Source organism: Cellulomonas cellasea, from assembly GCF_006538745.1.
Lineage (GTDB): Bacteria > Actinomycetota > Actinomycetes > Actinomycetales > Cellulomonadaceae > Cellulomonas_A > Cellulomonas_A cellasea.
The window spans coordinates 1-55985 of the sequence record NZ_BJLR01000007.1; the positions used below are offsets into that span (position 1 = coordinate 1).

A 55985-nucleotide genomic window follows, 5' to 3' on the forward strand; every position below is an offset into this window, starting at 1 on the left:
GGGGGCAGCGCCCGCCCCGGCTCGCGACGACCGAGCCGGGGGCGACGCCGATCACCCCCCGGCCCGGAGTGGCCCACATCACACGCCCGGTCACGACCAAGCCCTGTGCCGGCCGGCCCGCGTCCTGTGGGATGCCTGTGCACGCGGGCGCCGCAGGACCCGCCGGAACCACCTCGGACGGGGCGATGTCGACGATCGATGCACGCGAGCTGCTCAGCGGATGGGCGGGCAGTGCCGCGCGGATGGACGAGTTCACGCTCGTCTCCGACCTCCTGGAGGCCGCCGTCGCGCGCGGCCACGGCCGGGGCCTGGAGCTCGAGCGCGCCCGGGCGGCGGTCCTCGCGGAGCGCCCGGCCCTCGCCGCCGGGCTCCTCGCGGACGTCGACCGCTCGGTGCTGACCGCGCACGCCCACCGGTGGCCCGACGTCGTGGCGATGGCCTCGTGGGCCGCCCAGGGCGACGCCGAGGCGCTCTCGACGCTCATCCGTGCGGGTCAGGGCCTCCAGGGTGGCGCGGCGCTGACCCACGCGTACCTGTTGGCGGCTGCGGCCGAGCAGGCCGGCCAGACCGAGCTCGCCGACGGTGCGTGGCGGGACGTCGCCGCGATGGCGCCACCGACCATGGTCGTCAGCCGGCGCCTGCTCGTGGCGGACGTGCTGCACCGCTCGACGACGGACCCCGACGCGGCGGCGGAGTCGATCGCCCGCGCGGCGGTGACGCTCAAGGAGATGCTGCCGATCCCCGAGGACGAGGTGCGCCCGACGCTCGACGTCGTCACGCGGCTCGAGGCCCGTGGGGACCGTGCGGGGGCGTGGCTCGTCCTCGAGATGCTCGCCGCGCTGCGGCCGGCCGCGCACGACGTCGTCGCGCTGCGCGGCGAGCGGGTCACGGGCGGCGGCTGGTGGCGCCGGAATCTCCCCGGCGCCGTCGCGCTGGCGCTCGCCACGGTCGTCACCGCCGTCGTCGCGCTCACGGACCGACCCGCGTGGATCACGGCGCTCGCGCTGTTCGTCACGATCGCGGTGTGGCGCTGGGTCCATCTGCCGCAGGGCACGGGGCTGTCGAAGGTCGACGCGCAGGTGCTCGCGGCGTCACGCGGGCTTACGCCGGACGTGCCGCCCGGGTTCTCGGTCGAGACGCGGACGAGGCGCGCGCGCCGGGCCGGCGGGATCACCGCGTTCCTGGGGACGACCGTCGTCACGACCGTCCTCGCGAACGGCCCCCTGGCGGAGCTCGATGCGACGCACGAGCCCGCGGTCGACGCGGTCGCGGTCTGGCTGACGGTCGTCTCGGTGCTCGTCGGGCGTCTCGCCGGGCCGTGGCTCCTGCGGCGCGGGACCGCCCGGGCCGTGCAGCAGCACGTCGACGGCGTGCGCGCGCGGGTCGTCGCCGGCGTGCGGGGCTGCGCGTGCGTGCGTGCGGTCGGGATGCGCGGGATCGAGACCGACGCCTACGTGGCGGGGCACCTCGTCGACGCGGACCCCGAGCTCGTCGCGCTGGCGCCGACCCTGCCGTCCGCGACCCTCGCCGTGCACCAGTGCCCGCTGTCGCAGACGCCGTGGCTGTCGGTGCGCTCGCCCGACCGGGAGGCGCTGCTCTTCCGCGGGACGCTCGCCCGCGTGCCCGACCCGTCGAGCGAGCCAGAGCCCGGCGGCTACCTCTGACCGGGAGCGCCCGGCGGCACGGTGCGCGGCCCGACCCCCGGGCGGTGCGTGACCCGGCGCCCCCGCGCCGTGCCACGCACCGCCCCGCCGAGCCACGCGCCCACCGCCGAGCCACGCGTCCCCTCACCCGGACCCGCGCCGCCCCGCCGCCAGCGCGCTGACCACCCCCGTCAGCGCGTGCTGAACGCCGCGTCGAACGACGCCGTCGGCGGCGGGAACGCCATCCGCCGCACGAACTCGAGCGCCTCGGGGGCCCCGACGAGCCGGTCCATCCCGGCGTCCTCCCACTCGACCGAGATCGGCCCGTCGTACCCGATCGTCGTGAGCATCCGGAACGAGTCCTCCCACGGGACGTCCCCGTGCCCGGTCGAGACGAAGTCCCAGCCGCGGCGGGGGTCGGCCCAGGGCAGGTGCGAGCCCATCCGGCCGTTGCGCCCGTTGCCGACCCGGCGCTTCGCGTCCTTGCAGTCCACGTGGTAGATCCGGTCCTTGAAGTCCCACAGGAAGCCGACGGGGTCGAGGTCCTGCCAGACGAAGTGGCTCGGGTCCCAGTTGAGCCCGAACGCCTCGCGGTGGCCGATCGCCTCGAGGGTCCGCACGGTCGTCCAGTAGTCGTAGGCGATCTCGCTCGGGTGCACCTCGTGCGCGAACCGGACGCCGACCTCGTCGAACACGTCGAGGATCGGGTTCCAGCGGTCCGCGAAGTCCCGGTAGCCGGCGTCGACGAGCTCCGGGGTGACCGGCGGGAACATCGCGACGTACTTCCAGATCGCCGAGCCGGTGAACCCGACGACCGTCTTCACGCCGAGCCGAGCCGCCGTGCGGGCCGTGAGCTGCATGACCTCGGCGGCGCGCTGCCGGACGCCTTCGGGGTCGCCGTCGCCCCACACGTCCGGCGGGAGCATGTCGTGGTGGCGCTGGTCGATCGGGTCGTCGCACACCGCCTGCCCGGTCAGGTGGTTCGAGATGGCGAACACCTTCAGGCCGTACCGCTCGAGCAGGTCGAGCCGGTCCTGGACGTACGCGTCGTCCTCGGCGCCCCTCCGCACGTCGAGGTGGTCGCCCCAGCAGGCCAGCTCGAGCCCGTCGTAGCCCCACTCGGACGCCAGCCGGGCGACCTCCTCGAGCGGGAGGTCGGCCCACTGGCCGGTGAACAGCGTGATCGGTCGTGCCACGTCAGCTCTCCTTCGGTTCGGGGACGGCGGCACCGGGCAGGCCGTCGTCGGACGCGCGCGGGGGCGGGGTGGGGCCGGGGTCGACGAACGTCCAGCGGCTCTCGTCGGCCGCGGAGCGCTCGACGGCGTCGAGCACGCGCTGCACCTGCAGGCCGTCCGCGAACGACGGGGTCGGCTGCTCCCCCGCGGCGAGCGCGCCCACGAGGTCGACGACCTGGTGCACGAACCCGTGCTCGTAGCCGAGGCCGTGCCCCGCGGGCCACCAGGCGCCGACGTACGGGTGCTCGGGCTCGGTCACGACGATCCGCCGGAAGCCCGCGACGCGCGCCTCGTCGGTCGCGTCGTACAGGTGCAGCACGTTCATGTCCTCGAAGTCGAACGCGATCGACCCGTGCGAGCCGTTGACCTCGAGCCGGATCGCGTTCTTGCGGCCCCACGCGAACCGGGTCGCCTCGAACGTCGCGATCCCACCGCCCGAGAGCCGCCCGAAGAACACCGCGGCGTCGTCGACCGTGACCGGCCCGCGCTCGGTGCCCGCCGAGCCGTGCAGCCCGGAGAACCCCGCGGCGACGGGCCGCTCGTGCACGAACGTCTCGAGCAGCCCGCTCACCCCGGTCAGCACCTGGCCGGTGACGTGCTGCGCGAGGTCGACGACGTGCGCCCCGATGTCCCCGAGCGCCCCGGACCCGGCGACGGCCTTGTCGAGCCGCCACGACAGCGGCGCCTCGGCGTCGGCGATCCAGTCCTGCAGGTACTGCGCCCGGACCTGCCGCACCTGCCCGATGCGCCCCTCGGCGACGAGCTGGCGGGCCAGCGCGATCGCGGGGACCCGGCGGTAGGTGAACCCGACCATCGCCCGGACTCCCTGCTCCGCCGCGGCCTCGGCGGCGGCCGTCATGGCCTCCGCCTCGGCCACGGTGTTGGCGAGGGGCTTCTCGCACAGCACGTGCTTGCCGGCCTGCAGCGCCGCGATCGCGATCTCGGCGTGCGTGTCGCCCGGCGTGCAGATGTCGACGAGGTCGACGTCGTCGCGGGCGACCACCGCGCGCCAGTCGGTCTCCGCCGCACCCCAGCCGAGCCGCACGCGCGCCGCCTCGACCGCGGTGCTGTCCCGCCCCGCGACGACCGTCATCTCCGGGCGCAGCGCGAGGTCGAAGAACCGGGGTGCCACGCGCCACGCCTGCGAGTGCGCGGCGCCCATGAAGGCGTACCCGATCATCCCGACGCCGAGCCGGCCGTCCTCGTGCTGCGCCATGCCCTTCCCCTTCCGGTCGACCCGCTCGTCCGTGCCGCTGCTCAGGACTCGAACGCGGTCGGCAGGTACTGGTCGACGTTGTCCTTGGTCACGACGGGCGCGAAGAGCTGCACGGTGCGGGGGACGGAGATCGAGACGAGGTCGCCCATCGACTTGTTCTGCGAGATGAGCCGGGCGAGCCGGATGCCGTCGGCGGCCTGCGTCGAGGGGTAGATGACGGTGGCCTTGAGCACGGTGTCGTCCGCCTCGATCGAGCGCATCACGTTCGCGGACCCGGCGCCACCGACCATGACGAACTCGTCGCGCCCGGCCTCGTCGATCGCCGCCATGACCCCGACACCCTGGTCGTCGTCGTGGTTCCACAGCGCGTCGATCTGCGGCGCGGCCTGCAGCAGGTTCGCGGCGGCCTGCTGACCGCCCTGCACGGTGAAGTCGGCCGCGACGCGGTTGTCGACGTCGAGCCCGCAGTCGGCCAGCGCGTCCGCGAAGCCCTGGCTGCGGTCCTGCGTGAGCGGGAGCGAGTCGATCCCGGCGATCTCGGCGACGACCGCGTCCTTGTTGTCGCCGACCTGCTCGCACACGTAGGTCCCCGCGCTGACGCCCATGCCGTAGTTGTCGCCCAGCACGGTCGTGCGCGCGGCGAACGGGCTCGAGAACTCACGGTCGACGTTGATGACCGTGATGCCGGCCTCCATCGCCTGCGTCGCGACCTCGGTGAGCGCGGCGCCGTCGAACGGCAAGAGCACGATCGCGTCGACGCCGTCGTTGATGAACGTCTCGACCTGGCTGATCTGGAGGTTCACGTCGTTCGTGGCCTCGGCGACGATCAGCTCGACGTCGTCGTACTTGTCGGCCTCGTCGATCGCGGCCTGGGTGATGGCGCCCATCCAGCCGTGGTCGGCGGCGGGGGCCGAGAAGCCGATGCGGACGGTCTCGCCGGACTCGTCGTTCTCGCCGCCGTCGTTCGACGCGGCCTGCGGGGCGTCGTCGTCCTGCGCGGGCTCGTTGGACGTGCAGCCGGCGAGGAGGCCGGCGGTCGTGAGCAGCGCGCCCGCGGTGAGCAGCAGGCGGCGGCGGCGGGCGGTGCGGGTGGTGCCGGTCCCCGTGGGGCGGGCGGCGACGGTGCGTGCGGACATGGGAATCCTCCTTGACTCCTGCGGTGGCCGTGCGGGGGTGCGGGCGTGATGGGCCCAGGGCGTGGCGGGCGGGGTGGGTGGGGGTGGCTCAGCTGCTGCGCGAGCGGGCCGCGAACCGCTGCTGGAGCAGCACGGCGAGCACGATGATCGCGCCCTTCGCGACCGACTGCGCCGAGATCGACAGGTTGTTCTGCGTGAAGACGTTCGTGAGCGTCGAGAAGATCAGCACCCCGAACACGGTGCCGACGATCGTGCCGCGCCCGCCCGCGAGCAGGGTCCCGCCGACGACGACGGCCGCGATGGCGTCGAGCTCGTAGAGCTGGCCGTTCGTCGAGGAGCCCGCGGTCGTCCGGGCGAGCATCATGACCCCGGCGATCCCGGCGGTCAGGCCCGAGATCGCGTAGAGGTACATCGTGTGGCGGCGGATCCGGATGCCCGCGAGCCGCGCGGCCTCGGGGTTGCCGCCGACGGCGAGGGTCCGGCGCCCGAACGTCGTCCGGTTGAGCAGCACCCAGCCGGCGACCGCGACGACGACGAAGATCCAGACGATCACCGAGACGCCGAGCGGCTCGGCGCGGAACACGTCGAGGAACTCGGGCACCCGGACGATCTGCGTCCGCCGGTTCGCGATGACCTCCGCGAGGCCGCGGGCGCCGACCATCATCGCGAGCGTCGCGATGAACGCCACGACCTGCCCGTAGGCGATGAGGACCCCGTTGACCAGCCCGCAGACCGTGCCGACCGCGAGCGCCGTGAGCACCATGACGATCCAGTGCGTGTCCTGCGCCATCGTCTGCGTCGCGATGGTCGTCGCCCAGACCGACGCGAGCCCGAGCACCGAGCCGACCGACAGGTCGATCCCGCCGCCCGTGATGACGAACGTCATGCCGATGCTGAGCACGCCGATCACGGCCGCGAGCCGCAGGATCGTCATGATGTTGTCGAGGCTCGCGAACCGGTCGCCGGCGGTCGCGACACCGACCGCGCACAGCACCGCGAGGGCGATGACGAGGCCGATGTTGCGGCCCGAGGCGCCGTGCATGAGCCCCCGCGGGCTCCGGCTCGACGGCGCGGCCGCCGCGCCGGGCGTCGGGCCGGTGCGCTGCAGCGGCGCAGGGTGGTCCGGGTCGGGCGGGACCGAGCCGGCGGTGGCCAGCGGGGGGATCTGCTCGCTCACGCGGCACTTCCTTCCATGACGATGTCGAGCACGCGGTGCTCGTCGATCTGGTCGGCGGGGCCGCTGTGCAGCACCCGGCCCTCGGCCACGACGAGGACCCGGTGCGCGAGCCCCAGGACCTCCTCGATCTCGCTCGACACGACGACGACGGCGGTCCCGGCGTCGGCGAGCGCCCGTACGAGCGCGTAGATCTCGGCGCGCGCCCCGACGTCGACGCCGCGCGTGGGCTCGTCGAGCAGCAGGACCGTGCAGCCGTGCACGAGCCAGCGCGCGAGCATGAGCTTCTGCTGGTTGCCGCCCGAGAGCGTGCGGGTCGTGCGGTCGGGGTCGGCAGGGCGCAGGTCGAGCGCGGCGATCTGCTCGCGGGCGGCGGCGCGCTCGCCGGGCTCGTCGAGCATCGGACCCCGCGCGAACCGGCCGAACGTCGAGAGCGTGACGTTGCGGTAGAGCGGCTCGTCGAGCAGGAGGCCCTGGCTCTTGCGCTCCTCGGGCGCGAGCCCGACGCCGGCCCGCACCGCGGCGTCGACGGACCCGGCCCGGAGCGCCTTCCCGGCGACCTCGACGCGTCCGGCGGTGGCCTTGCGGGCGCCGTAGACGGTCTCGAGGATCTCGGAGCGCCCGGACCCGACGAGCCCCGCGAGCCCGACGACCTCGCCGGCCCGCACGGTGAACGACACGTCGTGGAACACCCCGCGCAGCGCGAGGCCGTCGACGCTCAGCAGCGTCGGGGCATCGGGGGCGACGGGAGGCCGGGCCGGGAACACCTGCTCGACGGCGCGCCCGGTCATGAGCCGGATGAGCTCGGCCGTCGGGGTCGACGCCACGGGCAGGTTCGCCGCGACGGTCCGGCCGTCCTTGAGCACGGTGATCCGGTCGCCGATCTGGCGGATCTCCTCAAGCCGGTGCGAGATGTAGAGGACGGCGACGCCGGCGGCAGTGAGCTCGCGCACGACGCGGAAGAGATTCGCGACCTCCTCGGAGTCGAGCACCGCGGACGGCTCGTCCATGACGATGAGCCGCGCGTCGTGCGACAGGGCCCGCGCCATGCTGACGACCTGCTTGCCGGCGGCCGAGAGGTGCCCGACCTCGCGGTGCGGCGGGATGTCGCCGTGGCCGAGGCGCACGAGCAGCTCCCGGGTGCGGGCGTGGGCGCGGCGGCGCTGCGTGAACCCGCCGCTCGTGAGCTCGTGGCCGAGGAAGACGTTCTCGGCGACCGTGAGCCCGTCGACGACGTCGAGCTCCTGGTACATCGTCGCGACGCCCGCGCGCATCGCGGCGACCGGGGTCGTCACCGCGAGCGGCTCGCCGCGCCAGGTGAGCGTGCCGCTGTCGGGCTTGTGGGCGCCCGCGAGGACCTTGATGAGCGTCGACTTCCCGGCGCCGTTCTGGCCGAGGAGGCAGTGCACCTCGCCCGGGAGGATGTCGAGGTCGACGCCGTCGAGCGCCTTGGCGCCGGGAAAGTGCTTGACGATGCCGCGCATCTGCAGCAGCGGGGCAGCGGCTCCGGGGGCGTCCGCGGAGCCGGCACCGCTCGCGCGGATGTCGCCTGTGCGGGCAGCGCCGGAGCGGGAGTCGTCATCGACCATGCGACGGACGCTAGCCCACTTCTGCCGGATGTCAAGCAAAACATGCATGGCTGCCGACGGACTTCTGCAGATGTGCTTGACTTGCGCGCATGGCTGCAGGTGAACGACGTACCGGGGACCTCAGCGGGGTCGTCCAGCTCCTGCGGGACGGGCAGCCGCGGACCCGCGCCGAGCTCGGCCAGCTCACCGGGCTGGCCCGGTCGACCGTCTCCGCGCGCGTCGACCAGCTCCTCGCGGCCGGGCTCGTGACCCCCGCGGGCGAGGCCAGCTCGACCGGCGGCCGCCCGCCCGCGACCCTCGCGTTCCACCCCGGCGCCCGCATCACGCTCGCGATCGACCTCGGGGCTACCCATGCCCGCGTCGCCGTGACCGACCTCGCGTCGACCGTGCTCGCCGAGCACCTCGACACCATCGCGATCTCGGACGGCCCGGGCCCGGTGCTCGACCACGTCGCGAAGGTCGCCGCGAAGCTCGTCGAGCACACCGGGCGGCACACGTCCGAGCTCGTCGGGGTCGGCGTCGGGCTGCCCGGACCCGTCGACCACGCGACCGGGCGCCCCACGAACCCGCCGATCATGCCGGGCTGGGACGACGCCGACGTCGCCGGGCACCTCGGCGCGCTGCTCGGCACCCCGGTCCTCGTCGACAACGACGTCAACGTCATGGCGCTCGGCGAGCACGCCACCGAGTTCGCGGACGTCGACCACCTGCTGTTCGTCAAGGTCGCGACCGGCATCGGCGCGGGCGTCATCAGCGACGGCGCGATCCGGCGCGGGGCCCAGGGCGCCGCGGGCGACGTCGGACACATCGCGGTCCCCGGCGGGCGCGACGTGCTGTGCCGCTGCGGCAACACCGGGTGCCTCGAGGCCGTCGCCGGCGGCCGGGCCATCGCCGCCGAGCTCGCCGCCGCGGGCCTGCCCGCGCTCACGAGCGCCGACGTCGTCGCGCTCGTCCGCTCGGGCGACGTGACCGCGCTGCGCACGGTCCGCGACGCCGGCCGGGCCATCGGCGAGGTGCTCGCGACGTGCGTGAGCATGCTGAACCCGTCGGTCATCGTGCTCGGCGGCAGCGTCGCCGAGGCCGGCGAGCACCTGCTCGCCGGGATCCGCGAGGTCGTCTACCGCCGCTCCCTGCCGCTCGCGACGCAGCACCTGCGCATCGTGTCGAGCCGCACGAAGGGCCGCGCCGGCGTGCTCGGGGCCAGCACGATGGTCGTCGACCACCTGCTCACGAGCGGCGCGCTCGAGGACATGCTCGGCTGACGCCGCCCGGCGCGGTCACGCCGGGTCACCGGCACCCGACCGGCCCCCGGCGGCGGCGGACCGCGCACGCGCCGACATGCCCCCGGGCGCGCACGCCCGCACAGTGGGAGCACCGCTCCCCCGCCGTCCGGCGCGTGGGCGACCGCGCACGCCCGGAGGACCCCGCCATGACCGCAGTCGACTACCGCCACCAGACGACGCTCGTCACGGGCGCGAGCTCGGGCATCGGCGCGGAGTTCGCCCGGCAGCTCGCGGCGCGCGGCTCCGACCTCGTCCTCGTGGCCCGCCGCCGCGAGCGCCTCGACGCGCTCGCCGCGGAGCTCGTCGCCGCGCACGGCATCCGGGCGACCGCCGTCCCGCTCGACCTCGGGGAGCCGTCGGCCGTCGCGGACCTCGTCGCGGAGCTCGACCGCCAGGGGCTGCGCGTCACGGGCCTCGTCAACAACGCGGGCTTCGCGACGCACAGCCCGTTCCACGACGAGGACCCGGACCGCGTCCGCGAGGAGATCACGCTCAACGTGCTCGCGCTCGTCGAGCTCACGCACGCGCTGATCGACGACCTGCGGGCCGCGGGGACCGGGGTGCTGGTCAACCTCTCGAGCCTCGCGGCCTACCAGGGCAACCCGAACCTCGCGGTCTACGGCGCGACGAAGGCGTTCGTGCTCAGCTTCACCGAGGCGCTGTGGGGCGAGGCGCGCGGGACGGGGCTGCGGGTGCTCGCGCTGTCCCCGGGTGCGACCGAGACCGAGTTCTTCGACGTCGCGCAGTGGCGCACGAGCGGCGGCGGGAGCCGGCGGCAGACCGCCGAGGAGGTCGTCGCCACGGCGCTGCGCACGCTCGACCGCCGCAACCCGCCGCCGAGCGTCGTCACCGGCGCCGCGAACCGGGCCTTCGTCGCGGTCAGCCGGCTCGTGACCCGCCGCCGGCTGGCGCTGCTGATGGGCTCGCTCATGCGGCGGCCGGAGGACGACCCCGTCCCGACGCGCACCCGGCGGGTCCGCGGCCGCTGAGCGCTCCGGTCGTCCGCGGGCGACGTGCCCGGCGCCGGCCCGGTCATGGCGACCGGCCCCGGCGTCGGTCCGGTCCTGTCGCCCTGGCCCGGTCATGGCGGCCGGTCCGGGCGTCGGCCCGGTCCTGCCCCGGCACCGGCCCTGGCCCCGACTGAGCGGGCTCGCTAGCGTCCGCCCATGAGCACCTGGGACCCGGCCGACGAGGGCGTCCTGACCCTGCCCAGCGGCCTGCGGGTCCGCGGCCGGGGCCTGCGCCGCCCGACGCCCGCGGGCCCCGACCCCGAGGCGGGCGTGTATCTGCTCGCCGCGCCGCCGGAGCCGCTGCCGTGGCCGTCGCGCTGGGTGCGGTGGCCCGACTTCCGCACGCCGAGCGACCCCGCGGACGCCGAGGACGCGCTGCGCGAGGCGCTCCGCCGGGCCGCCGACGAGCGCGTCGAGGTCGCGTGCGAGGGCGGGCGCGGGCGCACCGGGACGGCGCTCGCGTGCCTCGCGGTGCTCGACGGCGTCCCGGCCCGCGAGGCGGTGGCGTACGTGCGCCGCGGCTACCACCCGCGCGCCGTCGAGACGCCGGGCCAGTGGCTGTTCGTCCGCCGGTTCGCCCCGCACCGCGGCTGACCGGTCGTCGACCAGATCCTCCGCCGGTGCGCGGAGCCCCGGTAGCGGGCGCCGGACGACGAGCAGGTCACCGCTCACGCTGCCGGTCGAACCGATACGACGCAGACTGGAGAGCATGCAGACACGAAACCTCGGAGACGTCACGGTCAGCGCCATCGGACTCGGCGGGATGCCCCTGTCGATCGAGGGTCGCCCGGACCGCGACCGCGCCCTGGCCACGATCCACGCCGCGCTCGACGCCGGCGTCACGCTCATCGACACCGCGGACGCGTACCACCTGACCGCGACCGACGTCGGTCACAACGAGGAGCTCATCGCGGAGGCGCTGCGCACATGGGGCGGCGACTCCTCCGACGTGCTCGTCGCGACCAAGGGCGGCCACCTGCGCCCCGGCGACGGCTCCTGGTACGTCGACGGCTCGCCCGACCACCTCCGCCAGGCGCTCGACGCGTCGCTCCAGCGGCTCGGCGTCGAGGCGATCGGCCTCTACCAGTTCCACCGCCCCGACCCGAACGTCCCCTACGCCGAGTCGGTCGGCGTCCTCAACGAGTTCCTCGACGCGGGCAAGATCCGCCTCGCGGGCATCTCCAACGCGAACCCGGACCAGATCCGCGAGGCGCAGGACGTGCTCGGCGGGCGCCTGACGTCCGTGCAGAACCAGTACTCCCCGGCGTTCCGCTCGTCGCAGCCCGAGCTCGACCTGTGCGCGCAGCTCGGCCTCGCGTTCCTCCCGTGGAGCCCGCTCGGCGGCATCGGCAAGGCCTCGGCGCTCGGCGACACGCACGGCGCGTTCGAGCGCGTCGCGGCGGCGCACGGCGTCAGCCCGCAGCAGGTCGCGCTCGCGTGGGAGCTCGCCCAGGCGCCCGTCGTCATCCCGATCCCGGGCTCGTCCCGCCCGGAGACCATCCAGGACTCGGTCAAGGCCGCGGACCTCATCCTCGGCCCGGAGGAGATCGTGGAGCTCGACGCCGCCGTCCAGCGCTGATCCACTGCACCACCGCCGTCGGGCCGTCCGCACCAGCGGGCGGCCCGACGCGCGTCTCAGTCGACCTCGCCCAGCGCTCGCTCGAACTCCGCGAGCGCCGTCGCGCCGAAGAGCACGAACCGCACGAGGTCGACCTCCCCAGGCCTCGCCGCGTCCCACGCGCGCACCGTCCGCACCGCGACGTCGGCGACGGTGCCCATCGCCCAGCCGTAGGCGCCCGCGCTGACCGCGGGGAACGCGACCGACCGCGCGCCGACCTCGGCCGCGACGTCGAGCGACCGCGTGAAGCAGGACGCGAGCTGCGCCTCGTCGCGCTGCCCGCGGTTCCAGCTCGGCCCCACCGTGTGCACGACCCACCGCGCCGCGAGCTCCCCCGCGCTGGTCGCGACCGCCTCGCCCACCGGCAGCCCCTCCCGGAACGTCGTCTTCCGCACGCGCCGGCACTCCTCGAGCAGCGCGGGCCCGGCGGCGGCGTGGATCGCGCCGTCGACCCCGCCCCCGCCGAGCAGCGTCGAGTTCGCGGCGTTGACGATCGCGTCGACCCGCTCTCGCGTGAGGTCCCCCTGGACCGCCTCGATCTGCATGCGGCCATGCTGCCCCCCTCCCGCCGCGCCCGCGACGCCGGCCACCGCTCGGCACGCGCCCGGGCTTCCGTCGACGCATCCGGCGCGGGACGATCGGGACGCACCCGACGAGGAAGGACCCGCCATGCGCTTCACCTTCGAGGTCGAGCTCGACGACGCGACCCCCGACCCGACCATGCTCGACGAGCTCGGCCGCGCCCTGCGGTACTGGGCCGGGAACCTCAAGCACTACCCGCTGACCGACGGCCAGCACGACGCGATCCGCGACTCGTCGTACACCGAGGTCGGCGAGTGGCGGATCACGCGCGGCCCCGTGCCCGCGTCCCCACCCGACGACGCCCCGTCGCCCGGCGCCTCATCCCATCCTGCTTCGTCCCACCCTGTCCCGTCGCACGCCGCCGACGACCACCCGAGCGAGGCGTCCGGCCCGTCCTGACCCCGCCGCTCACGCCGCTCACGCCGCTCACGCCGCTCACGCCGCCGCGAGCGTCGTCACCGTCCCCGCCGACCCCCGGTACTTCAGCGCACCGTCCTGCACGAACAGCACCCCGCCCGTCGGCGCCGCGTCGGGCACGCCGCTGTCGCGCAGGAACACCCCGCCGTCGGTGCCGAGCTGGTTCGGTCCCCGCCGGTAGAGCAGGGTGTCGCGCTCCGCGGCGCCGTCGCCCCACGCGATCGTGCCGTCGACCTGGACGACGAAGCGCCGGATCGCGTCCCCGGTCGCGTCGCCCTCGATGACGCGCGCGGTCGGGTCCCCGGCGGGCCCGCTCACGAGGATCCCGTGCCCGCCGGGCAGGAGCGTCTGCACCGACAGCGCCACGCCGTCGCGGCGCCGCACGACGAGCCCGCCCGCGGAGCCCTCGTCGCCGCCGACGAGCACCCGCCCGTCGCCCGGGTCGAGCTGCAGCGGCGAGTCGACGTGCACCGCGCCGGGCGCGTACCGCCGGAACTGCAGCTGCGCGCCGCCCGCCGCGGCCCGCAGCACCCACCGCGGCTGCTTGGCCCCGTGCTCGAGCGAGAACGCGAGGTCCTTGTGGCGGGTGTCGTTGCCGACGATCCGCAGCTGCTCGCCGGCGGCGCCGACCTGGTGCTCGAAGTCCGCGAGGTTGGTGCGGATCGCCGAGCGGTCGGTGCCGATCTTGCCGGTCGTGGTGTCGATGAGCTTGATCTCGAACCGCGTCTGCAGGTCGCCGCGCGAGTCCGGGACCTCGAAGTTCAGGTGCCCGTGGCGCAGGTTGTTGCGCAGCTGCGTGGGGTCGTCGTTGTCGAGGAAGTGCGCGCCGATCCACGCGATCGTGATCGGGTCCGTGGGGTGCACGGCGCGCCCGGAGAAGTCGCCGCCGGCGTAGTGCGGGGTCGGCCAGTGCGCCTGGTACGCGAGCATCCCCTTGGCGCGGGGGTCCTTGAGCTGCACCCGGATGGACTCGCCGTACCACTTGAAGTGCGGCTGGTAGGACTCGAGCACGATCCGCCCCGTCGAGTCGTACAGGTCGGGGCTGCGCTCGCTCCCCCCGGCGCCGGAGGACTTGATCCGCAGCGTCCGCGGCTTCTCCACCGACCCGATGGTCACGTCCTCCTCGATGACCTGCGCGAGGGTCACGGCGCCGGTGAGGGCGGGCACGACCGGCTCGGGGCCCGGCGCGGCGGCGGCGCGGGCGGTGGGTGCTGCGGCGACGGGCGACGCGGCCCACCCGGTGAGCGCCGCGGCGCCGAGCGCGACGGCGCCCGCGCGGAACGTCTCGCGCCGCGAGAGGGCACGGTCCTGGACGCGCGCCGGTCCCGGTCGGGCCCCCGGCGGCGGAGTGAGGGCGGGCCACACCGGTCGCACACCCGGCGCGGGACCCGGTCCGGGCACGGGCGCGTGGGACTGCACGGGGCTCAGCCCGGGCACCGGCACCTGTCCCGGCGCGGCCGCCCCGGCGGGTCCCGGCGCAGCCGCCGGAGCAGCCGCGCCGGGCACCGCGACGCTCCCGGCGTCGGGCAGGACGACGAGCCGCACCGGCCCGTCCGCCGTGACCCGCGACGGCAGGGCGAACGTGTGGCGCGCGTACGGCGCTCCGTCGAGCGCGACGGCGACCGTGTAGGTCCACCCCGTGAGCGCACGGCCCGCCCCGTCGGTGAACCCCGGCTGGTCCGTGACGGGGAGGTCGAGCGTCGCGGTGCCGTCGTCGGCCAGCCCGACGGGCACCGGCCGGGGCGCGACGACGGCCCCCGTGGCCGCCCAGACGCGCGGCGTCGACGAGGTGACGGTGACCTCGCCCCTCCACGGCGCCCCGGCGTCGTCGACGAACGGGCCGACGACGACGGCCGCCGTGCGGATGACTGGCTGCTGCATGCGTTCCCCCCTGCGCGCGCTCGGCCGCGGGGTGCGCACCGCCTCGCCCCGAGCCGGTGCCCTCGTCCGCCGGTGAGACCGCCGGTGGGACGGTGGGGCCGTGCGCGCCGACCACCCTGGCACCGCGCACGCGGGCACCGGCGGGCGGGCGGCACGCGTCACCCGACCGGCGCACGACACCGACGCGCGACGAAGCGGCACCGCCGGGCAAAGCCGGAGCAAACGCCTCCCGCGGCGACGCACGCCGTCCCTGCCGTGGCGCCCGCTGGTCCGGCCGCCACCGGGTGGCCGGCCGACCCGTCAGAAGCCTCGCGGAGGCGAAACGAGGGCGACGGCACGTCCGCGGTCACGAAGGTGGTCCGCTCCGCCCTCCCGTGCCTGGTCGTCCGACCACGCACCGCTCACGCGGGCTCGGGCACCGACTCCAGCAGGATCGTCACGGGCCCGTCGTTGACGAGCTCGACCGCCATGTCGGCGCCGAACACCCCGGTCGCGACCTCGATGCCCCGGCCCCGCAGCGCCGCGACGACGGCGTCGACGAGCGGCTCGGCGACGGGCCCGGGCGCCGCGGCGTTCCAGGTCGGCCGCCGGCCCTTGCGGGTGTCGGCGTAGAGCGTGAACTGGCTGACGACGAGCACGGGCGCGCCCGCGTCGAGCACCGACTGCTCGTCGCGCAGGATCCGCAGGTCGGCGATCTTGCGGGCCACCAGCTCGACCTGGGCGGGTCCGTCGCCGGGCGTCACGCCGACGAGCGCGACGAGCCCGGGCCGGTCGAGCCGCCCGACGACCTCACCGTCGACCGTGACCGACGCACGCGTGACGCGCTGGACCACGGCCCTCACCGACGCTCCCCCGCACCGAGCCCTGCACCGAGCCCTGCACCGAGCGCTGCACCGAGCCCCGCGGCCGGCACGCGGACCGACCGCGCACGCGGCGGCTGCGCGCTCACCAGCCGCCGCGCGGGCCCGACGGTCCCCGGCCGCGCCCGCCCGAGTACGGCGTCACGGCGGGCTTGACGTCGACGAGGTACACGACGGCGGCGATCGCGCTCCCGAGCGCGAGGAAGCTCAGGTAGCCGCGGCCGATGGGCGGCGGGAGCGCGGCGAACGCCAGCAGCACCGCGGCGCCGAGCAGCAGGCCCCAGAACTTCTTGGTCCGCTTGCCGGCGCTCACGAACGCCCGGGCGGGCCGGCGCAGCACGTCGATCAGCGCCCACACCGCCAGCAGGAAGATGACGAGGTAGAACCCGGCGTAGATGAGGGTCTGCACGCTTCCGATCACCCGCCGAGCCTACGGTGCGCGCCCCCGGCAGGCCCGCCCCCGTCGGCCCAGGACCGACCCCGGGCCGGTGTCGGGCCGGCCCCGCCCCACCCCGCACCGGCCTCAGATCTCCGGCAGCGCCTCGCGCGCCTCGCCCTCGGGCACGCCCGACGCCTCGAGCAGGTCCACGGTGAGCGAGCGGACGAGGAGCACGAGGCTCTGCACCTGCCAGTCGTCGGGCGCGAGCCGGAAGGGGTCGAGCCGCTGCGCGACGGCGAGCAGCTCGCGGCGGGTGGCCTCGGCGCCCGCACCGGTTCCGAGGTTGCCGGCGAGCGACCCCGCGGCGCGCGCGAGCGAGTCGACCGCGGCGGCGACCCCACCGAGGTCGCGCTCGTGGTCGCCCTCGACGGCGGACAGTGCGCGCCGGGCGAGCACGCGGGCGTTGCGCATGGCCCGGTCGACGTAGACCGCTGAGGCACCGAGCGCCCCGAGCTCGTCGCGGTGCCGGCGCCCGGCGGGCGAGACCCGCGCGAGGTTGCGGGCGTTCGCGGCCCCCTCGCGCCAGTCGTCGAGCGCGGGCTGCGACGCGCGGCCGCGGATCAGGGCGTCCTCGACGTGGTGCGCCGACCCGGTCCGCAGGCCGCGCCCGAGCACGTCGAGCATCCCGGCGAGCTCGAGCACCGCCTGCCGGGCCTGCGCGCGCGGGCGGCGGCGCGGGTCGTCGGGGCTGAGCGCCGCGACCCCGAGCGCGACGACGCCCCCGACCAGCGCGTCGGTCCACCGCCCCACGGGGCTGCTCCCCGAGGCGGCGAGCGCCGGCAGCCCGACGATGCCGATGGCCTGCACGCCGGCCTGCGTCGTCAGGACGGGGCCGCGGTCGATGAACCGGGCGAGCATCGCCGAGACCAGCAGCACGAGCGCGATCTGCCAGGGGCCGCTGCCGATGACGTGCACGACGAGGTCGCCGAGCCCGACACCGATCGCGACGCCCACGGCGAGCTCGGCGACGCGCCGCACCTGCCGGTCCGCGCTGAACCCGAGCGCGACCCACGCGCACACGGGCGCGAAGAACGGGAACTCGTGGCCGAGCGCGTAGTAGGCCAGCGCCCACGAGAGCCCCGCGGCGACCGCGGCCTGCAGCGTCGGGACGAACGAGGTCCGCACCCGCGCCCGGCCCTGGCGCACGCGCACGGAGACCAGGACGCGAGCCGCACGCCGGAAGCCCGGCTCGTCGGGCGTGGTCGCCTCGCTCACGCGCGCACCACCGCCCGGACGGTCACAGGCTCGGGCGCTGCCCCAGGCCGCGCGTCAGGGGCCCCCGGGCGGCGGGCCGGTCGGCCGAGACCCCCTCGCCCGCGACGACGACCTCCTGCCCGGCCGCGACCGCACCGCCGTCGCAGTCCACGACGAGCGTGGCGTCGACCGGGGTCGAGCGCTTGAGGACCGCGAGCGCGACGGGCCCGAGCTCGTGGTGCCGCGCGACGCTCGTCACGTGACCCACCGCGCGCCCCACCTCGCCGCCGGACGCGAGGTCCCCGAGCTCGCGGACCTCCGCCCCGGGCTCGGGCAGCAGGTGGCCGGACCCGTCGAGGTGCAGCATCACGAGCCGGCGCGGCGGCCGGCCGAGGTTGTGCACGCGCGCGACGCTCTCCTGCCCGCGGTAGCAGCCCTTGACGAGGTGCACCGCGGTGCGCAGCCAGTCGAGCTCGTGCGGGATCGAGCGGTGGTCGACCTCGCGCCCGAGCCGCGGGCGCCAGGCCTCGACGCGCACGGCCTCACTGGCCCACGTGCCGACGAGGGGCCAGCCCGCGGCCTCGCGTGCGGCGACGGCGTCGGCGAGCTCGGCGCGCGGCACCAGCACGAGCCGCCACGGGCGGTCGAGGCCGGGGTGCTGCGCGTCCTCGGGTCCGTAGCGTGTGCCGCCAGGGGCGGTGTGCGGCCACGGGTCGCGCCACGTGATCGGCTCGCCCTCGACGCCCTCGGCGGAGACCGGCTCGCCGATCGCGGCCCAGTCGTCCGTCACGTCGGCGACCTCGACCCGCAGCGTGAAGCGCATCCGGTCGAGCCACGCGGCGAGCGTCGGGGCGTGCGCGCCCTCGGTGATCAGCCAGGTGGCCTCGCCGTCGTCGACGACGCCCGCGGCGTGCTCGACGTGCCCCTGCGGGCTCAGCACCAGCAGCTCGGTCGAGGTCCGGGGCGTCAGGCCCGTGAGGTGCTGCGACGTGATCGAGTGCAGCCACGTGAGCCGGTCCGGTCCGGCGACGCGCACGACCCCGAGGTGCGACTGGTCGACGACCGCTCCCCCGCGGGTCAGCGCGCGCTGCTCGGCCGTCGGGTCGCCGTAGTGCCACGCGACGCCCGCGTCCGGCCCGGCGCCCGCGACGGCACCGCGGCGGCGCAGCAGCGGCGAGGTGTGCCGGGGCGGGGCGACGACGGCGGTCTCGTCGCCCTCGGTGATCCCGCGCCCGACGACGCCGCCGGCCCCGGTCAGCGTCCCGGCGCCCTCGGCGAGCGGGGTGTCCGGCGTCCCCGTGACGGCCTGCCCGAGCTCCGGCCCGGTGCCCGTCGTCATCAGGACTCGTCGCGGACGAGGCGCGCCGACGCGTACGACTGCATGGGGTGGCCGAACGCCGCGATGTCGTGGGCCCACATGAGGTCGCCCTCGACGAGCCCGTAGAGCCGCTTGCCGGCGCTGAGCTCGGCGCCCGTCGCGGTGCGCGCGATGAGGTCGCTCACGAGGTCGATGCGCCCCTTGCCGACCGCGCCGACGTACAGCGCGACGTGGCCCGACGGGTCGGAGAGCAGGACCTCGACGGGGTGCTGCTCGTCGGTCAGGTCCTCCGTCCGCTCCGGCGGGACCCGCCAGTAGCCGGACTCGGTCGCCCACACGGGCCCGAGGCCGTCGACCGGGCCGGGCGGCACGTCGTCGTGCGCCGGGCCGTCGGTCGCCACGCCGTCCGCGACGAGCGCGGCCGCGTCGTCGGGCACCTCCACGAGGCGGATGGTCGACGTGTACGCGAGGTACGGGCCGCCGTCGTGGGTGAACTCGACCTCCTGCGTGAAGGGCGCCTCCTCGATGCCGGGGTACCCCACGACGCCCTCGCCGGACCAGCGCCCGACGAGCCACGCGAGCGGGTACACCTCGGGAGCGAGTCCCTCGGGCAGGGTGAATGCCATGGCTGCCTTCCTCTGTCGGACCGTGCGGGACGCGCCCGCCGCAGCCCGGCCTCAGGATCCGGTGGTCAGCGCTGGCCCTTGAACAGCCGGTACACCACGTACACCGAGAACCAGCCGATGGTCAGCGCGGAAGCGACCAGGAGACCGATGAACACTGCTTCGAGCGTGTGCATCCCCCGATCCTAACGACCCCCACCCCTACGCTCTTCCCGTGACCACCCCGAGGCGCTCGCTCGTGATCAAGTCCACATCCGGAACCGACCGGCCCGAGGCCGCGAACCAGGCCCTGACCGTCGCCGCGGCCGGGGTCGCGGCGGGCGTCGAGGTGAGCCTGTGGCTGACCGGCGAGTCCGCGTGGTTCGGCGTCCCGGGCCGCGCGGCCGACCTCGTGCTCGAGCACGCCGCCGCCGCGCCGGACCTCATCGAGGCGGTGCTCGAGGGCGGCACCGTGACGGTCTGCACGCAGTGCGCGGCGCGCCGCGGCATCGGGCCCGACGACGTGCTGCCCGGTGTGCGGATCGCGGGCGCGGCGGTGTTCGTCGAGGAGTCGCTCGCCGAGGGTGCGCAGGCGCTCGTCTACTGAGGCGCGGGGCGGGGTCAGCCGACGAGCACGCGCCCGACGACGTACACGAGGATCCCGGTCACGGGCACGGGCACGACGAGCGCCGCGATCGCCGCGGGACGGCGCGAGAGCGCGGGCAGCCGGTCGAACAGCTCCTGCAGCGAGCTCACGAGGACCCCCACGCCGACGCCCAGCAGCGCACCGGCCACGGGGTCGATCGCGGGCAGCACGAGCCCCCCGACCGCACCCGCCGCGGCGGCCGCGCCCGTCGTCGCGCCCGCGCCGGTCCAGCCGTGGAACGGCAGCGCCGACGCCGCCGAGCCCGCCGCGAGCGCGAGCGCCCCGGCGACGAGCAGGCTCGCCCCGCCCGGGGTGTGCTGCGTCGCGACCCAGCCGGCGGCGGTCACCGCGATGAGCGTCCCGGCGACCGTCCCCGTGACCGACTCGACGAGCCGCTCGCGCCCGCCGCGCCGCGCGAGCTCGTTGACGAACGCGAGCAGCACCGAGAACGCGAACACGATGGGGAGCCCACGCAGGTAGGGCTCGTCGACCGTCCGCTGGACCATCGCGACCGCGCCGACGCCGACGAGCCCGATCACGATCGACGACCCGAGCCGGCTCGGGAGCTGGGCCAGGACCGGCCAGCCGACCGCGAACACGACGGTGAGCAGCGCCACGACACCGGGCAGCGCGTACTGCGCGTAGGGGACGGCGAGGACCGTCGGGTCGCTCACGTAGCCGGCGACGGCGACGAGCGCCGCGAGCACGGCCGTGGCGACCGCGCGTGTCGAGACCTGCACCGGGACCTACCGGACCCGTCCGAGGAACGTCGTCCCGCGCGGCGCGGTGGGCGCCGGGAGGGGTCGCGTCACGGGCACGGAGCGGGTCGAGGAGCGGGGCACGGCGACGATTGTCGCAGACGGGCCCACCCGGACAGCCGCGTCGAGGACCGCGCCGAGCCTGTACCGTGAAGGCCACTCCCAGGCTAGGAGGTCCGCCGGTGGCAGATCTGCTGCTCCTCACACCGTCCTCCGGGGGCTCGGCACAGGTGCTCCCGGCACTCGGCCTGCTCTCGCACCGGGTGCGGGTCCTCCCGGTCGAGCCGTCGGCACTCGTCGACGCGCCCGACGCCGACATCCTCGTGCTCGACGCGCGCCGCGACCTCGTCAACGCGCGCACCACGTGCCGGCTGCTGCGCGCCACCGGGCTCACGGTCCCGCTCGTGCTCGTCCTCACCGAGGGCGGCCTCACGGTCGTCACCGCCGAGTGGGGCGCGGACGACATCATCCTCGAGCACGCCGGCCCGGCCGAGGTCGAGGCCCGCTTCCGGCTCGTCATGGAGCGCGCCGCGACCGCGGGGTACGACGACGCCCCGCAGGAGATCTCGTCGGGCGAGCTCACGATCGACGCCGGCGGGTACACCGCACGCCTGCGCGGACGCCCGCTCGACCTCACGTACAAGGAGTTCGAGCTCCTCAAGTACCTCGTGCAGCACCCGGGCCGCGTGTTCACGCGCGCGCAGCTCCTGCAGGAGGTCTGGGGGTACGACTACTACGGGGGCACCCGGACGGTCGACGTCCACGTCCGCCGGCTGCGCGCCAAGCTCGGGCCCGAGCACGAGCAGCTCATCGGCACGGTCCGCAACGTCGGCTACCGCTTCGACCCGCCCAAGGACCGCCGGACGGCCGCGGCGCTCGAGGCGGGCGCCGAGCCGCTCGAGGACGCGGGCCTGCCGACCGACGCCTGACGGCACCCTCCCGGCGCGCACCCGTGCGACACCGGGTGCGCGCGTGCTCCCCGGACGGATGACGCGGCACCCTGCGACCCCCGCCAGGCGGTAGGTTCCCCGGGGTGACCGTCGACTCCTCCACGCTGCTCATCGACGGACCGTGGCGGCACCAGCACGTCGCCGCGAACGGCGCCCGCTTCCACGTCGCGCTCGCCGGGCCGGACGACAACGACGCGCCGCTCGTGGTCCTCCTGCACGGCTTCCCGCAGTTCTGGTGGGCGTGGCGCCACCAGGTCCCCGCGCTCGCGGAGGCCGGGTACCGGGTCGCCGCGATGGACCTGCGCGGGTCGGGCGGCTCCGACAAGCCCCCGCTCGGCTACGACGTGCCGACCCTCGTGCGGGACGTCGCCGGGCTCGTGCGCTCGCTCGGCTCGCAGCGCGCGGTCGTCGTCGGCAGCGGCACGGGCGGCGAGGTCGCGTGGGCCATGCCCGCGTACCAGCCCGACGTGACGCTCGCGGTCGCCGCGCTCTCCGCTCCGCACCCCCTGCAGGCCCGCTCGCAGCGGGGTGCTGCGCTGCGGCTGCGTGCCGCGCGGCACCTCGCGTTCTTCCAGCTCCCGCTCCTGCCCGAGCGCGCGCTGACCCGCACCGACCTCGTGGTCCGCCTGCTGCGCGAGTGGTCGGGCGGCACCGGCTGGATCACGCCCGAGGTCGCCACGACGTACCGGCGCGCGGCGTCCGTGCCGTTCGCCGCGCACTCGGCCATGGAGCAGGTGCGCTGGCTCGTGCGCTCGGGCCCCCGCATGGACGGTCAGCGCCACCTCGCGGCCCTCCGCGCCGCCGAGGCGGTCCCGGTGCTCCAGCTCCACGGCGGCGCGGACGGCTGCCGCTCGGCGCCCTACGCCGCCGCGACGGGCCGCGTCGCCCGCGGGCTCGGCGCCGGGTACCGGTTCGAGCTCATCCCGGGGACCGGGCACTTCCTCGCCGAGGAGGCCCCGGAGCGGGTCAACGAGCTGCTGCTGCGCTGGCTGCGCGAGGTCGCGCCGGTCTGACCGGGGCCGACCGTCGTCGCACGCCGATCGTCGTCGCACGCCGATCGTCGTCACGCGCCGCTGGTTGTAGGGATCGGGCGTCCGCCCGTCGGGGCCCGGAGCCGGCCCCCGCACGTCAGCCCTTGAGCATCGCCTCGGCACGCTCGGGGTCGGTCTCGCCCACGCCGTACGACGGGCAGTCGAGCGCGACCGGGCACGCGCCGCACGCGGGGTTCCGGGCGAAGCAGGTCCGCCGTCCGTGGAAGATCAGCCGGTGCGACGCCATCGTCCACTCGCGCTTCTCCACGAGCTCGCCGAGCTCCTGCTCGACCTTGACCGGGTCCTCGGACGTCGTCCAGCCGAGGCGCCGGGCGAGCCGGCCGACGTGCGTGTCGACCGTGATGCCCGGGACGCCGAACGCGTTGCCGAGCACGACGTTCGCGGTCTTGCGGCCGACGCCCGGCAGGGTCACGAGGTCGTCGAGCCGCGCGGGGACCTCGCCGCCGAACCGCTCGACGAGCGCCTGCCCGATGCCGGTGAGCGCGTCCGCCTTGGCGCGGAAGAACCCGGTGGGGCGCAGCACGTCCTGGAGGTCCTCGCGGTTCGCGGAGGCGTACGCCGCGGCGTCGGGGTAGCGCGAGAACAGCTCGGGGGTGACCTGGTTGACGCGCACGTCGGTCGTCTGCGCCGAGAGCACCGTCGCGACCAGCAGCTCGAGCGGCGTCGTGAAGTCGAGCTCGCAGTGCGCGTCGGGGTAGCGCAGCGCGAGCACCCGGTTGATGCGACGGGCCCGGCGCACGCGTGCCAGGTGGGTCTCGGTGGTCCACCGGCGCGTCGTCACACGGGCAGCCTACGGGGCGCGGCGTCCGCGTGGTCCACGTTGGGCCCGCCGGGTGATCGTGACCTGCCTGGACGCCCCCGGGGCTCAAGTCCGACCGCTCCCGCGTCGAACTACCGGGTGAACCGCCCGGCAGGTGGCGGTGCAGGAGACGGGAGCGGACGGATGTCGCTGGTGGCGGAGACCTCCACGGCCGACCGGCTGAGCGACCACCGTGCGGCCCTCAACGCCGAGCGGCGCCGCGTCGCACACTGGCGCCGGCTCGTGCGGGCCCGGCTCGACGTCGCGATCGCCGTCATCACGGTCCCCGAGCCGCTCGGCGCCGACGGCGACACGCTGCTCGCACCCGGCGCCGACCACGACGTGCCGCGGCACGTGGAGCTGCTCCGCTCGCTGCGCGCCGGGCTCCCGATGGCCGAGGTGCACCAGCTCGAGGCGCTGCGCGACCTCGACTGCCGGCTGGCGCGGTACCAGGCGGAGGTGGACGTCGCGTTCGCCGCGGCGACCGACCGCTTCGTCGAGCACCTCGCCGACGAGCCCGTCGCGCGGCCTGCCAGGACCCTCGTCCGCCCTGACCGGGGCTGATGCGGCAGACTGTCCCTGGCAGCAGTGTCCGGCAGAGCGGGTGGAGGTCCAGCGTGGAGGACGACGTCGTACTGTCGGCCCCGTTGTTCGTGAACATGGACCCCGAGGCGGCCCGTGCACTGATCGCGTCGATGTCCCCGATCGAGGTCAGCCGGGGTGACGTGCTGTTCCACGAGGGCGAGCGCGCTGACCGGCTCTTCGTGATCACGTCCGGGAAGATCAAGCTCGGCCGGCGCTCGAGCGACGGCCGCGAGAACCTGCTGTCCGTGCAGGGTCCGGGCGAGATGTTCGGCGAGCTCTCGCTCTTCGACCCGGGCCCGCGCACCGCGACCGCGACCGTCGTCGCCGACGCACGCCTGCTCGAGCTCGCCCACTCGGCACTCATCGCGTGGCTCGAGACGAACCCGACCGTCGCCCTGCACCTGCTCAAGGCGCTCGCGCACCGGCTCCGGCGCACCAACGAGGCGCTCGCCGACCTCGTGTTCTCCGACATCCCGGGCCGCGTCGCCAAGGCGCTCCTGGACCTCGCGACCCGCTTCGGCGAGACCGTCGACGAGGGCATCCGCGTCGCGCACGACCTCACGCAGGAGGAGCTCGCGCAGCTCGTCGGCGCGTCGCGCGAGACCGTGAACAAGGCGCTCGCCGACTTCGCCGCGCGCGGCTGGGTCCGGCGTGAGGGCCGCGCGGTCGTGCTGCTCGACGTCGACCGCCTGGAGCGCCGCGCCCGCTGAGGCGCCCGCAGCACGGACGAGGGCCCCGACCGCACGTGCGGTCGGGGCCCTCGTCGGTGTCCGGTGGGGGTGCCGGGTGCTGGTCAGGCGATCTCCGCGACGACCTCGACCTCGACGGGCGAGTCGAGCGGCAGGACCGCCACGCCGACCGCGGAGCGTGCGTGCACGCCCGCGTCGCCGAGGACGTCCCGCAGCAGGTCGCTCGCGCCGTTGACGACCGCGGGCTGCCCGGTGAACGACGGGTCGCTCGCCACGAAGCCCACGACCTTGACGATGCGGACGACGTTGTCGAGCCCGCCGGCGACCGAGGCCACCGCGGCCAGCGCGTTGAGCGCGGCCGTGCGGGCGAGCCCGGCGGCGTCCGCCGGGTCGACGAGGCCCTCGCCCGTGCCGACCTTGCCGGTCACGGGCAGGGCGCCGTCGACGAACGGCAGCTGACCCGACGTGTAGACGTACTGCCCGGTGCGGACCGCCGGCGTGTAGGACGCGACGGGTGCCGCGACCGGCGGCAGCTCGAGGCCGAGCTCCGCGAGCCGCTCGGTCGCCCCCATCACGCGCCCTTGGGTCGCTTGAGGTACGCCACGAGGCCCGCGTCGGGCCCCTGGATCACCTGGACGAGCTCCCAGCCGTCCGCGCCCCACTGGTCGAGGATCGCCTTGGTGGCGTGGATGATCAGGGGGACGGTCGCGTACTCCCACGTGGTGGCCATGGGCCACACCCTAGCGGGACGCCCCGACCGGCTCCCCCGTCCCGACGAGCTCCGCCCGCCACGACCGGACCTCGGGCCGACGGCGCAGCAGCGCCCGCCGCTCACGCTCGGTCATGCCTCCCCAGACCCCGAAGTCCATCCGGTTGTCGAGCGCGTCGGCGAGGCACTCGAGCCGCACCGGGCACCCGGTGCACACCGATCTCGCTTCCCGCTGGGCGGCCCCCTCGACGAACAGCGCGTCCGGGGACACCTTGCCGACGCCGCACGCGGCTCCAGCGACCCAGTGCGCGTCCTGCAGCATCGTCGCCACGCACATACCTCTCGTCGACCTCCGCCGGTCGATCCGGCGCCCCGTAGCGCCTGAGCGCCCTGCGGGGACCGTAGTGCCTGGTGGCACCGCCCCACAGTCCTCCGATCGGGTCATCTTCGGCCGTTTTCACCCGATTTGTCCCGTCCCGGGCTATTGGCCGGCCACGACTCACCCGCGTGGGGGCCTCGCGCGCGCAGAGGAGCGGAGGAGGAGGTGTGCAGGTCGCGTGGAGACGGTCGCCCGCGCCGTGGTCCCGACGACGCGCCGTCAGCCGCCTCACGTACCCTACGGATCATGGCTACCTCTGTGCGCGGCCGTCAGGTCAACGCGTTCCAGGCGCTCGCGCTCCTCCTCGCGTTCGTCCTCATGGCCGCCGTCGGTGGTCTGCTCGCCGCGGGGCTCATCCTGCCCGCGGTCGCCGTCACCAACGGCGCGACCGACCTCACGGTCACCGCGTTCGACGACCTGCCCTCCGAGCTCGGCGCGCAGCGCCCGCTGTCGGAGAAGTCGACGATGCTCGCGGCCGACGGCTCGGTGCTCGCGACGTTCTACGACGAGAACCGCATCGTCGTCCCGCTCGACCAGATCGCGCCGATCATGCGCCAGGCGGTCCTCGCGGTCGAGGACAAGCGGTTCTACGAGCACGGTGGCATCGACCCCACCGGCATGGCGCGCGCGACGGTCAAGACCCTCCTGAGCGACCAGAAGGAGGGCGCGTCGACGCTCACGCAGCAGTACGTCAAGAACGTGCTCATCGAGAAGGCCAAGCGTGAGGACGACCGCGAGGCCCTCGAGGCCGCCCGCACCGCCGAGGGCGCCGAGGGCATCAGCCGCAAGCTCCGCGAGGCGAAGCTGGCCATCGCGCTCGAGAAGAGCATGCCGAAGGACCAGATCCTCGAGAACTACCTCAACATCGCGCAGTTCGGGATCGCGATCTACGGCGTCGAGACCGCGGCGCAGTACTACTTCAGCAAGCCGGCGGCGGAGCTCAACTACCTCGAGGCCGCGACGATCGCCGGGATCACGCAGGCGCCCACCAAGTGGGACCCCGTGAAGAACCCGGCCGACGCGACGAACCGCCGGGCGACGGTCCTGGGCCTCATGCTCGAGCAGAAGCTCATCACGCAGGAGGAGCACGACGCGGGGCTCGCGACGCCCCTCGAGGCGACGCTCCGTGTGCAGCCGACCAAGCTCACGTGCGCCGCGGCGAGCGACGTCGTGCCGGGCGCCGGGTACTTCTGCGACTACGTCACCAAGGTCATCGTCAACGACCCCGCGTTCGGCGCGACACCGGAGGAGCGCGAGGAGCTGCTGTACCGCGGCGGCCTGACGATCCGCACGACGCTCGACCCCCGCGAGCAGGCGATCGCCGACGCCGAGGTCAAGGCCGGGATCCCGGTCGACGACCCGTCGAACGTCGCGTCGGCCATCAGCGTGGTCGAGCCCGGCACCGGCCAGATCAAGGCGATGGCCCAGAACCGGATCTACTCCCCCGCGGGCGAGGCCGAGGGCCAGGCGCGCCAGACGGCGGTCAACTACAACACCGACCAGGCGTACGGCGGCTCCGCCGGCTTCGCGCCCGGCTCGACGTTCAAGCCGTTCACGCTCGTGCAGTGGCTCAAGGAGGGCCACAGCCTCAACGAGTCCGTCAACGCCCAGCCGCTCGAGTACCCGATGACCGAGTTCAACTCCTCGTGCGTGAACTTCCGCGGCTCGACGCCCCCGACCTACAAGTTCGGGAACGCCGAGAACAACTCGCGGCACGTCATGTCGGTCCTCGACGCGACCAAGAACTCCGTCAACTCCGGCTACATCGCGATGGCCAAGGACATCGACCTCTGCGGCGTCATGCAGACGGCGAAGGAGCTCGGCGTGCACACCGGGACGGGCGGCGACCCGACAGTCGTGCCGGCCAACGTCCTGGGCACCGACTCGGTGGCGCCGCTCACGATGGCGTCCGCGTTCGCGACGTTCGCGTCGGGCGGCACGTACTGCGCGCCGGTCGCGATCACGAGCGTGCAGGACGCGAACGGCGCGGAGCTGCCCATCCCGTCCGCGAACTGCCGCCGGGTGCTCGACGAGCGCATCGCGAACGCCATGAACTTCGCGCTGAGCAACGTGTGGTCAGGCACCGCGAAGTCCGTCGGTGAGCCGCCGTTCCCGGCCGCCGGCAAGACGGGCACGACGAGCCGCAACGAGAACACGTGGTTCGTCGGCTACACGCCGCTGCGCGCCGCGGCCGTCTGGGTCGGTTTCAGCGAGGGGTTCATCCCCGTGCAGAACATCACGGTGAACGGCGAGTTCGTGAAGTACATGTTCGGGTCGACCGTCGCCGCGCCGACGTGGAAGCGGTACATGGTCCGGGCGCTCGAGGGCGTCGAGGTCCCCGGCTTCGCGGGCCCGTCCAACGACGAGCTCTACGGCAAGCGCGTCGGCGTCCCGAGCGTCGTCGGCTGGGACGCCGGCGAGGCCAGCCGCCGCCTCGAGCAGGCAGGCTTCCGCGTGAGCATCGACCCGAACCAGGTCCCCTCGTTCCAGGGCGCCGGACGCGTCGCCGCGCAGTCGCCGAGCGGTGACGCCCCGGCCGGCTCGACGATCACGCTCCAGCTGTCCAACGGGCAGCAGCCGCAGGGCGGCGGTCAGGGTGGCGGGCAGCCGGCCCCGGGCCCGGGTGGGGGCGGCCAGCCGAACCCGGGCAACGGCCAGGGCAACGGGCGTCCTTGATGCCGGCCGGGACGGCGCGGGCCCTCGGCGGGCTCGCGCTGGGCGGCGTGGGCGCGCTCGCGTGGGCCTCGCTCGTCGAGGTGCGCTGGTACGTGCTGCGTGAGGTCACGGTGCCCGTGCTGCCCGCGGGCGAGGCACCGCTGCGCGTCCTGCACCTCGCGGACCTGCACCTCGTGCCGGGCCAGCGCCGCAAGGTCGACTGGGTGCGCGACCTCGCGTCGCTCGACGCCGACCTCGTGATCGACACGGGCGACAACTGGGCGCACCTCGGGGCCATGGGCCCGCTGCTGTACGCGCTCGAGCCGCACCTCGCCAAGCCCGGCGCGTTCGTCCTGGGGTCGAACGACTACGTCGCGCCCATCCCGAAGAACCCCGGGCGCTACCTCCTGCCCGACTCGCGCGGCGCGCGGCACCCGAGCCCGACGGAGCTGCCCTGGCGCGAGCTCGCGGCCCGCTTCCGTTCCGCGGGCTGGAAGGACCTGACGAACCGGCGCGACACGATCGACGTGGCCGGGCGGCGGATCTCGCTCGTCGGGGTCGACGACGCCCACCTCGACCAGGACCGCTTCCCGGCGGCCGGCGGCGCCGACGACGCCCGCACCGACGCCTCACGCGCGGGCGGCACACGCACCGACGCCTCGCGCGCGGGCGGCACCGCGGTCGACCTGCACGTCGGCGTCACGCACGCCCCGTACCGCCGCGTGCTCGACGCGATGCACGCCGACGACGCCGACCTCGTCATCGCGGGGCACACGCACGGCGGCCAGCTTGCGGTCCCGCTCTACGGCGCCCTGGTCACGAACTGCGACCTCGACCGGAGCCGCGCGAAGGGCCTGCACGGCTGGCCCGGCCCGCGCCCGGACCGCCCGGGCGGCGACGGGTCGACGTGGCTGCACGTCTCTGCGGGGCTCGGGACGTCGCCGTACGCGCCAGTCCGGTTCGCGTGCCGCCCCGAGGCGACGCTGCTCACCCTCGTCGCCCGCTGACCGGCCCGCGGCCCGTCGTCCCTCGCCTCAGGACAGCGGGCGCCCCGCGAGCCGCCACAGCACCGTGACGAACGCCTGGGCGACCGCACGGGCCTCGCCGCCGAGCTCGCGCCGGCTCGTGACCGCGGCGCTGCGCTCGCCGGGTCGCCGGGTGCCCGAGAACTGCGCGACCGGCCCGTCGCGCCACGGGGTCCGCGTGTCGACGAGCGCCGCCACCGCGCTCCGGGCGGTCACGTGCCGGCCGCCGAAGCGCGCCTCGACGAACGCCGCGAAGCGCCACGTCGGGTCCGCCGCGGAGCGCACGAGGACCTCGCGCACCACGTCCGCCACGCCGCGCGCGGGGTCGGCCTCGCGGGCCCGGGCGACGAGGTAGGCGTCGACGTCCGCGACGAGGTCGGCGCGCGTGAGCGCACCGGTCCCGGTGCCGATCCGGTCGGCGAGCCAGGCGTTCGCGCCGCCGCGGGGCTCCGATCCCGCCTCGCGGGCCGCGGCGTACTCCGCCCAGAGCCCGACGAGGTCGAGGGCCCAGCTGCCGAGGTCGCCACGGCTCACCGTCGCCGGGTCGTCGGCGAAGCCCGCGATCGACCAGGCGCGGGCGCTCGCCGCGAGGTGCGCGAGGTCGCCGTCGTAGTCCGCGGGGTCGGCGGCGGGCGGCGGGGTCGCGAGGAACCGGGCCCGCGCCGCCGCGATCTCGGCGGCGGCCGGGTCGGGCAGCAGCGTCTCGGCGAGCGGGGTGTACGCCGCCCACGCCGGCGTCGCGTACCGGCCGGTCTGCGCGTGGTGCAGCACGAGGTCGTCGGTGTGGGTGCGCGCCTCGTCCGACGCGGCCCGGAGCGCGACCTCGGCCTCGAAGCGGAGCTGGGTCAGCGACCAGAACATCTGGTGGAAACCCGCGTCGTCGGTGCCGCGCGGGGTCTCGACGAGCCCGTCGGCGCCGACCGGCTCGGCGCGCGGGGAGCGGATGACCTTGTCGATCGTCACGACGCCCGCCCCGGCGCCCACCGTGAGGGTCTGCACCTGGTCGTACGCCCACTGCGGCGGCAGCGGGAAGCCGAGGTTGCCGCTCCAGCCGCGCGACATGCCCGCGACGAACGCGCTGACGGCGAGCTCGCGGGCGCACACCCGGGCGCACACGTTCCGCGACCCGTACACCCCGACCCGGTACTCCCCCGCGCGGGCGGCGCCGATGCCCCGGTTCACGCCCTCGAAGTAGCGGAGCACGCGCGCGTCGATGTCGTCGTTCGTGGCGTCGTAGTCGACCGCGAAGTGGATCACCGCGCCGGGCCGGAAGCCGAGCTGGCGGGCCCGGCGCGCGGCGGCGAGCCCGTGGCCGTAGCCGATCTCCTCGGTGAAGTACTTGGCTTCGTTGCCGAACTCCTGGTAGATCGGGAAGGTCGTGAGGCCCGCCGCGAGCACGTCGTCGAGCTCGGCCCGCCGGTAGCGCTTCGTCGCGACGCTCATGTACCGCCCGACGGTCCGGTAGCCCGCGTCGTGCAGCGCGGCCGCCATGGGCGGCGTCAGGGGCGTCGAGGTGTCCGCCGCGGTGCCGGGGCGGTCCGGGTCGCCCGAGCTCACGAGCAGCGAGGCCCACGTCGCGAAGTCCCCGACGCCGGTCGGCGCGAGCTGCACGAAGTCCTGGAACGCCGAGACCGCCCCCGACGTCCCGGCGCCGAACGTGCCGTCGAGCGGGGTGTCGTGGCCGTTGCAGAGCAGCGCGCCCTGGAAGAGCCGGACGAACGCGCCGCGCTCGTCGGTGCTGCCCGGCTCGACGTACGCGGGCCCGCGCAGGCCGGCCTGGGTCCCGGGGCCGAAGTTGCCGTTCGCGACGCCGTCGGCCATCCCGATCTCGTACTGCACGCCGAGCATGAGGCCGCGCTGGACGTCGCGCGCGTAGCGGCCGTCGCACGGGACGACCGCGAAGTCGAGCCGGCTCAGGTACCGGGCGTTGAGCCACTGCTGGAACGCCCGGACCGCGTCCCTGCCGCCCGGGACGGTCAGGTACGCGTCCATGCTGAGCAGGCTCTTCATGACCTTGACGTCGACCGCGGGCGTCGTGCCGGGCAGCCCGAGGTCCTGCAGGACGCGGACGACCGCGAGCGCGAGCGCGTCGTCGAACACCCCGTCGCGCACGTCGCCGCCCTGGTACCCCTTGCACCACAGCGCGCACCGCAGGATCCGCACGACGTTCGACGCGGGGCTCTGCGGCGTCAGCGTCCCGACCTGGGCGGCGAACCGCGCGGTCGTCGTCGCCCCGAAGTTGTCGGAGAGGGCCGTGATGCCGAGCTCGACCTGGAGGCCGCGCGTGAGCGCGAAGACCGTGCGCCAGCCGGTGCGGCCGTCGACCTCGACCGGCGTGTAGCCGGGCACCCCGCCGTACGTCGTGTTGACCCAGGCCTGCGCCTCCTGGACCCAGAAGTCCGCCATCGTCCGTCCTCCCCCGCTCAGGTCGTGCCGCACGTGGCGGACTCGGCGTGCGGGGTGCCCGAGGACGTGAGGTCGCTCACGGAGTACCGGCCGGTCGCGCGCGGCGGGCGCGTCGCGTCGTCCAGCCCGGCGAGCGTCACGGTCGCGTAGTGCAGCCCGGCGACGTCGTGCGCCGAGCCGGTGGGCGTCACGTCGAGCGCGACGTCGAGGACCGCGTCCGCGGGGATCTGGTCACGCAGCTGCACGACCGTCCGCAGGAGGTCCCCCACACGCGTCGAGGAGACGTCGGCCAGCGCGCGGTCGACCGGGGTGCCGTCGAGGCGCAGCTCGGAGGCGGCCACCGCGGCGACGAGCCGGGCGTCGAGGTCGACGGTGAGGCGGGCTCCCGCCGGGACGGGGCCGGGGCCGACGCCGGCCACACGGACGCCCACCGGGAACCGGTAGCTGCGCGCCGGACCGACGCCGCACGACGTCCACGCGGCGGCGAGCTCCGCGCCCCAGGGCTCGCGGGGCGTGGTCGTCGACACGTCGGCCCACCGGTACTCGCCGGCACCGCCCGTGAGCGCGAGGGCCAGCGGGACGACGCCGGGCAGGTTCTCCGCGGGGTACAGCGCGCGCGGCACGAGCGGCAGGAGCACGAGGGTCGGGGCGTCGTGCGGCGCGGCGTCCGGCGCGCTCGTCAGGGCGAAGCGCAGCTCGGTGGCCCCCTCGGCCGTGCGGTGCTCGGTGACCGGGACGGTCCAGACGCGGCCCGTGCTCGAGAGCATGACGTCGCCGCGGCGCGCGAGCAGCCGGGGATCGAACACCAGGACGCCCGCGAGCGCCGGCGTCGACGGGGTGAGCCCGCGCACCTCGAGGACCCGCGGGACCTCGGCGAGCGTCTCGGCGGTGAAGCCGGCGTCGAACCAGCCCAGCGTCGTGGTCTCGACCGCGGTGGACGACCACGGCCCCGCTGCGGGTGCGGGCTGCGGCTCCCCGGCGTGGCCGTGCGCGCCCGTCGCGAGCCCGACCGCCCCGGCCCCGGCGCCGAGGACCGCGAGCGCGGTGCGACGGGTGATGTCCACGGTGCCCCCCTCGGGTCCAGGCCGGCGACGACGGTGTCGACGACAACGAGCGACGACCGGAGCCGCCGCGACGAAACACGGTGTCAGACGCCCACTGCATGAGGCAACCCTCATCGACGGTGCGTCGCGCCGGTTCCGCGGAGCGCGTAGTCGGGCGTCCCGGCGGCCGTTTCGACCTGCGCCTCCGACTCCGCTATCCTGAGCAGGCTCAACCGGGGTGTGGCGCAGCTTGGTAGCGCGCTTCGTTCGGGACGAAGAGGTCGTGGGTTCGAATCCCGCCACCCCGACCGGGTGAGAGCAGAGGGCCCCGACCAGCGGATGCTGGTCGGGGCCCTCTGTCGCGCTGCTCGGCGGCCGGCGCGTCAGCGCGGCCCGAGGTAGGACACGGTGCCGCTGCCCGAGCGGATCGACACCGAGCGGGACGCCGAGGGGTCGGTCGCGGCCTCGACGACCTGCCGGCCGTCGGCGGTGGAGATCTCGAGCCGGACCGGGGTGCCCGTGCCGTGCACCGTCACGGGGCCGTCGCTCGAGGACGCCTCGACGTTCCCCTTCACCGCGTCGACCGTGACCGAGCCGCTGCCGGAGACGGCCGTGGCGTCGCCCGTGACGTCGCTCACGTCGACCTGGCCGTCGGACGAGCGGGCCTCGACCCGGCCCTTGGCGCCCGAGACCGTGACGTGCCCGCTGCCCGAGACCGCGAGCGCGTCACCGTCCGCGCCCAGCACCTCGACGGACCCGTCCGAGCTCTGCGCCTCGACCCGGCCGCCGGCGTCCGCGACCGCGACGCGACCGCTGCCGGAGCGGGCCACGACCTCGCCGTCGGTCTCCCGCACGTCGACCGACCCGTCGCTCGTGCGCGCGTCGACCGTGCCCTGCACGCCCGCGACCTCGACGGCGCCGGACCCGGAGCTCGCGCGGACGTCGCCGCCCGCGTCGACGACGCGCACGTACCCGTCCGACGAGCGGGCCTCGACGGCGCCCGTCGCGTCGTGCACCTCCACACCGCCGGAGCCGGAGACCGCGAGCACGGTCCCGTCGATGCCGTCGACCGACACGCTGCCGTCCCCCGAGCTCAGGTCGACGTCGCCCGCGATCCCGGACGCCACGATGCTCCCGGAGGAGGACCGCACGACCACCTGGGTGGCCTCGGGGACCCGCACGTCGAGGCCCGCCGTGCAGCTCCCGAACCAGGTGCGCGTGCACAGGTGCTGCACCACGAGGCGGTCGCCCTGCAGCCGCCCGTCGAGCACGGGGTCGGCGAACCCGGAGCGGCTGCGCGCCACGACCTCGACCTCCCCGGTCCCGACGGTCACCTCCACCGGGCCGTCGGCGACGAGCTCGACGACGCCGGCGGGCGCGAACTCCCGCTGCTCCGTGGCGGTGCTCTGCCCGACCTGGTCGGCCGCCTGGAAGGCCGCGAGCACCAGCAGCCCTCCGCCGACGAGCCCGCCGGCCCAGGTGAGCGCCCGGGCGCCCGGCCCGCGCGGGGATGGTGCGGGCGGCAGCGCCGTCGGCGGGTTCGGGCCACCGGGCGGCGGTGCGTCGGGGGTGCGGGGGGCGGCGTCGCGCGGGAGCACCGCGGTGTCCGCGAGCGGCTCGTGGTGCGTGGTCATGGTCGGTCTCCTCCGATGGGGGCGTGCTCGAGCCAGCGCAGGACCGCGAGCACGCGACGGTGGTCGTCACCGTCGGGGGCGAGGTCGAGCTTGGTCAGGATGGACGTGACGTGCTTCTCCACGGCGCCGAGGCCGATCACGAGACGTTCGGCGATGGCCGCGTTCGAGCGGCCCTCCGCCATGAGGCCCAGGACGTCGCGCTCCCGCGCCGTCAGGGCGTCGAGCCCGGCGCGCCGGCCGCGGGCGAGCAGCTGCGCGACGACCTCGGGGTCGATCACGGTGCCGCCCCCGGCGACCCGGCCGACGACGTCGAGGAACTCGTCGACGTCGGCGACGCGGTCCTTCAGGACGTAGCCGAGCGCGCGCACGTCCCCCGCGAACAGCTCGGCGGCGTAGCGCTGCTCGACGTACTGGGAGAGCACGAGCACCGGGAGCCTCGGGTGGATGCTGCGCAGGTGGACGGCGGCGCGCAGGCCCTCGTCGGTGTGCGACGGCGGCATCCGGACGTCGGTCACGAGCAGGTCCGGCAGGGCGTCGGCGCGGCTCATCGCGGCGACGAGCTCGTCGGCGGTCTTGTGGGGGGTCACCTGGTGGCCCTCAGCCTCGAGGAGCCGGGTCAGGCCGTCCAGCAGGAGGACGGAGTCCTCGGCGATCACGATGCGCACGGCACCTCCACGGTGAGTCGGGTACCGCCGCCGACGGGGCTGTCGAGCGTCAGGGTGCCGTCGAGCACCTCGACGCGGCTGCGCAGGCCGTCGAGCCCGCTGCCGGGCCGGGCCGTCGCGCCGCCGCGGCCGTCGTCGACGACCTCGAGGCGGAGCACGGAGTCGTGCACCGTGGCGCGGACCGTCGCGGTGCGGGCGCCCGAGTGCCGGGCGACGTTGGTCAGGGCCTCGGCGGTCACGAAGTACGCGGCCGCCTGGGCGCTCGGGCCGGCGGCGGCGAGCGACGCCGGGTCGGGCACGTCGACCGTGACCGGGACCGTGCACCGGGCGGCGAGCGCCGACAGCGCGGCGTCGAGCCCGCGGTCGGTCAGGACCGCCGGGTGGATGCCCCGCACGAGGTCGCGCAGCTCGGCGAGCGTCTCCTTGACCTCGCGGTGCGCGTGGTCGAGCGCCGCGGCGGCCGCGACCGGGTCCTGCGCGGCGGCACGTTTGGCGACGCCGAGCTCGACGCCGAGCGCGACGAGCCGCTGCTGCGCGCCGTCGTGCAGGTCGCGCTCGATGCGGCGGCGGTCGTCCTCCGCGGTGCCGACGGCGCGCGTGCGGGTCTCCCGCAGCTGCACGGCGCGGACCTCCGCCTGCGACGCCCGCTCCTGCGCGACCTGCGCGGCGACCCGGGCGGCCTGCACCGCGGCGGCGCTGCGGGGCCACCCGAGCAGGCCCCGCGCGAGACGCACGTGCAGCAGCGTGAGGGCCTGCAGCGCGAGCGGCCACACCCAGGTGCCCACGAGCCCGGCGAGGACGAGGAACGGGACCCGGCTGACGGGGACGTCGGTGGACGTGACGTAGAGCGGGAAGGCGATCCCGGCGAGCGCGAACCCGCCGAGCACCCACACCAGCATCGTCTGCAGCACGGTGACCCCGAGGCCCAGGAGCGCGTACGCCAGGTGGGCCCAGCTCCGGACGTCCGTGAGGACGCCCCAGGCCCGGCGCCACAGCCGGGCGTCGACCGCCCGGCGGTACTCGGGCGCGGGGATGTCGACGCCGAGCTGGGCGTGCAGGCGGCTGCGCTCGAGCCCGGCGAGCGGTCGGGCGACAAGCAGCGTGAGCACGAGCAGCGGGATGCCGACGACGAGCAGCGCGAACGCGACCGAGATCCCGAGCGCCATGACCAGCGCGATCGACGCGGCGAGGAGGAGCCACATGCCGACGGTCGCCTGCGACACCGCGCGCCACGTCGCGGCGCTGACCGGCGCACGCAGCAGCTCGCGGCCGCCCGTGAGCGCGGGGGCGACGACGCGCAGGTCGTCGTCGACGGTCAGGGCGGGCGCCGGGAGCGGGGGCGCCGCGGAGGCGCCCACCGGAGCCGGTGCGACGAGGGTCGGCGCGGCGGCGGTCGGCGCGGTGGCGGTCGGCCCGGTGGCGGCCGGCGCGGTGGCGGTGGGCCCGGTGGCGGCCGGCGCGGTGGCGGCCGGCGCGCCGCGGCCGCCGGGCGCGGGGGCGGTGAGCACGGCCGTCGGCGTCGCGTCGGCCGCCCCGGGGGCGGTGCGTGCGTAGACGGGCACCCCGGGTGTGGCGGGTGCGGCGGGCGCTGCGTGTGCGGCGGGCGCTGCGGGCGCACCGCCCGGGTTCGGGGCGGGCGTGGGGACGGTGGGCGGCGCGCTCGCCGCGGACGGCTCGGTGGCCGGGTCCGCGGGCGCGCCGGCGCCGCTCGGTGAGGCCGGCGCCGGGGGCGGCGCGGGGACGTCGGAGGTCATGGGGACGACGCTAGGCCCCGGCGTGCACGCGGCCCCAGCCTGCGGTCCCCCACGTCCCGGGTGGGGGCTCCCCCACCCCGGTCAGCGGTCGTCGTGCCGCCCGGTCCCGCACCCGGCCCCCGGCACGGGGTCAGCCCGGGTACCCGACCCACCGCGACGGGTCCGCCTCGTTCTCCAGCGCCTCGTCCAACGCCCTCCCACGGAGCCGGGTCACGCGTGGTCGCGGTAGCGCGCCGCGACGGCCGACGCGCGCTCGTGCAGGGCGGTCCGGAACCACGGTGGGGACAGGGCCTCGGCGTCCGGGCCGAGCTGCCACACGACCCACTCGGCGTGCCGCGGGTCCTGGAACGTGGCCTCGACCCGCAGCCAGCCGTCCGCGTCGGCCACCTCGCCGCCGGCGGCGAGCGCGGTGCCGACGAGCTCGTCCCGTCGCTCCGCCCGCACGCGCACGCCCACCGTCACCTGGGCGTCGCCTGCCCGGAAGCGCGCGCTGCGGTCGAGCCACGCGCGCTCCAGGTCGACGCTCTCGGGGCGCTGTGCGGGCTCGTCGAGGACCTCGGCGGCGAGCACCCGGGACAGCCGGTACGTGCGGTCGGCGCCGGACCGCGCGGCCAGCAGGTACGCCCGGCCGCGCACGGTGACGAGGCCGACCGGGTCCACCGTCCGCCAGCCCGGCGCCTGCCCCGGCACGGCGTAGTGCAGCCGCAGCCGCAGCCCGGCGAGCACCGCCCGCCGGACCGCCGCCGTGACGGTGCCCGGGACGTCGTCGGTGTCCGCGCGGCGCGCCAGCAGGTCGGTGTCCGGCTCGACGAGCAGCCGCTCGGCCGCCCGCGCCGCGGTCACCTGGTTGCTCGCCGGGAGCGCGTCGACGACCTTGAGCACGGCCGACGCGAGCGCCGCCCGAGTCCGAAGGCCTCCGCGCCACGCCGCGACCCGGCGACGACCAACGCCAGCGCCTCGTCGTGGGTGAGCCCGGTGAGCTCCGTCCGGAAGCCGGGCAGCAGCGCGAAGCCGCCGTGCCGGCCGCGCTCGGCGTACACCGGGACGCCGGCTGCCGACAGCGCCTCGACGTCGCGCAGCACGGTGCGGGTCGAGACCTCGAGCTCGCGGGCCAGCGTCTCCGCGGAGAGGCGGCCGTGCCGGCGGAGCAGCAGCACGAGTGAGACGAGCCGGTCCGCGCGCACCCGACGACCGTAGCGAATACACGACAGGAGGTGTCGTGATCGGGCGGCAGCGTGCTGTCCGGGCCGGCGAACCGCAGGCCCGCGTCCGCACTCCCGACGACCGAAGGACCCGATGTGACGATCGAACGAACGGCAGTGGACCCGGTGACGTGGTCGCAGGCGCTCGGCTTCCACCAGGGCGAGCTCGTCTCCGGGCACACCCGCACGCTGTACTGCTCCGGGCAGACCGCGACGGACGCCGACGGGGCGCCGCAGCACGCGGACGACATGGCGGCGCAGGTCGCGCTCAGCCTCGACAACCTGGAGGGCGTCCTCCGTCACGCCGGCCTGTCGCTGTCGGACCTCGTCCGGCTGAACGTCTTCACGACCGACGTCGACCTGCTCCTGCAGCACTACGGGGTGCTCGCGTCGCGGCTCGCCGCCGCCGGGGTCGCTCCCGTGAGCACCCTGCTCGGGGTCACGCGCCTCGCGGTGCCCGGCCTGATGATCGAGCTCGAGGGCACCGCGGTCGCGTGACGGCGGGACCGGCGGGCCGGGCCGCTGCCCTGCTCGCCGGTCGCCTCGTCGACCCGGTCAGGCGCACTGCCCGGACCGGGTGCCCCGGACGGAGACGCCGGCGAGGAGGACGACACCGCCCGGGCCCGTGTTGCCGGTGCACGCCAGGTCGCCCTTGACGAAGAGCCGGCCGATCGTGACGTCGCCGCTGCTGCCGGTGACGTGCACGGAGCCGTCCACCGTCGAGGGGCACGGGTGCCCGTCCGCGTCCACCGTCGCGAGGCCGACCGGTCCCTCGGCGCCGGACAGGGTGAGGTCGCCGTGCACGGTGCTGGTGCACAGCCGGGTGTACAGCGTGCTCGCGCCGGAGACGCTCAGGTCACCGGTGACGGTGCTCCGCTCCGAGGCGAAGGCCACCGTGGTGCGCGCGGAGACGGAGCCGCCGAGGAACGAGAAGTACAGGGACACGGCCTCCGTCTCCGTCACGTCGACGGCCCCGACCACGGTCGAGTCGTGGACGACGTACGACGAGGCGGAACCCGTCAGGCCGCCCTGGACATGGGCGTGGTCCAGCGTCACGTACGGGCGCGAGCCCGGGGGCCGGCTCGTGGAGATGTCGCCGTCCACGGTGCCGGCGATCACCCGGAACACACCCGCCGAGTCGACGTCGCCGTGGATCGAGGACCGGACGAGCTGCAGCTCGGCGCCGGCGGCGACCGTCGCGTCGCCGTGGACGCCGACGCCGACGAGGGAGCAGCTGCCGCTGTCGACGAGCAGGTGGGCGTCGATCCGCTGCCACACCACCGCGCCGTACCGGTCGGTGGCGAGGTCGCTGCACCGCACGGTCGGCACCTCGGCCGTCGCGGGCACGGCGGGTGCGACGACTCCCGCGACGGTGACCGCGAGCGCGGCGACCGCGACGGCGACCCCGCGGTGCGCGCGCGCCCGGACGGTTCTCCGTCCAGGTGTGGAAACAGGTAAAGCTGCGGCGGCACGTCGGTGTGCTCGCGCTCGTGCGGTCATGGTTTCCCCCCGGAAGCCGTGCGGCGATGCCACCGAGTGTGCGCCGGGCGACGCCGGGCTGCCACGCGGAGGGGACCGGGGCTCCCGCCGTTGCCCGTGCGGGTGACCGCGCAGGCGCCGTCGAGTGACGACCGCGTGCTGTCGAGAAACGTGGGCCGGGTGCGACACCCTGTCGAACGGCACCACGCAGGGCCGTCACGACGAAGGAGACGCACGATGCGCTACATGATCATGATGGACTACGGCGGCGTCGAGTCGGCGTGCGAGCCGATGGACCGCTGGACCCCCGAGGAGCTCCAGGCGCACTTCGCGTTCCAGGCCGCGCTCCAGGCCGAGCTGGCCGAGCGGGGCGAGTTCGTCGACGGGCAGGGCCTGGCGTCCCCGGACCAGGCGAAGTTCGTCGTGAGCGACGGCGTCGGGGCACCCGTCGTCATCGACGGCCCCTACCCCGAGGGCAAGGAGCTCCTGGCGGGCTACTGGCTCGTCGACGTCGACTCGCTCGACCGGGCGATCGAGATCGCGGCGAGGGCGTCGGCCGCGCCGGCCCAGGGCGGCCTGCCGATCAAGCAGCGGATCGAGGTGCGCGAGGTCATGAGCGCACCGGCGGCCGAGTGACGACCCGACAGCCACCGCCAGCATGACGACCGACGTCGAGGGCCTGCTGCGCCGGTGCGCGCCGCAGGCCCTCGGGGCGGTCGCGCGGCGTCACGCCGACTTCGCCGCCGCCGAGGACGCCGTGCAGGAGGCGCTGCTCGCGGGGGCCCAGCAGTGGCCTCGCGACGGCGTCCCCGACAACCCGGTCGGCTGGCTCGTGCGCGTCGCGGTGCGGCGGCTCGCGGACGAGCACCGCGAGGTCACCGCCCGCCGGCGGCGCGAGGCCCGGGTGCTGCACGCCGCGGTCCCCGACGACGCCGAGGTCACCGGCCTGCTGGCGCTGCTGCTGCTCACCGAGGCCCGCCGGCCCGCGCGGTCCGGACCGCACGGCGAGCTCGTGCCGCTCGCCGAGCAGGACCGCTCGCTGTGGGACCGGCGCCTCGTCGTGGAGGGCGTCCACCTCGCGACCGACGCCCTGCGCGCCGGCCGCCCGGGCGAGCACACGCTCCAGGCCTGCATCGCGGCGCTGCACGACCAGGCGCCCAGCTCGGAGGCGACGGACTGGCCGCAGGTCCTCGCGCTGTACGACCGCCTGCACGCGCTGACCGGGAGCCCTGTCGTGGCGCTGCACCGGGCCGTCGCCCTGGCGATGGTGCACGGACCCGCGCGCGGTCTGGCCGCGCTCGACGGCGTGGCCGAGCGCCTCGGCGGCGGGCACCGGCTGCACGCCGTGCGGGCCCACCTGCTCGAGCTCGACGGCCGGCCCCGCGACGCCGTCGAGGCCTACCGGCACGCCGCCGCAGCCGCGACCAACCTGCGCGAGCGCGAGTACCTCACGCTCAAGGCCGCCCGCCTGACCTGACGCGGTGCACGTCCCCGCCCCGAGCACGGCCGCAGGGCCGGTCCGGACGAGCGGACCGACCCTGCGGGGCGTGCGTGGTGCTCCGTGCTGCGGGCGTCAGCCCACCGTGCAGGGAGCCCCGTTGAGCGTGAACGCGGTCGGCTTCGGGTTCTGGCCGGTGTGCGACCCGTTGAACCCGACGTCGATCGTCCCGCCCGCGGAGAGGTTGCCGTTCCACGGGGCGTTGTCCGCGGTGACGGCCGTGCCGCTCTGCGACCAGACCGCGCTCCAGCCCTGCTGGACCCGCTGACCGCCCGCGAACGAGAAGCCGAGCTTCCAGCTCGAGAGCGCCGCGCCGGTGTTGGTGACCTTGACCGACGCCGTGAAACCGGAGTTCCAGTCGCTGGTCGTGTAGGTGACCTTGCAGGCGCCCGGGGTGACCTCGGGGCTCGTCGTGACGCTCAGCGCCGCGGACGGCGTCGAGACGTTCCCGGCGGCGTCCTTGGCCCGCACGGTGTACGAGTACGCCGTGCTCGCCGTGAGACCCGTGTCGCTGTACGACGTCGTCGTGGTGGAGCCGACCCGGGTCGTGCCGCGGTACACGTCGTACCCCGTCACGGCCACGTCGTCCGTGGACGGCTGCCACGTCAGGGCGACCGACGTCGTCGTCTTGCTCGGCGACACGAGACCGAGCGGCGTCGACGGCGGTGTCGTGTCGATCGTGCCGCCGCCCTCGTTCGTCGTGACGCTCAGCGCCGTCGACGGGTCGGAGACGTTGCCCGCCGCGTCCTTCGCCCGCACGGTGTACGAGTACGCCGTGGCGGCCGTGAGGCCCGTGTCGGTGTAGGTCGTGCCCGTCGCCGAGCCCACCCGGGTCGTGCCGCGGTACACGTCGTACCCCGTCACGCGGACGTCGTCCGTCGAGGCCGTCCAGCCCAGCGTGACGCTCGTGGCCGTCGTGGCCGTCGAGGTCAGGGCCGTCGGGACCGTCGGCTTCTGCGTGTCGACGGGCGGCACGGTGCCGCCGTCGTCGAACAGGCGGTCGTAGTCGGCCAGGGCCGTCGCGATGGCCGTCTGCGCCCAGAAGCGGTGGTAGTTGAACGTCGGGGCCGGTCCGCCGTCGAGGTACGCCTTGACCTTGGGCCACGCCGGGTCGTTCTTGAGGAAGCTGCGCATGTCGAGGAAGCTCACGCCCGGCTTGATGACGTCACCGTTGGGCATCGTGCCCGTCCAGCCGGCGGGGACGTAGACGCCGTCGCCGGTCGTCGAGGTCATGACGTCGTCGAGACGCTTGAAGTCCTCGCGGGTCTCCGTCGTGGAGACGCCGATCGAGTCGCGGTTGTTGGTCCAGATCGCGTCGAGCAGACCCTTGGCCGCGGCCTGCGCCTCGGCGTGGTCGGCCTTGGCGGCGTAGTACATGAGCGTCCGGGCGAGCGCGCCGGCGACGCCGACGTCCTGGCCCTGGCTGGCGACCTCGACGCGCAGACCGGCGTTGGTGCCGGGGCTCGCGGGGTTCCAGGTGTCGGGCTGACCCGTCCACTTGAGCGTCGACGGGACGGCCCAGTCGGCACCGCTCGCCTTGGTGTGCGCGAGGGCCCACGGGACCCACTTGTCGAGCAGCGCCTTGGCCTTCGGGTTGCCGGACGCGTTGTAGAGCTGCGCGATGCGCTCCATCGACCACACCTGCATGCCGAACCAGGAGTTCGACGGCGGGTCGTTGTAGACGGGCGCCTCCGTGTAGCCCATGCCGTAGAACGTCGACGTCCCGGCCGGCGGCGTGGCGTACGCGCCGTCCCAGCTGTTCGTCGCGCCACCGGCGATGCCACCGTCCGCGGACTGCAGCCACTGGTAGAACTCGAGCTGGCGCTCGAGGCTCTTGGACCAGTCGGACACGGCCGTCGCGCCCTTGGGCTTGAGCGCCGCGTCGGTCGACAGGGCCCAGGCCGCCATCGGGTTCTGGTAGCCGAAGTGGTTGTGGCTCGAGCCGATGCGCCACGCCCAGCCGGCGCTGGAGTCGGTCGCGCCGCCCCACGCGTAGTACCAGGACAGCAGGTAGTGGGCGCTGTCCTTGCCGGTGCCGGCCGCGCAGCTCTTCGAGGTGCAGCCGATCTTCTTGAAGTACTTGTCGAACAGCGCGTACCGCAGGTAGTCGCCCATCTTCGACGCCTTGCCGACGGTGCCCGCGATGTCGGACGCCTTGCCCTGCGCGCCGGCCCACTGGTTGGCCCAGTAGATCGCGTCGATCGCGCGCGCGTCGGCGTCGGGGGCGTTCGTGTACTTCCACTGCTTGGCGTACGACGCGTCCTTGGTGAACAGGTCGAGGAAGCCGTTCTTGCCGCCGAACTCGAACTCGTCGCACGACGGCTGCGGGATGGTCTCGTAGACCGACTCCTGCGGGCCGCGCTGGAAGGTGTTGATGTACGACGTGCCCGCGCCGGGGCCGTTGGTGCAGCCCGCGCCCGGGGAGGCGCCGAAGCCGTAGACGTTGTCGACGTCCGCGAGCCAGTGCATGCCGTAGATGTCGTCGGTGCCGTGCGCGGCCTTGAGCTCCGCCGCGATCGGGTCGGGGCCGACCGAGACGCCCGACTCGAGCGCCGACGGGTAGTTGCTCGGGTGGTTGAACTCGCTCGCGTAGGACGCGGGCGCCGACGGCTTGTAGAACGAGTTGGTGGGCTGATCCGCGGCCTGCGGGATCATGTACCTCTCCATCGTGGCCCACGCGTCGTTGAGCGGCTTCCAGTCGCCGGTCGCCTCGCCGTAGGCGCTCTCGAGGTGGATCCAGAAGCTGTACGCCTCCGACGTGGTCTCGTGCCCGTAGTCCGGGGCCTCGACGATGAAGGTCTCGACCGAGTGGTACGGGATGCCCTGCGGGCTGAAGTAGCCGTTCGCGGGGTCCTTGATGTCCTGGTACATCTCGAGGAAGCGCTTCTGGTACTCGCCGCCCTCCTCGATCGCGGCGGGCGCGACAGCGGGTGCGGCGGCCGCGGGCGCGGGCGACGCCAGCGCGGGCTGCATCCCGCACACGGCTACGAGCGACGACACGCCCAGGGCGGAGACCGCCCAGGCGACACGTCGTCGGGTGAGTCCTGACATGCGAACTTCCTCTCGTCGAAGGGCGCCGGTGAGGGTGCCCGGGACGCGGTCCCGCTGCGCCGGGAACGCCGGTGGCCCCGCCGCCGGGCCGGCCCGGTCGCGCCGTCCTGGTGCGACCGGAGGGTGGGAGGCCCGCGTCGTACCGGTCCGCGTCGCTGCGGTCCGGTCCTGCGCGTGCCGCCCTGCGTCGCCCCCGCTGCGGCAGCGGGGGCCCCGTGCGCGCCCGCCATCGGCGTCGATGGGAGCGCTCCTACAACCTCGCGGTCACGGGCCTCCGCCCGGGGCCGTCCGCCCGACGGGGGTGTGCGGACCGGCCGCCGTCGGCGCGGTCCACACGCCCGGCGCGCGAACAGCGCCCACAGTGGCACCCGCCCTCACCGGCGACAGCCCTGTGAATCGATTCGGCGTCCTGAGGCACCAGCCGGAGCCGGCGATCGGGGTCTTGACGACTCACTTGCATTTTGCAAGCATGAACGCCATGAGCCTCTTCATCACCTGCCCCGTCGAGAGCGTCGACCGCGCGACCGCCTTCTACACAGCCCTCGGCTGGACCCTCAACACCGAGATGTCCGACCACAACGTGTCGTGCTTCGCGATCGCGCCCGAGCAGTACGTCATGCTCGGCAGCCGCGAGATGTACGCCCGCGTCGGCGGCGCCGAGGAGCTGGTCGGCGGCCCCGACACCCCCTCCAAGGTCACGGTCTCGTTCGACCTCGGGAGCCGCGAGGCGGTCGACGACCTCGTCGAGCGCGCCGGGGCCGCCGGCGGGCGGATCGGCGACACCGACGACTACCCCTTCATGTACCAGCGCCAGTTCGACGACCCCGACGGCTACCACTACTCGCCGTTCTGGATGAAGCCGGACACCGATCCGACGGCATGAGCGACCTCGCTGCTGCCCTCGGCGTCGTAGGGGCACGGTGGGCCCTGCTCATCGTGGAGCGGCTGCTCGACGGGCCGCAGCGCTACGGCGACCTGCAGCGCGACCTCGGGGTGCCGACGAACATGCTCGCGACGCGCCTGCGCGAGCTCGAGGCGGCCGGCGTCCTGACCCGGCTCCCCCTCCGGCACAACACCCGCGCCTACGCGCTGACCGAGCGTGGGCTCGCCCTGCGCGAGGCGATCGTCGAGCTCGGGCGGTGGGGCAGGGAGAACGCCTAGGTGTGTCTCCCAGCAGTCGGTGCTGGTTGCGCTGATGCTGGTGCCCAACGCCCGCGCGCGCGGTCCTGATCGTGATGGGCGCCTACGCTGTCGTCCCCTTCGCGTCAGGCGTCGTCTCGCTGCAGCGACGCAACGCCTGACGCTCTCCGTCTCGAAGGTCCCAAGGAGCCGAGGACATGGCTGCGCAGAATTTCGCCGTCACCGAGCACCTGGTGCTGCGCCCGATGGCGAGCGGCGACGCTGCGGCCCTGGCGGCGTACCGCAGCGATCCGATGCAGGCCCGCTACCAGTCGTGGGAGACGCCCTACGCAGTGGACACCGCCCAGGCGCTCACCGCCGAGATGCGCGATGTGCGGTTCGCGCAGCCCGGCTCCTGGCTCCAGGTCGCCATCGAGTCCGCCGGGCGGCTGATCGGCGACGTCGCGGTCCGCGTCGACGGGGACGATCCCCGTCAGGCCGAGGTCGGGTTCACGCTCGCGGCTGACGCGCAGGGCCGCGGGTTCGCCACGGAGGCACTGCGCGCGGTCATCTCGCTGCTCTTCACCGAGCACGGCATGCACCGGGTCACCGCGGTCTGCGACACCCGCAACGACCGCTCCGTGGCACTGCTCGAGCGCGTCGGCATGCGCCGCGAAGCGCATCACCGGAGATCCGCGTGGTGGAAAGGCGAGTGGACTGACGAGTACGTGTACGCCGTCCTCGCCGAGGAGTGGCGGAACGAGGAGCCCGGAGGCCACTAGGCGCGCGCAGCCTGCGGGTGGCGTGGCGAGCGGCGTCCGGCGATCGCGCAGACCTGGGGCGGGTGCGTGCCGGAGCACGACGAGGCCCGGGCGACGGGTCGCCCGGGCCTCGGGGGAACGGCTCGGCGGAGCGGCCGCCCCCGGCCCAGCTCAGGACCAGCGGAAGATCTTCGCGGCGACCGGCACGCCCACGAGCGTCCACGCCGCCATGACCAGCAGCTCGGTCGCGGGGAACGCCTGGCCGTACCAGCCTGCGCCCATCGCCTGCGACGCGGCCCCGACCGGCGTGTACCGGCTGATGGTCTGCACGATCTCCGGCATGAGCGGCAGCGGCATCCAGACACCGGCGAAGAACAGCGACACGAAGTACAGGAGCATCCCGACGCCGTTAGCCGAGGAGGTGTTCGGCGCGCGGGCCGCGATGAGGCACCCGACAGCCATCGTCGACGTCGCGCCGAGCACGAAGCCGAGGACGAGCGCGAGCGGGTCGGCCGGCAGCGAGATGTCGAGGACCACGACGCCCAGCACCACGGCCAGGACCGAGGCGACGACGAGCGTCGCGACGTTGACCAGCACCTGCGCGGCGAGCACGCGCGAGCTCGGCAGCGGCGTCGTGGCGAGCCGGCGCAGCACGCCGTTGCCGCGGTACGTCGCGATCGGGGTCGGGAACGTCGAGAACCCGACGGTCGCGATCGCCAGCGCCAGGACGATCGGGGTGTAGCCCGTGATGGCCGTGATCTGGGAGAGGACCGGGTCCTTCTCGTCGAACGGCTGGTCGGCCCACGGCATGAACAGCCCGAGGACGACGAGCAGGAGTGCGGGGAACGCGAGCCCGAAGAACGCGGCCGACGGCTCCCGGAGGAACAGCAGGGCCTCGGTGCGGGTCACGCGGGCGAGCACACGCCCGCTCGTCGCGGTCGTGGGGCGCGCCGTCGGGACGGGCGCGGGGGTCGGGGTCAGCGGGGCGGCAGTCATGTCAGGCCTCCGTACGGGTCAGCAGGGAACGGGAGCGACGGCCGGTGGCGGCGTCGCGCGGCTTGTCCTGGCCAGTCAGGGTGAGGAAGGCGTCCTCGAGCGTGCCGCGCTCGAGCCGCACGTCGTTCGCGCGCACGCCCGCGGCCGACAGCGCGACCATGACGTCCTGCACGACCTCGGGGCCGCCACGCACCTCGTACGCGAGCCCGTCGTCGGGCCCGTCGAACCCGTGCACGCCCGGGACCCCCGCGAGGACCGCCGCGACGCCCGGCTCGGGCGAGCGGAACCGCAGCACGTGCTCCCCCGCCGACTGCGCCGCGAGCTCCGCGGGGGTGCCCGTCGCGACCACGCGGCCCGCGTCGATGAGGACGATCCGGTCGCACAGCCGCTCGGCCTCCTCCATGAGGTGCGTGACCAGCAGGATCGTCACGCCGCGGTCGCGGACCTTGCGGACCACGTCCCACGTGTCGCGCCGCGCCTGCGGGTCGAGGCCGGTCGTCAGCTCGTCGAGCACCGCGACCTGCGGGTTGCCGACGAGCGCGAGCGCGATCGACAGGCGCTGCTTCTGGCCGCCGGAGAGCGCCCGGAACTGCGCGTCGCGCCGGTCCGCGAGCCCGAGGTCGTCGAGCAGCTCGAGGGGGTCCGCGGGATCCGCGTAGAACGACGCGTACAGCTCCGCGGCCTCGCGGGCGGTGATGCGGGCCGGCAGCTCGCTCTCCTGGAGCTGCATGCCCAGCACCTCACGCAGCGCCGCACGGTCCCTTGCCGGGTCGAGGCCGAGGACGTCGACGTGGCCGGAGTCGCGGTCGCGCAACCCGGCCAGGCACTCGACGGTCGTCGTCTTGCCGGCGCCGTTCGGGCCGAGGATGCCGACGATCTCGCCCCGGTGGACCGTGAGGCTGACGTCCTCGACGGCGAGCGTCGAGCCGTACGACTTGCGCAGGTGCTCGACCTGGATGACGGGTGTGGCGGTCATGTCGTCCCTCCGGGGGTTCGGGTGGTTCACGGGGTGCTGCGGTGCGCGCGGGGCGCGGCACCGGCCGTGCGTGGTGGTGCGGAGGCGTGCGGGCGGTGCGTCGGGGCGTGCTGAGGGTGTGCGGACCCGCGGGTGCGGCGGAGAGCCGTCCCGTGGAGGAGCGGTGAGAGGGGGGCTGCGGACGGGCCGCCGTGACGGCCCGCCCGGGGCGTCAGGTGGTGACGGGGTTGAGCGCCGCCCGGCGCGCGATGCGGTGGAACGCGGCGGCCTGCGCGGCGATGACGAGCGCGCCGAGCAGCACCCGGGCGAGCACGTCGTCGCCGCCGGGGCCGAACCGCTCGATGACCCAGGCCAGGTCGAACGGCCCGGCGTCGCTGGCGAGGAGCGCGGTGACGACGAACAGGGGGCCGATGGTGAGCGGGAGCGCGAGGGTCCCCCACCACCCGCCGGCCCGGTAGTAGACGATGCCGACGAGCAGGCCGGACACCGCGCCGCTGCCGAACATGAGCAGGTAGTCCACGAACAGCCGGCTCAGGTCGACCGCCGTGCCCGACGACGTCGCCGACAGCCCGATGTCCGAGAGCGTGTGGGGCCACCCGGCCCGCTCGAAGACCACGCGCTCGAGCTGGATGAGCAGCGTCAGCACGCCCGCGTAGACGGCGGCGGTGACGCCGGAGGCGACGAGGGCGGCCGTGGCGAACGCCCGGCGGGTCATCCCTGCGGCGACGTGCGTCGGGAGGTAGGTCGTCGCGAGGATGACCGTGAGCGAGAACGGGAACCAGATCCCGCCCTGCCGGGCGAACTGCACGACGCTCGTCGTGATCTCCCCGAACCGGTCGACCAGGAGGATCGCGAGCGTCAGGACGACGACCGCGATGCCCCAGAACCACACCGCGAGGTACAGCAGCATCGTGAGCAGGTGCCGCACGGTGCGCGCCGTCGGGGTCCGGCGGCGGACGGCCGGGCGGGCGAGGGTCGTGGTGCTCATCGCGGGACCTCCGTGACGGTCGGGTCGGAGCCGGCCGCACCGGACCCGGTCAGGGACCCGGAGCGCCCGGCGGGGTCGTCGGACGGCGCGACGCGGAGGCCGGCGGTGCCGCCGGCGTCGCCGGTCGCACCCGCGCGGGCCGTGAGGTGGACGAACAGGTCCTGCACGTCGACGGGCCCGAGCTCGACGCCCAGGTCCCGGGCGCGCGCGTCGTCGTCGGCCGCCGGCGGTCCGAACAGGGTGACCTGCGCGGTCCGGCCGAGCTGCTGGCGACCGACCACGGTGCGTCCCGCGGAGAACCGCTCGACGGCGTCGGAGGGCCCGGTCACGGTGAGCCCGCGCGTGCGCAGCTCGTCGGCGGGCTCGGCCAGCAGCAGCGTGCCGTGGTCGATCACGACGACGTGCTCGAACAGCCGCTCGATCTCCTCGATGAGGTGGCTCGAGAGGACGATCGTGCGGGGGTGCTCGACGTAGTCGGTGAGCAGCGCGTCGTAGAACGCGTACCGCGAGGGCGCGTCCATGCCGAGGTACACCTCGTCGAGCATCGTGAGCTCGGCGCGGGTCGCGAGCCCGACGACCGCCCCGAACGCGGACTTCTTGCCGCGCGAGAGCGTGTTCTGCTTGGCCTTCGGGTCGAGCTCGAACGTGTCGAGCAGCCGCTCGGCGAGCTCGCGGGAGAAGTGCGGGCGCGCCTGCTCGACGTAGTCGAGCGTCGCGCCGAGCTTCTCGTCGGCGAGCACGTCGCCGCTCTCGCGGATCAGGCACGTACCGGCCATGACGCGCTCGTTCTCCCAGGGGTCCTCGCCGTCGACGAGCGCCCGGCCCGACGTCGGGCGCCGGAACGCCGCGAGCGTCGACAGCAGGGTCGTCTTGCCCGAGCCGTTGCGGCCGAGCAGCCCGGTGATCGAGCCCGCCGGGATGTCGAGGGTGAGGCCGTCGACCGCGGTGTCGTCGCCGTAGCGCACGATCAGGTCACGGACCTGGACGCCGAAGCCGCTCATCGGGCACCGCCCTGCGCAGCGCCGCGGGTCTCGGCCTCGGAGCCGATCCGGGTGGCGCGGTCCTCGATGCGCTTGACGACGTCCGCGACCTCGATGCCGAGCACGTGCGCCTGGTCGACGAGCGGGTCGACGACCTCGGCGAAGAACCGCTCGCGCCCGTCGGCCTGGAGCGTGCTGCGCGCGCCCGTCGCGACGAACATCCCGACGCCGCGGCGCTTGTAGAGCACGCCCTCGTCGACGAGCTCGGCGAACGCCTTCGCGGCGGTCGCGGGGTTGATGCGGTACGTCGTCGCGTACTGCGTGGTGGACATGACCTGCTCCTCCTCCTGCAGCGTCCCGTCGAGGATGCTGCTGCGGATCTGATCGGCGATCTGCAGGTAGATGGGGTCCCGGCCATCGAACACGGCGTCCGCCCCCTCGTCTCTGGTCTAGTGGTTCGTTACTGGACTAATGAACCACAGGACCATGGCGGGCACAAGGGGTTCTGCCCCGACGGGCGGTCGCGGACGCACGAAGGCCCGGTCCATACGTGGACCGGGCCTCCGGGAGACGCTGGGGTGCGGGGTCAGACCCCCGTGCGCAGCCCCGCCGCGACGAGCTCCGCGACCTGCACCGCGTTGAGCGCGGCACCCTTGCGGAGGTTGTCGTTCGAGAGGAACAGCGCCAGGCCGCGCCCCTCGGGCACGCCCGGGTCCTGGCGCAGGCGGCCGACGAACGACGGGTCGGCGCCGGCCGCGAGCTGCGGCGTCGGCACGTCCGCGAGCTGCACGCCGGGCGCGTCCGCGAGCAGCTCACGCGCGCGCTCGGGCGAGAGCGGACGGGCGAACTCGGCGTTGACCGACAGCGAGTGACCCGTGAACACCGGGACGCGCACGCACGTGCCCGAGACGAGCAGCTCGGGCAGGCCGAGGATCTTGCGGGACTCGTTGCGGAGCTTCTGCTCCTCGTCGGTCTCGTGGGAGCCGTCGTCGACCAGGTTGCCCGCGAGCGGGATCACGTTGAACGCGATCGGCGCGACGTACTTCTGCGGGTCCGGGAACGTCACCGCGCGGCCGTCGTGCACGAGGGCCACCGTGTCCTGGTCCTGCACCGCGCGCACCTGCGAGTCGAGCTCCTCGGCGCCCGCGAGCCCGCTGCCCGAGACGGCCTGGTACGTCGAGACCACGAGCCGCTGCAGCCCCGCCTCGTCGTGCAGCACGCGCAGCACCGGCATCGCGGCCATCGTCGTGCAGTTGGGGTTCGCGATGATGCCCTTGCGCGCGTCGCGGATCGCGTCCGGGTTGACCTCGGAGACGACGAGCGGCACGTCGGGGTCCATGCGCCAGGCCGACGAGTTGTCGATGACCGTGACGCCCGCGGCGGCGAACCGCGGCGCCTGCGCCTTGGACGTCGCGCCGCCGGCCGAGAACAGCGCGATGTCGAGCCCCGTGGGGTCGGCCGTCGCGGCGTCCTCGACGACGACGTCGGTGCCCTTCCACGGCAGCGTCGTGCCCGCCGAGCGCGCGGAGGCGAAGAAGCGGATCTCGGCGACCGGGAAGTCGCGCTCCTCGAGCAGGCGGCGCATGACCGCCCCGACCTGCCCGGTCGCGCCGACGACGCCGACGCGGAGGCCGTGTCCCTGGGTCTCGCTCATGGTCAACGCCCCGTCCCGCCGTAGACCACGGCCTCGTCCTCGGTGGAGTCCAGCTCGAACGCGGTGTGGACGGCGCGCACCGCGTCGTCCAGGCTCTCCGCGCGCGTGACGACGGAGATGCGGATCTCCGAGGTTGAGATCATCTCGATGTTGATGCCGGCGTCCGACAGCGCCTCGAACAGCTTCGCGGAGACGCCCGGGTGCGACTTCATGCCCGCCCCGATGAGCGAGAGCTTGCCGATCGCGTCGTCGTACTGCAGCGACGCGAAGCCGATCTCGCCCTGCTGCTCCGTGAGCGCCGTGATCGCCGCAGCTCCGTCGGACTGCGGCAGCGTGAACGAGATGTCCGTGCGACCCGTCGCGGCGGCCGAGACGTTCTGCACGATCATGTCGATGTTCGCGCCCGAGGCCGCGACGACGTGGAAGATGCGCGCGGCCTTGCCCGGCACGTCGGGGACGCCGACGACCGTGACCTTGGCCTCGCTGCGGTCGTGCGCGACGCCCGCGATGATCGGCTGCTCCATCTGGCCTTCTCCTTCGGGTCCCTCGGCGGGACTGTTCGTCACCAGTGTTCCGGTGTGGCCCGAGAACGACGAGCGCACGTGCACGGGGACGCCGTAGCGGCGCGCGTACTCGACGCAGCGCAGCACGAGCACCTTGGCGCCGCTCGCCGCCATCTCGAGCATCTCGTCGTAGCTGATCCGGTCGAGCTTGCGGGCGGTCGGCACGATGCGCGGGTCCGCGCTGAACACGCCGTCGACGTCCGTGTAGATCTCGCAGACGTCCGCGTCGAGCGCCGCCGCGAGCGCGACCGCGGTCGTGTCCGAGCCGCCGCGGCCCAGCGTCGTCACGTCGTTGGTGTGCTGCGTGACGCCCTGGAACCCGGCGACGATCGCGACCGACCCGTCGTCGAGGGTCGCGCGGATGCGGCTCGGCGTGACGTCGATGATCCGCGCCTTGCCGTGCGCGGTGTCGGTGATGACCCCGGCCTGCTGCCCGGTGAACGACTGCGCCTCGACGCCCAGGTTGGCGATGGCCATCGCGAGCAGCGACATCGAGATGCGCTCGCCCGCGGTCAGCAGGATGTCCATCTCGCGCGACGGCGGCAGCGGCGTGATCTGGTTCGCGAGGTCGATGAGCTCGTCGGTCGTGTCCCCCATGGCCGAGACCACCACGACGACGTCGTTGCCGGCGCGCTTGGCCTCCGCGATCCGCTTCGCCACGCGCTTGATGCTGGTCGCGTCGGCGACGGACGAGCCGCCGTACTTCTGCACGATGAGGGCCACGGGGTGTGCTCCGGGGGAGTCGACGAGCGGTCGGCAGCGGGGCCGGGACCGCGGTGGGGGCAGCGGGGCGGACAGGGCGGTGCGGGCGGCGGGCCGGGGGTGGTACAGGACGGGTGCGAGTGTAGATCGGTCCGCACGGCGGACCCGCGAGGTTTCGCATGGCGGGACCGGGACCGCAGCGGCGTCGTGACCGGCGCGGCGGTCGTGATGGTCGCGGTGGCCGCGGTGGCCGCCCGCCCCGTCGACGGCGCGCGAGCAGGAGCCGGTGCTCGCCGGCCGCGGCTGACGGGCACCACCCGCACGACCCACGGGCGCAGGGGCGCGGGGGCGCGGGGGCGCGGGGGCGCGACTATCGTCACGGACGGCGCCGGTCGGCCGGTGCCCGCGCGACGGCACGGCGAGGCGCCGCACGACGGCGGCCGCCGTCGGGTGCCGTCCCGGACGGCGGGCCGAGCGACCCAGGGGGTGCACACCATGAGCAGCACGCGTTCGACGACGGGGACGGCGCGTTCCCACCTGACCGTGGACCACGAGCCGGCCGCGAGCGGCGCACGGGTCCCGGCGCTCCTGCCGTGACCCTCACGCGTGGCGTCGTCGGACTGTGGTCGACGCGACCGTCGGAGCGGGCCGCCGTCGTGCTCACGGCGACCGAGTCCGCGCGCCGCGCGCGCTACCGTCAGCCGGCGGACCGGGACCGTTCCGGGGCCGGTGCGGCACTCGTGCGGCTCGCGGTGCGGGAGGCCACGGGTGACGCCGCCGCTGACGTCGCGCGGCGCTGCCCCGGCTGCGACGCGACCGACCACGGCCCCACGTCGGTCGTGGGCGGGGGCGAGCGCGGGTCGTGGTCGGTGTCGCTGTCGCACAGCGGGGATCTCGTCACGGTCGCGGTCGCCCGGGGTGTCGGCGCGGTCGGCGTCGACGTCGAGGAGTCGTGCGCGGACGTCCCGGCCGTCGCGTCGGTGCTGTGCCGCGACGACGAGCGCGGGGACGACCTCGCCGCGCCGGACCCGCGCGCCGCGCTGCTGGCCCGGTGGGTGCGCAAGGAGGCCGTGCTCAAGGCCGCGCGGGTCGGGCTCACCGTGCCGATGCGCCACCTCGCGGTCTCGGCGGCCCACGAGCCCGCGCGGCTGCGGCACTGGGAGCCGCGCACGCGCCCCGCGGGCCTCGACGTCGGGCTCGTCGCGTGCGCGGACCTGCCCGGGGACGTGCTCGCGCAGGCCGGCGGGGACCACCGGGGGGCCGTGGCGGCGCTCGCCACCGGACCGGGCCCCCTCCGCCTCGCCCACCGGTGGGTCGACGCGCGCGAGCTCGAGCAGGTCCGCCCGTCGGCCACCCCCGCAGGTACGTGAGCACCGCGGCGACCCGGCGCGGGGACGTCGTCGACGGCGGCAGGTCCAGCGTCGCGAGGATGCTGGTGATCCGCCCGGCAACGGGGGTCTACGGCTGGAGCGCGTCGTACTCCGCCTCGGCGGCCACGTCGTCCTCGACGTCGAGGCGCAGGTGACCGAGCACGACCTGGAGCACGCGCAGCACGCTCGACGCGCGCTCGCCCCAGCTCGACAGGTAGGAGAACTGCCACCACCACAGCGCCTCGAGCTCCTGGCCCTGCTCGTGGTGGCGCAGGCCCTGGACGAGCGCCCCGGCGATCGCGACGAGCTCGCCCGAGAGCGTCGAGCCCGTGACCTCCGCGCCCAGCACCGGGTCGACGACCTCCGCGTACTCGTCGATGCCCTCGAGCACGTTCGCGAGCGCGACGCGCAGCGGGTCGACGTCCGGGTCGGGGCCGATGTCCGGCTCGTAGCGGTCCGGCGGTACGACGTCGACGATCGCGCCGAGCCGGGCCCCGACCGCGAGGACGTCGGACACGGCGAGCAGCAGCAGCGGGATCGCGGCCTCGGGGTTCGTGCCCGCGCCGACCTCGGTGATCGTCGTCAGGAAGCTCCGGGACTCCTCGGCGACCGACTGCGCGACACCCAGCAGGTCCGCGAGGTCCTCCTCGACCGCGGGCGGGGTCACCGCGGCACGACCGGGCTCGCCGCTCAGGTCCACGCCCGGCAGGTCCGCCCCGGCGACCGTTCCGCCGTCGGCCGTGCCCTGCGTCGTCTCGTCCGCCATCGTCGCCACTCCCCTACGCGCTGATCCGTCGTCGGCCCTCGAACGCCCGGCCGAGGGTCACCTCGTCGGCGTACTCGAGGTCCCCGCCCACCGGGAGGCCCGACGCGAGCCGGCTCACCGTGAGGCCCATCGGCACGAGCATCCGTGCGAGGTACGTGGCGGTCGCCTCGCCCTCGACGTTCGGGTCCATCGCGAGGATGACCTCGGTGACCGTGCCGTCCTGCAGGCGCGTGAGCAGGTCCTTGATCCGCAGGTCGTCCGGCCCGATGCCCGCGATCGGGTTGATGGCGCCGCCGAGCACGTGGTACTTCCCGCGGAACTCGCGCGTGCGCTCGATCGCGACGACGTCCTTGGGCTCCTCGACGACGCAGATCGTGGTCGGCGAGCGGCGGGGGTCGCGGCACACGCGGCACTGCGGCTCCTGCGACACGTTCCCGCAGACCTCGCAGAACCGGACTCGCGCCTTGACCTCGGTCAGCGCGTCGACGAGCCGACGCACGTCCGCGGGGTCCGCGGCGAGCACGTGGAACGCGATCCGCTGCGCGCTCTTGGGACCGACGCCGGGCAGCCGCCCGAGCTCGTCGATCAGGTCCTGGACCGCACCCTCGTACACACACCCACCCTACGTGCCCCGCGACCCCGCGGACCGGGAGCGCGCCGACCGCCGTCGGCCGCGGTCGGCCGTGACCGGCACCGACCGACACCGACCGGCACCGATCGGCGCTGAAGCCCGCCGGACGTCGATGAGTTCGAGCGCCCGCTGCGGTCTACCGCGTCGTCCCTGCTCCCCGAGACCTGCGAGGCACCGTGAAGCTGCTGCTGACGTCGGGCGGGGTCACGAACCCGACCATCCACGCCGCGCTCGTCGACCTGCTCGGCAAGCCGGTCGAGGAGTGCCACGCGCTGTGCGTGCCGACGGCGCAGTGGGGCCACC

General features: G+C 75.1%; 56 protein-coding genes and 1 tRNA gene (1 of these 57 running past the window's edge). 22 read left to right on the plus strand and 35 right to left on the minus strand.

The features are described from left to right. Positions 1-185: 185 nt before the first annotated feature. Positions 186-1664, plus strand: a complete 1479-nt coding sequence (locus CCE01nite_RS02590; RefSeq protein WP_034626082.1) for a hypothetical protein — start codon at positions 186-188, stop codon at positions 1662-1664. 170 nt (positions 1665-1834) lie between these two features. On the opposite strand, the gene CCE01nite_RS02595 is transcribed toward CCE01nite_RS02590, so the two are convergent. The 5 genes from CCE01nite_RS02595 to CCE01nite_RS02615 form a co-directional block, all read right to left on the minus strand. After that, positions 1835-2839 carry a sugar phosphate isomerase/epimerase family protein gene (locus CCE01nite_RS02595; RefSeq protein ID WP_034626087.1) on the minus strand — a complete coding sequence of 335 codons (1005 nt, stop codon included), beginning with the start codon at positions 2837-2839 and terminating at the stop codon, positions 1835-1837. Between the two features lies 1 nt (position 2840). Next, entirely contained in the window at positions 2841-4094 is a 1254-nt protein-coding gene (locus CCE01nite_RS02600; RefSeq protein ID WP_034626092.1) for a Gfo/Idh/MocA family protein, read from the minus strand. 41 nt (positions 4095-4135) lie between these two features. Continuing rightward, positions 4136-5230 carry a substrate-binding domain-containing protein gene (locus tag CCE01nite_RS02605; protein WP_052103580.1) on the minus strand — a complete coding sequence of 365 codons (1095 nt, stop codon included), beginning with the start codon at positions 5228-5230 and terminating at the stop codon, positions 4136-4138. A gap of 88 nt (positions 5231-5318) precedes the next feature. Then, on the minus strand, positions 5319-6407 hold the full coding sequence (locus CCE01nite_RS02610; protein WP_034626095.1) for an ABC transporter permease: 1089 nt from the start codon (positions 6405-6407) through the stop codon (positions 5319-5321). Further along, the gene (locus CCE01nite_RS02615) at positions 6404-7888 is read right to left on the minus strand and encodes a sugar ABC transporter ATP-binding protein (RefSeq protein ID WP_052103582.1); all 1485 of its coding nucleotides are present in this window, start codon (positions 7886-7888) and stop codon (positions 6404-6406) included. Before CCE01nite_RS02615 ends, CCE01nite_RS02610 begins: the two co-directional genes overlap by 4 nt. 194 nt (positions 7889-8082) lie before the next feature. Between CCE01nite_RS02615 and CCE01nite_RS02620 the strand changes: the two genes are divergently transcribed. The 4 genes from CCE01nite_RS02620 (at position 8083) to CCE01nite_RS02635 (ending at position 11865) form a co-directional block, all read left to right on the plus strand. Next, entirely contained in the window at positions 8083-9255 is a 1173-nt protein-coding gene (locus tag CCE01nite_RS02620) for an ROK family transcriptional regulator (RefSeq protein ID WP_034626098.1), read from the plus strand. A gap of 167 nt (positions 9256-9422) precedes the next feature. Beyond that, a complete protein-coding gene (locus CCE01nite_RS02625; RefSeq protein ID WP_034626100.1) occupies positions 9423-10265 on the plus strand; it encodes an SDR family NAD(P)-dependent oxidoreductase in 843 nt (280 codons plus the stop codon). A 177-nt stretch (positions 10266-10442) separates the two neighbouring features. Beyond that, positions 10443-10880: a protein-tyrosine phosphatase family protein gene (locus tag CCE01nite_RS02630; protein WP_034626102.1), complete on the plus strand. Its 438-nt coding sequence runs from the start codon at positions 10443-10445 to the stop codon at positions 10878-10880. A gap of 115 nt (positions 10881-10995) precedes the next feature. Then, positions 10996-11865: an aldo/keto reductase gene (locus CCE01nite_RS02635; RefSeq protein ID WP_034626105.1), complete on the plus strand. Its 870-nt coding sequence runs from the start codon at positions 10996-10998 to the stop codon at positions 11863-11865. A gap of 56 nt (positions 11866-11921) precedes the next feature. Here CCE01nite_RS02635 and CCE01nite_RS02640 read toward each other — a convergent pair whose 3' ends face one another. Continuing rightward, the gene (locus CCE01nite_RS02640) at positions 11922-12449 is read right to left on the minus strand and encodes an O-acetyl-ADP-ribose deacetylase (RefSeq protein ID WP_034626143.1); all 528 of its coding nucleotides are present in this window, start codon (positions 12447-12449) and stop codon (positions 11922-11924) included. Positions 12450-12573: 124 nt separating this feature from the next. On the opposite strand from CCE01nite_RS02640, the gene CCE01nite_RS21700 reads away from it, so the two are divergent. Further along, positions 12574-12885, plus strand: coding sequence for a hypothetical protein (locus tag CCE01nite_RS21700; RefSeq protein WP_211254517.1), 312 nt, complete (start codon positions 12574-12576; stop codon positions 12883-12885). A 36-nt stretch (positions 12886-12921) separates the two neighbouring features. Here the strand turns inward: CCE01nite_RS21700 and CCE01nite_RS21525 are convergent, their stop codons facing one another. From CCE01nite_RS21525 to CCE01nite_RS02675, 6 genes are all read right to left on the minus strand, one after another. Next, positions 12922-14784, minus strand: a complete 1863-nt coding sequence (locus CCE01nite_RS21525; RefSeq protein ID WP_141371941.1) for a hypothetical protein — start codon at positions 14782-14784, stop codon at positions 12922-12924. Positions 14785-15185: 401 nt separating this feature from the next. Next, on the minus strand, positions 15186-15626 hold the full coding sequence (gene dtd / locus CCE01nite_RS02655; RefSeq protein WP_034630695.1) for a D-aminoacyl-tRNA deacylase: 441 nt from the start codon (positions 15624-15626) through the stop codon (positions 15186-15188). 103 nt (positions 15627-15729) lie between these two features. After that, positions 15730-16065, minus strand: a complete 336-nt coding sequence (locus CCE01nite_RS02660) for a DUF2516 family protein (protein ID WP_034630697.1) — start codon at positions 16063-16065, stop codon at positions 15730-15732. Between the two features lie 102 nt (positions 16066-16167). Then, the gene (locus CCE01nite_RS02665; protein WP_141371942.1) at positions 16168-17298 is read right to left on the minus strand and encodes an FUSC family protein; all 1131 of its coding nucleotides are present in this window, start codon (positions 17296-17298) and stop codon (positions 16168-16170) included. A gap of 22 nt (positions 17299-17320) precedes the next feature. Next, the gene (gene ygfZ, locus CCE01nite_RS02670; RefSeq protein ID WP_084142725.1) at positions 17321-18616 is read right to left on the minus strand and encodes a CAF17-like 4Fe-4S cluster assembly/insertion protein YgfZ; all 1296 of its coding nucleotides are present in this window, start codon (positions 18614-18616) and stop codon (positions 17321-17323) included. Beyond that, a complete protein-coding gene (locus CCE01nite_RS02675; RefSeq protein WP_034630699.1) occupies positions 18616-19221 on the minus strand; it encodes a heme-binding beta-barrel domain-containing protein in 606 nt (201 codons plus the stop codon). The genes ygfZ and CCE01nite_RS02675 overlap by 1 nt, the downstream gene beginning before the upstream one ends. A 211-nt stretch (positions 19222-19432) precedes the next feature. On the opposite strand from CCE01nite_RS02675, the gene CCE01nite_RS02680 reads away from it, so the two are divergent. Next, complete coding sequence (locus CCE01nite_RS02680; RefSeq protein WP_034630701.1) at positions 19433-19804, plus strand: DsrE family protein; 372 nt, start codon at positions 19433-19435, stop codon at positions 19802-19804. Between the two features lie 14 nt (positions 19805-19818). On the opposite strand, the gene CCE01nite_RS02685 is transcribed toward CCE01nite_RS02680, so the two are convergent. After that, positions 19819-20583: a hypothetical protein gene (locus tag CCE01nite_RS02685; RefSeq protein ID WP_034630702.1), complete on the minus strand. Its 765-nt coding sequence runs from the start codon at positions 20581-20583 to the stop codon at positions 19819-19821. A 200-nt stretch (positions 20584-20783) separates the two neighbouring features. Between CCE01nite_RS02685 and CCE01nite_RS02690 the strand changes: the two genes are divergently transcribed. After that, positions 20784-21530 (plus strand): winged helix-turn-helix transcriptional regulator, encoded by a 747-nt coding sequence (locus tag CCE01nite_RS02690; protein ID WP_034630704.1) that lies wholly within the window; start codon positions 20784-20786, stop codon positions 21528-21530. Between the two features lie 104 nt (positions 21531-21634). Then, complete coding sequence (locus CCE01nite_RS02695; RefSeq protein ID WP_034630707.1) at positions 21635-22564, plus strand: alpha/beta fold hydrolase; 930 nt, start codon at positions 21635-21637, stop codon at positions 22562-22564. 115 nt (positions 22565-22679) lie between these two features. On the opposite strand, the gene nth is transcribed toward CCE01nite_RS02695, so the two are convergent. Beyond that, a complete protein-coding gene (gene nth / locus CCE01nite_RS02700) occupies positions 22680-23384 on the minus strand; it encodes an endonuclease III (protein WP_034630710.1) in 705 nt (234 codons plus the stop codon). Between the two features lie 171 nt (positions 23385-23555). On the opposite strand from nth, the gene CCE01nite_RS02705 reads away from it, so the two are divergent. Both CCE01nite_RS02705 and CCE01nite_RS02710 read left to right on the plus strand, forming a co-directional pair. Then, positions 23556-23966, plus strand: a complete 411-nt coding sequence (locus CCE01nite_RS02705; RefSeq protein WP_141371943.1) for a hypothetical protein — start codon at positions 23556-23558, stop codon at positions 23964-23966. 53 nt (positions 23967-24019) lie between these two features. Continuing rightward, entirely contained in the window at positions 24020-24697 is a 678-nt protein-coding gene (locus CCE01nite_RS02710) for a Crp/Fnr family transcriptional regulator (protein WP_034630716.1), read from the plus strand. Between the two features lie 83 nt (positions 24698-24780). Here CCE01nite_RS02710 and CCE01nite_RS02715 read toward each other — a convergent pair whose 3' ends face one another. From CCE01nite_RS02715 to CCE01nite_RS02725, 3 genes are read right to left on the minus strand one after another with little or no spacing between them, the layout of a single operon-like run. Beyond that, positions 24781-25248: a RidA family protein gene (locus CCE01nite_RS02715; protein WP_034630718.1), complete on the minus strand. Its 468-nt coding sequence runs from the start codon at positions 25246-25248 to the stop codon at positions 24781-24783. Then, positions 25248-25406: a Sp36 family protein gene (gene sp36 / locus CCE01nite_RS02720; protein ID WP_141371944.1), complete on the minus strand. Its 159-nt coding sequence runs from the start codon at positions 25404-25406 to the stop codon at positions 25248-25250. The genes CCE01nite_RS02715 and sp36 overlap by 1 nt, the downstream gene beginning before the upstream one ends. 10 nt (positions 25407-25416) lie before the next feature. Next, positions 25417-25722: a WhiB family transcriptional regulator gene (locus tag CCE01nite_RS02725; protein WP_428829501.1), complete on the minus strand. Its 306-nt coding sequence runs from the start codon at positions 25720-25722 to the stop codon at positions 25417-25419. A gap of 288 nt (positions 25723-26010) precedes the next feature. Between CCE01nite_RS02725 and CCE01nite_RS02730 the strand changes: the two genes are divergently transcribed. Then, on the plus strand, positions 26011-28440 hold the full coding sequence (locus CCE01nite_RS02730; RefSeq protein WP_034630721.1) for a transglycosylase domain-containing protein: 2430 nt from the start codon (positions 26011-26013) through the stop codon (positions 28438-28440). Further along, positions 28440-29426, plus strand: coding sequence for a metallophosphoesterase (locus tag CCE01nite_RS02735; RefSeq protein WP_034630724.1), 987 nt, complete (start codon positions 28440-28442; stop codon positions 29424-29426). Before CCE01nite_RS02730 ends, CCE01nite_RS02735 begins: the two co-directional genes overlap by 1 nt. A 27-nt stretch (positions 29427-29453) precedes the next feature. Here CCE01nite_RS02735 and CCE01nite_RS02740 read toward each other — a convergent pair whose 3' ends face one another. Both CCE01nite_RS02740 and CCE01nite_RS02745 read right to left on the minus strand, forming a co-directional pair. After that, a complete protein-coding gene (locus CCE01nite_RS02740; RefSeq protein ID WP_141371945.1) occupies positions 29454-31850 on the minus strand; it encodes a glycoside hydrolase domain-containing protein in 2397 nt (798 codons plus the stop codon). A 17-nt stretch (positions 31851-31867) separates the two neighbouring features. Beyond that, entirely contained in the window at positions 31868-32914 is a 1047-nt protein-coding gene (locus tag CCE01nite_RS02745) for a hypothetical protein (RefSeq protein WP_034630726.1), read from the minus strand. Positions 32915-33127: 213 nt separating this feature from the next. Here CCE01nite_RS02745 and CCE01nite_RS02750 point away from each other — a divergent pair. Continuing rightward, positions 33128-33201: transfer RNA gene (locus CCE01nite_RS02750), tRNA-Pro, on the plus strand. Positions 33202-33276: 75 nt separating this feature from the next. Here CCE01nite_RS02750 and CCE01nite_RS02755 read toward each other — a convergent pair. From CCE01nite_RS02755 to CCE01nite_RS22475, 5 genes are all read right to left on the minus strand, one after another. Further along, positions 33277-34527 carry a DUF4097 family beta strand repeat-containing protein gene (locus CCE01nite_RS02755; protein WP_052104189.1) on the minus strand — a complete coding sequence of 417 codons (1251 nt, stop codon included), beginning with the start codon at positions 34525-34527 and terminating at the stop codon, positions 33277-33279. Next, on the minus strand, positions 34524-35192 hold the full coding sequence (locus CCE01nite_RS02760; RefSeq protein WP_034630729.1) for a response regulator transcription factor: 669 nt from the start codon (positions 35190-35192) through the stop codon (positions 34524-34526). Before CCE01nite_RS02760 ends, CCE01nite_RS02755 begins: the two co-directional genes overlap by 4 nt. Further along, the gene (locus CCE01nite_RS02765) at positions 35180-36946 is read right to left on the minus strand and encodes a sensor histidine kinase (protein WP_141371946.1); all 1767 of its coding nucleotides are present in this window, start codon (positions 36944-36946) and stop codon (positions 35180-35182) included. The genes CCE01nite_RS02760 and CCE01nite_RS02765 overlap by 13 nt, the downstream gene beginning before the upstream one ends. Positions 36947-37156: 210 nt before the next feature. After that, the gene (locus tag CCE01nite_RS02770) at positions 37157-37828 is read right to left on the minus strand and encodes a helix-turn-helix transcriptional regulator (protein ID WP_307722711.1); all 672 of its coding nucleotides are present in this window, start codon (positions 37826-37828) and stop codon (positions 37157-37159) included. Then, entirely contained in the window at positions 37786-38130 is a 345-nt protein-coding gene (locus CCE01nite_RS22475; RefSeq protein ID WP_307722712.1) for a helix-turn-helix transcriptional regulator, read from the minus strand. Before CCE01nite_RS22475 ends, CCE01nite_RS02770 begins: the two co-directional genes overlap by 43 nt. A gap of 120 nt (positions 38131-38250) precedes the next feature. Here CCE01nite_RS22475 and CCE01nite_RS02775 point away from each other — a divergent pair, with 120 nt between their 5' ends. Then, positions 38251-38646: a RidA family protein gene (locus CCE01nite_RS02775; protein ID WP_034635314.1), complete on the plus strand. Its 396-nt coding sequence runs from the start codon at positions 38251-38253 to the stop codon at positions 38644-38646. Between the two features lie 57 nt (positions 38647-38703). On the opposite strand, the gene CCE01nite_RS02780 is transcribed toward CCE01nite_RS02775, so the two are convergent. Next, on the minus strand, positions 38704-39468 hold the full coding sequence (locus CCE01nite_RS02780) for a hypothetical protein (protein WP_141371947.1): 765 nt from the start codon (positions 39466-39468) through the stop codon (positions 38704-38706). 396 nt (positions 39469-39864) lie between these two features. Here CCE01nite_RS02780 and CCE01nite_RS02785 point away from each other — a divergent pair, with 396 nt between their 5' ends. Next, complete coding sequence (locus CCE01nite_RS02785; RefSeq protein WP_034635305.1) at positions 39865-40263, plus strand: YciI family protein; 399 nt, start codon at positions 39865-39867, stop codon at positions 40261-40263. Between the two features lie 22 nt (positions 40264-40285). Further along, positions 40286-41104 (plus strand): DUF6596 domain-containing protein, encoded by an 819-nt coding sequence (locus CCE01nite_RS02790; protein ID WP_034635302.1) that lies wholly within the window; start codon positions 40286-40288, stop codon positions 41102-41104. A 96-nt stretch (positions 41105-41200) separates the two neighbouring features. Here the strand turns inward: CCE01nite_RS02790 and cbhB are convergent, their stop codons facing one another. After that, positions 41201-44176: an exoglucanase CbhB gene (gene cbhB, locus CCE01nite_RS02795; protein WP_052104508.1), complete on the minus strand. Its 2976-nt coding sequence runs from the start codon at positions 44174-44176 to the stop codon at positions 41201-41203. A gap of 478 nt (positions 44177-44654) precedes the next feature. Between cbhB and CCE01nite_RS02800 the strand changes: the two genes are divergently transcribed. The 3 genes from CCE01nite_RS02800 (at position 44655) to CCE01nite_RS02810 (ending at position 46077) form a co-directional block, all read left to right on the plus strand. Beyond that, entirely contained in the window at positions 44655-45059 is a 405-nt protein-coding gene (locus CCE01nite_RS02800) for a VOC family protein (protein ID WP_034635311.1), read from the plus strand. Further along, on the plus strand, positions 45056-45337 hold the full coding sequence (locus CCE01nite_RS02805) for a winged helix-turn-helix transcriptional regulator (RefSeq protein ID WP_034635299.1): 282 nt from the start codon (positions 45056-45058) through the stop codon (positions 45335-45337). Before CCE01nite_RS02800 ends, CCE01nite_RS02805 begins: the two co-directional genes overlap by 4 nt. Positions 45338-45513: 176 nt before the next feature. Next, positions 45514-46077 carry a GNAT family N-acetyltransferase gene (locus CCE01nite_RS02810; RefSeq protein WP_141371948.1) on the plus strand — a complete coding sequence of 188 codons (564 nt, stop codon included), beginning with the start codon at positions 45514-45516 and terminating at the stop codon, positions 46075-46077. Positions 46078-46227: 150 nt separating this feature from the next. Here the strand turns inward: CCE01nite_RS02810 and CCE01nite_RS02815 are convergent, their stop codons facing one another. The 7 genes from CCE01nite_RS02815 to CCE01nite_RS02845 form a co-directional block, all read right to left on the minus strand. After that, on the minus strand, positions 46228-47052 hold the full coding sequence (locus CCE01nite_RS02815) for an ABC transporter permease (protein ID WP_034634696.1): 825 nt from the start codon (positions 47050-47052) through the stop codon (positions 46228-46230). Position 47053: 1 nt separating this feature from the next. Further along, positions 47054-48028 carry an ABC transporter ATP-binding protein gene (locus tag CCE01nite_RS02820; protein WP_034634698.1) on the minus strand — a complete coding sequence of 325 codons (975 nt, stop codon included), beginning with the start codon at positions 48026-48028 and terminating at the stop codon, positions 47054-47056. A 211-nt stretch (positions 48029-48239) separates the two neighbouring features. Further along, the gene (locus tag CCE01nite_RS21150) at positions 48240-49016 is read right to left on the minus strand and encodes a hypothetical protein (protein ID WP_034634700.1); all 777 of its coding nucleotides are present in this window, start codon (positions 49014-49016) and stop codon (positions 48240-48242) included. Next, positions 49013-50017: an ABC transporter ATP-binding protein gene (locus CCE01nite_RS02830; RefSeq protein ID WP_141371949.1), complete on the minus strand. Its 1005-nt coding sequence runs from the start codon at positions 50015-50017 to the stop codon at positions 49013-49015. Before CCE01nite_RS02830 ends, CCE01nite_RS21150 begins: the two co-directional genes overlap by 4 nt. Beyond that, positions 50014-50421, minus strand: coding sequence for a GntR family transcriptional regulator (locus CCE01nite_RS02835; protein WP_034634702.1), 408 nt, complete (start codon positions 50419-50421; stop codon positions 50014-50016). Before CCE01nite_RS02835 ends, CCE01nite_RS02830 begins: the two co-directional genes overlap by 4 nt. Positions 50422-50582: 161 nt before the next feature. Further along, on the minus strand, positions 50583-51650 hold the full coding sequence (locus tag CCE01nite_RS02840) for an aspartate-semialdehyde dehydrogenase (protein ID WP_034634705.1): 1068 nt from the start codon (positions 51648-51650) through the stop codon (positions 50583-50585). A gap of 2 nt (positions 51651-51652) precedes the next feature. Beyond that, positions 51653-52936, minus strand: coding sequence for an aspartate kinase (locus CCE01nite_RS02845; RefSeq protein WP_034634706.1), 1284 nt, complete (start codon positions 52934-52936; stop codon positions 51653-51655). Between the two features lie 572 nt (positions 52937-53508). Here CCE01nite_RS02845 and CCE01nite_RS02850 point away from each other — a divergent pair. After that, positions 53509-54285, plus strand: coding sequence for a 4'-phosphopantetheinyl transferase family protein (locus tag CCE01nite_RS02850; RefSeq protein WP_052104468.1), 777 nt, complete (start codon positions 53509-53511; stop codon positions 54283-54285). Between the two features lie 88 nt (positions 54286-54373). Here CCE01nite_RS02850 and CCE01nite_RS02860 read toward each other — a convergent pair whose 3' ends face one another. Together CCE01nite_RS02860 and recR are read right to left on the minus strand one after the other, a co-directional pair. Further along, the gene (locus CCE01nite_RS02860; protein ID WP_084142959.1) at positions 54374-55051 is read right to left on the minus strand and encodes a DUF5063 domain-containing protein; all 678 of its coding nucleotides are present in this window, start codon (positions 55049-55051) and stop codon (positions 54374-54376) included. Between the two features lie 13 nt (positions 55052-55064). Continuing rightward, positions 55065-55664, minus strand: a complete 600-nt coding sequence (gene recR / locus CCE01nite_RS02865; RefSeq protein ID WP_034634711.1) for a recombination mediator RecR — start codon at positions 55662-55664, stop codon at positions 55065-55067. A gap of 194 nt (positions 55665-55858) precedes the next feature. On the opposite strand from recR, the gene CCE01nite_RS02870 reads away from it, so the two are divergent. Continuing rightward, a protein-coding gene (locus CCE01nite_RS02870) for a Type 1 glutamine amidotransferase-like domain-containing protein (RefSeq protein WP_034634713.1) crosses the window boundary here: on the plus strand, positions 55859-55985 show its 5' end (the start). The gene runs 536 nt beyond the window's last position; 127 of the gene's 663 nt are visible here — the first part of the coding sequence; it begins with the start codon at positions 55859-55861; the stop codon falls past the right edge of the window.

Bases quoted from the DNA above. Each gene is read 5' to 3' on its own strand.
- CCE01nite_RS02590 (WP_034626082.1), top strand. From the start codon at position 186: ATGTCGACGATCGATGCACGCGAGCTGCTCAGCGGATGGGCGGGCAGT.
- CCE01nite_RS02600 (WP_034626092.1), bottom strand. From the start codon at position 4,094: ATGGCGCAGCACGAGGACGGCCGGCTCGGCGTCGGGATGATCGGGTAC.
- CCE01nite_RS02605 (WP_052103580.1), bottom strand. From the start codon at position 5,230: ATGTCCGCACGCACCGTCGCCGCCCGCCCCACGGGGACCGGCACCACC.
- CCE01nite_RS02615 (WP_052103582.1), bottom strand. From the start codon at position 7,888: ATGCGCGGCATCGTCAAGCACTTTCCCGGCGCCAAGGCGCTCGACGGC.
- CCE01nite_RS02620 (WP_034626098.1), top strand. From the start codon at position 8,083: ATGGCTGCAGGTGAACGACGTACCGGGGACCTCAGCGGGGTCGTCCAG.
- CCE01nite_RS02625 (WP_034626100.1), top strand. From the start codon at position 9,423: ATGACCGCAGTCGACTACCGCCACCAGACGACGCTCGTCACGGGCGCG.
- CCE01nite_RS02630 (WP_034626102.1), top strand. From the start codon at position 10,443: ATGAGCACCTGGGACCCGGCCGACGAGGGCGTCCTGACCCTGCCCAGC.
- CCE01nite_RS02635 (WP_034626105.1), top strand. From the start codon at position 10,996: ATGCAGACACGAAACCTCGGAGACGTCACGGTCAGCGCCATCGGACTC.
- CCE01nite_RS02640 (WP_034626143.1), bottom strand. From the start codon at position 12,449: ATGCAGATCGAGGCGGTCCAGGGGGACCTCACGCGAGAGCGGGTCGAC.
- CCE01nite_RS21700 (WP_211254517.1), top strand. From the start codon at position 12,574: ATGCGCTTCACCTTCGAGGTCGAGCTCGACGACGCGACCCCCGACCCG.
- CCE01nite_RS21525 (WP_141371941.1), bottom strand. From the start codon at position 14,784: ATGCAGCAGCCAGTCATCCGCACGGCGGCCGTCGTCGTCGGCCCGTTC.
- ygfZ (WP_084142725.1), bottom strand. From the start codon at position 18,616: ATGACGACGGGCACCGGGCCGGAGCTCGGGCAGGCCGTCACGGGGACG.
- CCE01nite_RS02675 (WP_034630699.1), bottom strand. From the start codon at position 19,221: ATGGCATTCACCCTGCCCGAGGGACTCGCTCCCGAGGTGTACCCGCTC.
- CCE01nite_RS02715 (WP_034630718.1), bottom strand. From the start codon at position 25,248: ATGGGGGCGACCGAGCGGCTCGCGGAGCTCGGCCTCGAGCTGCCGCCG.
- sp36 (WP_141371944.1), bottom strand. From the start codon at position 25,406: ATGGCCACCACGTGGGAGTACGCGACCGTCCCCCTGATCATCCACGCC.
- CCE01nite_RS02725 (WP_428829501.1), bottom strand. From the start codon at position 25,722: ATGTGCGTGGCGACGATGCTGCAGGACGCGCACTGGGTCGCTGGAGCC.
- CCE01nite_RS02730 (WP_034630721.1), top strand. From the start codon at position 26,011: ATGGCTACCTCTGTGCGCGGCCGTCAGGTCAACGCGTTCCAGGCGCTC.
- CCE01nite_RS02735 (WP_034630724.1), top strand. From the start codon at position 28,440: ATGCCGGCCGGGACGGCGCGGGCCCTCGGCGGGCTCGCGCTGGGCGGC.
- CCE01nite_RS02740 (WP_141371945.1), bottom strand. From the start codon at position 31,850: ATGGCGGACTTCTGGGTCCAGGAGGCGCAGGCCTGGGTCAACACGACG.
- CCE01nite_RS02755 (WP_052104189.1), bottom strand. From the start codon at position 34,527: ATGACCACGCACCACGAGCCGCTCGCGGACACCGCGGTGCTCCCGCGC.
- CCE01nite_RS02765 (WP_141371946.1), bottom strand. From the start codon at position 36,946: ATGACCTCCGACGTCCCCGCGCCGCCCCCGGCGCCGGCCTCACCGAGC.
- CCE01nite_RS02785 (WP_034635305.1), top strand. From the start codon at position 39,865: ATGCGCTACATGATCATGATGGACTACGGCGGCGTCGAGTCGGCGTGC.
- CCE01nite_RS02790 (WP_034635302.1), top strand. From the start codon at position 40,286: ATGACGACCGACGTCGAGGGCCTGCTGCGCCGGTGCGCGCCGCAGGCC.
- cbhB (WP_052104508.1), bottom strand. From the start codon at position 44,176: ATGTCAGGACTCACCCGACGACGTGTCGCCTGGGCGGTCTCCGCCCTG.
- CCE01nite_RS02800 (WP_034635311.1), top strand. From the start codon at position 44,655: ATGAGCCTCTTCATCACCTGCCCCGTCGAGAGCGTCGACCGCGCGACC.
- CCE01nite_RS02805 (WP_034635299.1), top strand. From the start codon at position 45,056: ATGAGCGACCTCGCTGCTGCCCTCGGCGTCGTAGGGGCACGGTGGGCC.
- CCE01nite_RS02810 (WP_141371948.1), top strand. From the start codon at position 45,514: ATGGCTGCGCAGAATTTCGCCGTCACCGAGCACCTGGTGCTGCGCCCG.
- CCE01nite_RS02815 (WP_034634696.1), bottom strand. From the start codon at position 47,052: ATGACTGCCGCCCCGCTGACCCCGACCCCCGCGCCCGTCCCGACGGCG.
- CCE01nite_RS02820 (WP_034634698.1), bottom strand. From the start codon at position 48,028: ATGACCGCCACACCCGTCATCCAGGTCGAGCACCTGCGCAAGTCGTAC.
- CCE01nite_RS21150 (WP_034634700.1), bottom strand. From the start codon at position 49,016: ATGAGCACCACGACCCTCGCCCGCCCGGCCGTCCGCCGCCGGACCCCG.
- CCE01nite_RS02830 (WP_141371949.1), bottom strand. From the start codon at position 50,017: ATGAGCGGCTTCGGCGTCCAGGTCCGTGACCTGATCGTGCGCTACGGC.
- CCE01nite_RS02840 (WP_034634705.1), bottom strand. From the start codon at position 51,650: ATGAGCGAGACCCAGGGACACGGCCTCCGCGTCGGCGTCGTCGGCGCG.
- CCE01nite_RS02860 (WP_084142959.1), bottom strand. From the start codon at position 55,051: ATGGCGGACGAGACGACGCAGGGCACGGCCGACGGCGGAACGGTCGCC.